This window comes from Flammeovirga sp. MY04 (genome assembly GCF_001682195.2).
GTDB lineage: Bacteria > Bacteroidota > Bacteroidia > Cytophagales > Flammeovirgaceae > Flammeovirga > Flammeovirga yaeyamensis.
Map to the genome: position 1 here is coordinate 865,072 of NZ_CP003560.2, position 57,671 is coordinate 922,742.

Below are 57,671 nucleotides of genomic sequence, written 5' to 3' on the forward strand. Positions count from 1 at the left end.
TTTTCATTCTAGTGTAATATTAATTTATGCTTTTTTCGAAAATTCTTTAAAAGAATTATGTGGAGAAATTGAAAATCAAACTGCTTCACCATTAAAAGTCAATAATATAAAAGCTAAAACAGATATACTAAGATTTAAATCCTTCTTTAAAATTACGTCTGATGTGGGAGGAATTATTAAACAATTTGAATCATTTAATGCTTACCGATTACTAAGAAATGGAATTGCACATAATAATTCACGTATTCAATGGGATAACGATTATACTCTCGTAAAAAAGTATATTAAAAAAGGGATAGAATATGATGATCCATATAATAGTTTCTTTATTGAATCGTCTGAATTACCTATTGAATTTTTAGAGAAAGTATCTAATTTTATTTTATCGTTGATCACAGAAATAGAAAGTAAACAATTTATAAATTTTGCTGAACCTTTAGAAGAAGAAGATTTACCTTTCTAATTTAAAATTAAGAAAACAACAATGAGCCAAATAACATCAAATATTAAAAGCATTCGTGACATCATGCGTAAAGACACTGGTGTTGACGGAGATGCACAACGTATCTCACAGATGGTGTGGATGCTATTTATGAAGATTTTTGCCGATAAAGAAGAGGAATGGGAAATTACCATAGACGATTATGAGAGTCCGATTCCTGAGGAGTTGAAGTGGCAGACTTGGGCGGCAGATGAAGAAGGGTTGACAGGTGATAATTTGATGGAGTTTGTCAATAATACATTGTTCCCGACATTAAAGGAGTTAGATATAACGGAAAGTCCTCAGGCGAGAATTATTCGTTCTGTATTTGACGATACCTATAATTATATGAAAAACGGAACGCTCTTCCGTCAGGTGATTAATGTGATCAATATGATCGACTTTAATAGCAATGAAGAGCGTCATATGTTTAATGATATCTATGAGACGATTTTGAAGGAATTGCAATCGGCAGGTTCTTCGGGAGAGTATTATACGCCTCGTGCGGTAACGCAGTTTATGGTGGATATCTTAAACCCTCAGTTGGGTGAAAGTGTATTAGATCCTGCAAGCGGAACAGGTGGTTTTTTGACTTGTACAATTGATCATGTCAACCAACAAGTGAAGACTTCTGAGGATACACAAATTATGCAATCGGCAATTCGTGGTATTGAGAAAAAACCTTTGCCGACGTTGTTGTGTACAACCAATTTGATGTTGCATGGTTTTGATCTTCCTGCCGTAAGAAGAGATAACCTTCTGACAAAGCCTTATGCCGATTGGAGTGGAAAAGATAAAGTAGATATCATCCTAACGAATCCTCCTTTTGGAGGTGTGGAAGAAGACGGTACGGAAACCAACTTTCCTCAGAAATTTCGCACAAAAGAAACGGCTGATTTATTCTTGGCTTTAATCATTAAGCTATTAAAAGATAAAGGACGTTGTGCAGTGGTATTGCCTGATGGTACTTTGTTTGGTGAAGGGGTGAAAACGCGTATCAAAGAGGAACTGATGGAGAAATGTAACTTACATACCATTGTTCGTTTGCCGAATGGCGTATTTAATCCTTATACAGGTATTAAAACCAATGTATTGTTCTTTGAGAAAGGAACACCTACAGAAGAGGTGTGGTACTTTGAGCACCCTTACCCAGAAGGGGTAAAGAACTATAACAAGTCAAAGCCGATCAACATCAAGGAGTTTGATTTAGAAAAAGCATGGTGGAATAACCGTGAGGAAAACCAATATGCTTGGAAAGTGTCTGCGGAAGAAATCAAGAAGAGAAACTACAATTTGGATATCAAAAATCCACATCAAGCGGAAGACAGTTTGGCAAGTCCAGAAGAACTATTGGAACAGTTTAGAGCTTGTGAGCAAAACATCAGTAGTATCCAAGAGGAGATTGTAAAAGTATTAACGGAAGCCTTACACTAAGCATGATACATTCGCATATTATAGAATACTTTAAGGAGTTAAGTATCCATCCAAAAAATGCTGAAGAATTAAAAGGCCTAATTCTTCAATTGGCAGTGGAAGGGAAATTGACAGAGAAATGGAGAGAGGAAAATCCTAATGTTGAACCTGCTTCTGAATTACTAAAACGTATTAAAGAAGAAAAGGCTCTATTGATAAAGGAGAAGAAGATCAAGATCAAGAAGGAGAAGGCTTTACCTGAAATAGAAGATGATGAAAAACCTTTTAAATTACCACCAAATTGGACATTTTGTAGATGGGTTGACCTATTAGATAATGATAAATACTCAATGAAAAGAGGTCCTTTTGGAAGTGCTTTAAAAAAAGATTTTTTTGTTGAAAGTGGAGTTAGAGTTTTTGAACAATATAATGCTATAAATGATGATCCAAACTGGGTTAGATATTATGTAAATGATGAAAAATTTGAGGAACTTAAAGCTTTTAAGGCTGATGTTGGTGATTTATTAATTAGTTGTTCGGGTACTCTAGGTAGGATATGTGAATTAACTAAAGGAACTAAATTTGGGATTATCAATCAAGCTTTGTTGAAAGTTAGATTAAATAATAAGCTAATATCTAATTCCTATTTTATTAATCTGTTCAGATCGAACTATATACAAACAAGAATTTATAATAAAGCAACCGGATCTGCAATTGTAAATATGGTAGGGGTGAAGGAATTAAAAAATTTCATTATTCCTCTACCACCTATAAATGAACAAGTTGAGATTATTAAAACTATTAATATCCTTTTTGCAGAAATCGAGCAATTAGAAGAGCAGACCAAAAAGCGAATTCAATTAAAAGAAGACTTTGCCACATCCTCATTACAGCAATTAACCTCTTCTGATACAGAAAACGCTTGGACGGTCTTAAAACCTCACTTCCAAACCTTCTTTACTACCCAACCCAATGTAAAGAAGCTAAGAGAAGCCATCTTACAATTAGCCGTTCAAGGAAAGCTTACCCATCATTGGCGTAAACAAAACCCCAATGTTGAACCCGCTTCCGAATTGCTAAAACTTATCCAAGAGGAAAAAGCACAACTCATAAAGGAGAAGAAAATCAAGAAAGAAAAAGCCCTCCCAAAAATTACAGAAGAGGAAATTCCTTTTGAGTTGCCTGAAGGGTGGAGTTGGTGTAGGATGCAGGATATTTCTATAAAGTTAGGAGCAGGTAGTACACCATCTGGAGGGAAATCTGCATATGTAGAGGAAGGAATTAAGTTTTTCCGTTCACAAAACATATACAATGACGGTTTGCGTCTGGAGAATGTAGCATTGATTACTGATGCCATTCATGAAAAAATGAAAGGAACAAAGGTACTACCAAAAGACCTCTTACTAAATATAACAGGAGGATCTATTGGTCGTTGTACACTTGTACCTGATGATTTTGATACAGCGAATGTAAGTCAACATGTTGCTATCGTTAGACTTCAAGAATTAGGTATTCGTAGCTTTATACATACTTTAATTATCTCACCTCAGTTCCAACAAACTATCATGGATGTACAAGTAGGTGTTTCAAGAGAAGGTTTAAGTATGACAAAATTAAAACAATTTTTAGTTCCACTTCCACCATTAGAGGAAGTTCAAGCTATAAAAGATATAACTAATAATTTACTAGCTCTTTGTTACCAACTAGAAACATCCTTATCAGAAAAAGAAGGAGTAGAGTTGGATTGGATGAAGAGTGTGATTAATGGGTAAACTATAGAAGTAAGTTGCTGGCTTTTGAGGTTGGTGACTTGCTTTTTCTTTCTTTGATTTATTAAAAAAGCTAAACTAATGAGATTAAAAAAACTATATATTTCAAACTATAAGAATTTAATAGATTTTACTGTTAAATTTACAGAAAAACCTCTTGAGATTTTTGTTGGCAAAAATGGATCAGGAAAATCTAATTTTTTTGAGGTAATTATTGATGTTTTTCAACATCTGTATAATGATATAACAGAAGTGAATTTTACATATACTCTTGACTATGAAATATTTGGAGCAGATGTGTTTGTGAAATGGGATCATGTCAGTAATCAATGGTTAAATAAAGATGATAATGAAGTCGGTAAACCAAGTTCAGGGATATTACCGGAAAATATTTTACTCTACTACTCAGGTCATAATGAAAAAATTCATTCTCTAATAAAAAAAAATAATTCGAATTTTATAAAGAGTATAAAATCTTCAATACCATCAAATAGGCATTTTTGGGGGGTAGGAAATGAATATAAATCATTATTACTGTTTATTTTATTAATTCAAGACTCAGGAAATAAAGCAAGAGATTTTATTTTTGATAGGTTAGATGTTAAAAAAATTGGAGATGAATTTGTTTTAGAGTTAAAACGGCCAAATTATGCATTAGGTAAAACAACGTTTGATGTTGACAGAGTAGATTTAGAGACTAGATATTGGAAAGCAAGAGGTCTCGTGAAAGATTTTTTGGATAAATTATTCACTGTGAATTCAGCACCTTTGCCTACTGGATACGTCCGTGATGAAGGTTATTTTAATACCAATGATACTTATAAAAAGTTTTTTAGTATTCAACATTTTCAAGAAATTTTTAGTGATGAGACGCCTTTACAGTTATTAAATTATTTAGATGCTTTAAATCAGATAGGCATGCTGAAAAGCATTGATTTAAATATTTTCTTGAAAGATAATTTGCCAGAAATATCTTTTAACCAATTTAGTGATGGTCAATATCAAATGGTTTACATCTATGCCTTATATTACATCTTTAAAGACACAAATAGTATTTCAATTTTAGATGAACCTGATGCATTTCTTCACCCAGAATGGCAATATGAACTTCTTAATCAAGTTAACGATATTCAAAGTTTAGATGATGAAGAAAATATAAAGAATCATATTATTATGTCTAGTCATAGCGCCTTGACATTAATTAATTACCCAAATTCTAAAATTGGATTAATAAGAAAAAACCCAAATGACAATAACAAAATATTAAATCATCAGTCAAGAAAAGATTTTGCAATAAATGAATTGGCAAAAGATATAATAAACTATTCAGAACAACACGGACTTTTATCAATTTTGAATGCTGTTAAACAAGAAGAAAAGCCAGTCCTATTTACAGAAGGTATCACTGACCCTTTAATTATTTGTAGGGCTTGGGAAGTTCTTTATCCTGGTGAAGAAACACCATTTTTATCATTTTATGCATTTGGAGAAAAACAATTAGCATCGCTGTTACATGATGAAAATATAATAGATGAAATGAATGGTAAACCTTTATTCGGTTTGTTTGATTTTGATAAAGCTTATGATAGATGGTCAGGTATTAAAGATTCTACTGAGACTGAAACTAATGCATATCGTGGTTTAAAACGAGAAGTTCAAGATAAAAACATCCATGCTTTCATTCTTCCAGTACCGATAGAAAAAAAAGTAACGTGTCAAGTTATTAATCCAACAACAGGTAACACCTATAAAGGTAATTCATATCTAACAATTGAACTTTTATTCGAACATGTAGAAGGATTGGAGTCATATTTTGATAATGATGAAACGAAGCCAAACAATCCTAGGAAATTTAAAGGAAACAAAGTGTCATTTGCAAAAGAGATAGTACCAACAATTCCAGCAGAACACTTTGAAATTTTTAGACCTATGTTCGAAAATATTAGAAGTGTTTTAAATGTTAATGTAGAAAGTGTATAAAATTAATAAATATGAAACCAAGTTTAGCAAATCAACTAATAGCAATTAAAGTAAATAAAGATTGTAACCCTGAATATTCTAAAGTTTTAAAGAGGGAAGAGATCTATTATATAAATAAACTGATTGATATTGAGGATAATCGAAAGGTAATAAATGAACCTATAAGATTGTATGATTATAAAGATTCAGAAGGCAGAACTATAAATGTCAATATTTCAGCAATAATTGGAGGAAATGGATCAGGTAAGAGTACCATATTTGAATTAGTACTATGCGGATTATATGTTTTATCCAAAGATCAAAATCTTCTGACAGAAACAAATGATGGTCAGTTAAATAATCTTTCAATTGAACTGTTCTATACATCAGATAAATATTTAATTCAACTTTCCATAAGAGGTGATAAATTAAAAGTTCATTCTGCATATAGATTAAGTGAAGATAGACAATACTTTTCAAAAGAAATGGAAGATGTTAAAATAGACGTAAACCAATTTTCTTATTGTATTGGAGTCAACTATTCTTTATATGGGCTTAATGCAAGGCATATGGGTGATTGGATTAATTCACTATTTCATAAAAATGATGGTTATAAAACACCTGCTAATATTATTCCTCACCGTACAAATGGGCTCATAAATATTAATAATGAAAATGAACTAGCTAAAGAAAGGCTCTTAACTAATATTTTTAAAAGTAATAATTTAGATAATTCGGATTTTAGTATTGTAAGTGGAAAAAAAATTAATGAAATAAAATTCTTTGTAGCTGAAAATAAAGAAGATAAACTGCAATATTATAAAACAATTATTGGTAATGAAACCTTAGAAAATCAGTGGAATGACATTTTAGAAGATATTTGCAAAATATGGGGTACAATACCCATAGGTGTTACTGATTTACGTATAGTAGATAAATATATAATAGATAAAATTATTAAAGTTATAAAAAATTATTTTAGTGAACGACAATTGATTGATGATAATTTATATCCTCAAAACTCAAAAGAAATTGTAGAAATAATTAATCATGATAAAACACATATAACTCTAAAATTAAGAAGAGCTTTAAATTTCTTGAAGTTATATAATAATTATTATAAAGAGTTATCTGACAACTCACATCCTGATAGAAAAGGAAGAAATATAATAATGCAATGTGAATTGAAAAGGTTAAGAGAAATTCTACATGAATATTCAAATAATAAACCATTAAGTGATCTATTACTTCCTTCTGTTATTGATTTTGATTTAAATATTTTTGTGGATAATAAAGGTATTAGTGAATTTTCAGACCTCAGTTCAGGAGAGAAACAATATATTTATTCGATAAATTCTCTTTTATATCATGCACAGAACATAAATTCAGTACATAATCCTACAAAAAGAAATAATATAATTAAGTATAATTCAATAACATATTTTTTAGATGAGATAGAACTTTATTTTCATCCAGAAATACAAAGAACCTATATAAATGATTTATTATCGTCTTTTGAAGATTCGCCCCTAAATAAAGTAAAAAACATAAACTTTATCTTTATTTCTCACTCTCCATATATTCTATCAGATATCCCAAACCAATATGTTACTAGATTGAAAAATGGTGTTGAAACTAAATTTGATGAAACAGGTAAAAACACATTTGGTTCAAATATTCATGAGATGTTATCAAATGATTTTTTTATGGAGAATGGAACAATTGGAGAGTTTGCTAAAAGACAGATAGAGGATATAGCTTTATTTCATGAAAAAGTAATAAATTCAGATACACCAAAGATTTATAGTAAAGATTTTGAAATCAAAAAAGAAAAATTTTTTAAAACTTTAAATATTATTGGAGATGAGATAATCAAAGGTTTAATAAAGTATCAATTAGAGACAATTGAAGAAAAATTAATAGATACAAATTCTCTTGAGAATAGAATAGAGAGACTAAAAGAAGAGATTCGTGTATTAGAACAACAAAAGAAGAATGATAAAAATTAATTATCCAGTTAACAAAGAATTTTTTGAAGACAGCTATTATAGCTTAATAAAAGAGAAATTCTCCCATATAGAGAAAAAGGTTAACCTTATATTAGATGATAATGTACAATATCAAAATGAAAGATTAACATTTAAAACTTTACTACTTCAAGATTTTGAAAACATATCTAATTTACAGCATACAATAGAAGAACAATTAAATGTTTCTCAATTGAATAAGTTGATTAAGGTGTTTAAGACTGAGGCTTCACCAACTAAATATTTATATGATAATGCTCAAGATATAATTTCATCTTATTTTACTGATATATCTAAATTAAAGATCGATTCTTGTTTTTATTGTAATATTGATTATGTAAATCCTTTTTCTGATTTTTCTTATTATAATAATGCCTTAGATTTTTTAAATAATGCAACTGAAAAGGAACTGAAAAAAGCACGTGGTATTGGAAAGGTATATATAAATTATATACTTAATAGGAATTTTAAAAGTTTAAAGCATTTTAGACCAAGGCATAAGGATGGGAAATTACCATCAAAAAATATTAAATTACTAATAAAAAACCTAAGATATGATATAAAAAGAGGAAGAAATACAAATGAGCAATACACATTAGATCATGTGTTACCAAAGGTGAAATTTCCAATATTTTCATTATCCTTATATAATTTTGTTCCGTCATGCTATATATGCAATACGAAATTGAAACTTCAACAATATGACAAAGAAAATTACTTTATTAATACTTCACCATCTTCAAAATTATTTTCATTAAATGAAAACTATAAGTTTACTCTCGATGTAACAAAGAATTTAAAGATAAAATTAAGAGGCGAGATTATAACAAAGGATGAAAGTATGATTAATGAGATTAATAACTACTTGGAAATATTTAACATAAGGAGCCGTTATCAATATCATGACGATAAGGCAAAAGAATTATTTAATAAATGTCAAAAATATACTCCTTCAAACATAAAAAATATTGCAAAATTGACAAAGTCTACCGAGTCGGATGTAAAATGTGATATTTTTGGTAGTGAGCTAAATGATCAAAATAGAATAAAGCCTTTTTCAAAGTTGAAAAATGATATAGCGAAACATTTAAAAATAATTTAGATATTGCCTTTTTTACAATAATCAATTTATTACAATCAACAAGGCTATTAAACCACAAAGTCTTTAAAAAAGGTCGAAAATTTATTTTTTCACCATTATTTTCCCTCACAAACAAAAAAACCGCCCTTACATCACTGTAAACGCGGTTTGTTGTGGAGTCGGAGGGAGTCGAACCCTCGTCCAGAGAAGTACTCTGTCAAGCCTTCTACATGCTTAGTTTCACTTGAATTTTCGAAATATATCCCGCCGGAAACAACCAAAATATATCCTTATCTGCTTAAATTTCGCCATCAACCCACAGCAGGTATCAAACTAGATCAATGATTACGGCACCGTCAAATCTCTGCCCAAAGATCAAGGCGGAGGACGATGTAGCTCGGGAATGCGATACGCATTCAACCATTTAAGCCCAAATGTCTACAACCCTAAGGGAGACTAGGCAGCCATAGCAAACGAATTGTTGCCAACTAGATTTTGGAAATATCTTTCAAGGCTCTCATCCCATGAGCCTGCATGCTTATACTTGCAAAATATCAACCTGTCAAAACCAGTCGACCCCGTATGGGTGACTATCCTTCTTTTTTGAAGGGACTGCAAATATAGAATAATTTTTTGTGGAACAAAAAAAATTAGGTAGGAATTAGGAGGTAGGAGGTAGGAGTTTTTGGTCTTTTTTTAACCTTAAACTTTCTTTAATCAATTATGATATTTTTTCAACAAATATTTTAAAGTGGTTCGCTCCTCATTACGCGGGCACAGGTCAGGAGACCTGCGCTAGTGTGTGGGTTGTTCTCAAAATCTCCCCTTGATTAGCTTCCTTCCTTATTCCCTATTAGTTATTACCTAAAATTCTTGCGTCAATTCAGCAACTCCTAATTCCTATCTCCTAACTCCTAACTCCTAATTAAACCACCCCTTAGTTCCTTAGTTCTTAGTTAAAAAACTCCCTTACCTTTTACTTATAAATATACAATTGAATAATAAAGCCTATCTCAACCACTAAATTCCATTAGAAAAAAATCACCTCTTTCCTTATTCCCTATTAGTTATTACCTAAAATTCTTGCGTCATTTCAGCCAACTCCTAATTCCTACCTCCTAACTCCTAACTAAAAATTCTTGCTTCAAAGTTGCAATCTCGTGCCACCAAACATCCTGTTCGTACCCAGATATTGCCCGTTTATGCTTGTTTATTAAAAAACCGTGCGTGTTTTAAGACTTTTTTTGTTACAGAACAATAAATACTATTAAAAATTACAATTTGATTGCGCGTGTTCGTGCATGTTGTTACGTTTGTTATGTATAAGAAACACTTATAAATCTAATTCTAATTAAATCAATTAAAAACCATTGTTATATGAAGAAACGATAACTGTTTTCTATTGCCAATTAAATAAGATCTAACTTACACCATTACCGAATTTATTATCTCATCACAAACAATTGTAGGGCAATTCAGATGTTTCGGTAATCAAAAAAGTAGACCAATAAAGGAATGAGGCCTAAGGCCAATTATTGAACATTACTATACTAATCAAACCAATCATGAATAGAATTTTCTTGATGCTGACAAGTATTATCTTGTTTTCAGCAGGGGCGTCCTATGCTCAAGAAAGAAACATCAAAGGTACTGTAACAGATGCTTCTGATAATGCACCACTTCCAGGTGTAAACATTTTAATTAAAGGAACAACGCAAGGTGCTGTAACTGATTTCGATGGTAACTTTGTTGTACAAGTTGAAGAAGGACAAGATGTGCTAGTTTTCTCATTTATCGGATACGAAACAACTGAGTTTAACATTGCAAATTCTTCTGAAGTAAAAATTTCTTTAGCTCCTGATGCTGAGGAATTAGATGAGGTAGTAGTCACTGCCTTAGGTATTAAAAGAGACGAAAGATCTTTAGGTTATGCAGTTTCTGAAGTAAAATCAGACGATTTGGGTGAAAATTCATCTGCCAATTTAATGAACTCATTAAATGGTAAAGTAGCAGGTGTACAGATTACTCCAGTTTCTGGTCCAGCTTCATCATCTAACGTAACCATTCGTGGTAATGCAGTTTTATCGGGTTCAAATCAACCGTTATATGTAGTTGACGGTGTGCCAATGAGTAACTCAAACTTCGAAAATGCAGATGACCACGATAACGGTGGTATCGATACAGGTGATGGTCTTTCATCAATCAACCCAGACGATATCGAGTCAATGTCAGTACTAAAAGGACCTGCAGCGACTGCTCTTTATGGTACTCGTGCCATCAACGGTGTTATCTTGATTACAACTAAGACAGGTGAAAAGAGAAAAGGTTTAGGTATCGACTTCTCAACTGGTGTTAACTTTGATGTTGTAGGTATCACGCCAACAATGCAAAACCAATATGCACACGGTACTCAAGGTGCTTTCCCTAACGATATGGACGCTTCTGAAGCGACTAGAATGTGGGGTCCTAAAGTGACACCTGGTATGACAACAAAAACGTATTTTGATGGTCAAGAACGTGTTGTTCAGCATTACAATATTTATGATGAATTATATAAGACTGGTGTAACGTTCAATAATAGTATTTCATTAACTGGTGGTAACGAAACTTCAAATGTTCGTTTCTCTTACTCAAACATGAATAACTCTGGTAACGTTGAAAACTCTACGTTTAACAGACATACATTCAACTTCAGAGGATCTACAAAGTTGATGAACGATAAATTGACTTTGGATTCAAGAGTAACATACACTCACCAAGAAGCCAATAACAGAATGGCAATGGGTAACTCTGTATACAACTACCAAAATGCTTTGATGGGTATTCCTAATACTACAAGTATGGATTGGTTGAGAGATTACAAAGGTCCTGACGGTCGTCCAATTGGTTACGATGCAATCAACAACAACCCTTATTGGACAATGTATGAGGTAAACAACCGTGACCAACAAGATAGAATGTTGGGTATGTTTAGCTTGAATTATGAGTTTAACGAAAACTTGAACTTAGTAGCTCGTGGTGGTACAGACGTAACTACATTTAGACAAAATGTTTTGGATCCTCTACATACACCAATGTATACTCAAGGTAGAGCATTCGAAAGAACAAACTTAAATGCTGAAAATAACTTTGACTTCTTATTGCAATACAATAAAAAGTTTGGAGACTTTGATATTAGTGCAACAGGTGGTGGTTCATACATGTATCAAGTAATGGATGCAACTGATATTGGATCATTGAACTTCGTATCAGAAGATCAACAACACCCAGGTGCAGGTACTGACCGTTTCATTTCATTAAACAGATATGAAAGAGCAATTGCTTCAGTATATGCTACAGCATCAATCGGTTATAAAGGATACTTATTCTTAGATGTTTCAGGTAGAAATGACTGGTCATCTACACTTCCAATCGGTAACAACTCATACTTCTATCCATCAGTATCCACTTCATGGGTATTCTCAGACATGGATTGGAATGTACCTGAATGGTTATCATTTGGTAAGTTGAGAGCGTCATGGGCACAAGTAGGTTCAGATACTGATCCATATAGTTTATACTTACAATATAACGTAAACGGTATGCAAGGTGGTCGTCCTAATTTTGGTTATTCTATGGGTGGAATCGAAGGATCTGTGATTCCTAACCAAAACTTGAGACCATCAATGTCTAGCTCTTACGAATTTGGTTTGGACTTGAGATTATTCAATAACAAAGTAGGTTTAGACCTTGCTTACTATAACCAAACAGCAACGGATCAAATCCTTCCAGTAGACGTTTCAAATGCATCTGGTTTTAGTCAAGCATTAATTAACGCAGGTGAGATTCAAAACAGAGGTGTGGAATTGATGATTAACTACTCACCAATTCAAACAGATAACTTTAGCTGGGATATGATGTTCACTGCAGCATACAACCAAAACGAAGTAGTGTCATTAACTGAAGGAGTAGAATCATACTTATTAATGCCAACATCTGGTTCAGTATCTGTTCAGGCAATCCCTGGTCAAGCATATGGTGTGATTATGGGTACCACTTATGTAAGAGACGACGCAGGTAATATTGTGGTAACTGAAAATGGTCTACCAGTAATAAACAACGAAGTTTCAGAAATTGGTAACTCAATTCAACCATGGATGGCAGGTTGGAGAAACACATTCAACTACAAAAACTTCTCTTTATCAGTATTGATTGATGGAAAATTCGGTGGTCAAATCTATTCTCAAACAAACGCATCGATGTATGCGAATGGTAAGCATGAGGATACTATCGAAGGTAGACACGATTTCTACTATGGTAACGGATGGAACCCTGGTAACTTAGTTCTTGAAAATGGTGAAGCATACACTGGAAATGTTGACCCAGAATTGTACTACAGACAAGTGGCATCAATTAATGAGCAATTCATTTACGATGCTTCATTCATCAAATTGAGAGAGGTATCAGTATCATATAGATTACCAGCTAAATCTTTAGAGAAGACTCCATTTAGAAACCTTTCAGTTACAGCATATGGTAACAACTTAGGATACCTTTGGAGAAACACTCCAAACATTGACCCAGAAGCATCATTTACTTCAGGAAACGGTCAAGGTATCGAATGGTTTAACATGCCGTTGCCGAGAACATTTGGTTTTAAATTAAACGCTAACTTCTAATCTAGAATCTCATGAAAAAAGTTATATTAAATATATTTGTATTGGCTTTAGTAGCCCTTACTTCTTGTACAGATCGTTTTCTAGAAATGAATGATAACGACTATACAAGTGGAGACATGGATCCAAAGTATCAGTTTACTTTTATACAAGCTAAATTGTTCTCCAATGGTCATGAGGGATTTAGAGGAAACTTGATTATGGCAGGTCCAATGTCAGGTCTAACAAGTAACCCACAATATACTTCAGGACAAGGTTTTGGTAGAAACGATTCATATTCTGAAGCATCTTGGACTTTATTCTACGCTGATATTGCCAAAAACGTCGAAGATATCCGTGTTAGGCTAGAGGCAAGAATGGAAAATGAAGGAGAGCAAAACCTTGGTAAATTATCTCAAGTAGCTATTGTAAGAGTAATCAACTTCTTGAGAATTACAGCTCTTTATGGAGACGTTCCTTACTCTGAAGCGGGTAAAGGTTATTCTGAAGGTATCTTATATCCTAAATACGATAGTCAAGAAGATATTTTCGAACAAATGGTTGCTGAGCTTTTAGAAGCACGTGAGAACATCAACGAAGGTCCTTTATTTATCGAGGATTACTACTATTCTGGTAATGCAGCATCATGGGAGCGTTTAGCGAACTCATTATTGATGAAAATCGGTATCTATATGTCAGCAGGTAACCCTACAAGAGGTCAGGAGATTTTTGCAGAGGCATACAATACAAATAACTATATTTCTTCTTTAACAGAGTCAGCAATCTTAGAACATAACGAATCTGATGGTCCTTGGGGACAAACTGTAAATGGTTCAGGTGTAGCTAACGAAGGTAGAGTAGGTGGACAATCGTATCAGTTCATTTCTCATAAAGCATTAGTTTCTATGCAGAAATTAGAAGATCCAAGATTGTTCTGGGTAGCATCTCACGTTGATAACTCAGGTCCTACAACTGCGGCTTTCATGCATGTTGATCAGTATTCTGATTTTGATCCATTTGCTTATAACGAAGAAGAAGGAGAAGAATTCAAGAAAATTCATTATAGAGGTGTAAAAGATGGTGACCGTCCTGACGGTAACAGAGGTATCTTTACATTAAATGATGGTACTGTAGGTTACTCAGCATTTACAATCACAAAATTTGATGATGAAGGAAATGCTTACAACAATATGGATTATAAATTTAGCGAAGGTGGACAATACGCTCAATTAGTAGCTGTAAACCCTGGAACTATTTTACATGCAACAGCACCTTCTATTATTATGGGTTCTGATGAAGTTCACTTTATGATTGCTGAAGCAGCACAAAGAGGATGGGTATCTGCCAATGTAAATTCTCATTTCAAAACTGGTGTTGAACACGCGATCAGAAAGTACCCTACATTCTTTGGTAGCGGTTCAGATTATGTAAGTGCATATGTTGATTTATATAAGAATCAAACAAACCCTTCATATAACTGGGAGGCAGCAGTTGATAACTATGTGAATATGGTAGCTAACAATATGGGTAAAGAAAATGATCCAATTGAAGATATCGTTTACCAACACTGGCTATCACAAATTGGTAATGGATATAACTCTTTTGCTCTTTGGAACAGAACACACTTCCCATCTTTTGTAAAAGCTACACTAGGTTCAGAAGATAGATCGGTTAAAGTGCCATTAATGTCTAAAGATCCGATTGAAAATGAAGATGCGATTAAACTTGGTGTAGAAGATATCGAATTACACACAGGTGGTGTAACGAACGGTTATAGACCTGCTAGATTCCCTTATCCAAACAGAGAGTTTACAGTAAACCCTACAAATGCAACTGAAGCGGTGAGCAATCAAAATGATAACCCATCATCAGATTTCATCTCAGCGAAGCAGTTCATGAGTTTCTAATTCAAAGGATACAAATCAAGTAGAGAAGTTTGAAATTACATCATCACACCATCAGGTGGTTTGATGTGAAGCAAAACAAAATAATTCTACTTAGTCAATAATAAAGAGAAGTGATCTTATCGTAAGATGAGGTTACTTCTCTTTTGTTTTTTTATCAAGAATACAATAGCAATAAATAAAGAAACTATCATTTACCCCTCAATTTGGGAACAGCAAACGACTATATTCATGTTGTGAGGGAAAGCAACTATTATCATGAGATTTTTCCTGTTAATACCTATTTTATTTATTTGGGGCTGTGAAGAATACACCGACCCCTCAGTCGCCGAACTGTCAAACGCTAACGTAGTAAGTTCTACGAAATGGAAGGTTACTTCCGTTGACTTCAAAACCAATTTTACAGATCAAAGCGGAAGCTATTCCTTTTATTTAGAACATGGGCCTGGTGAGGTGGATGTTGACTTTAGATTTAATGCTGAATTAAACGGACAATCGCAATGGTATAATTCAGAAGCCCTAGACAAGGACATTATTCACAGATTTTTTGAAGCAGATGAAGACATTTTTTTTGCCTCTGACACTTTAATGGTGAGTCAATGGGATTATCGAGAGTACGAAGATATCGCAGATGATCTTGATTACATTCCAGGATTTTTACTGATAGGTGATGTAAGGCTGAGCACTAGAGTTTACGAAGGTAGAATTGAATGTTCTTATGAAAGAACCGCCAGAATAAGAGAAAAAACGTACCGCTATCAACTACAATTTGATATGCAACCCGACGATTCTGAAAATTAATTACCCATTTATCAAATCAATTAAAAAATGAAATTACACCTTAAGCAATTATTCATTTCCTTTCTATTATTATCCTCTTTATTTTACTCATGTAGTGAAGAAGAAGCTAGTGACCCGACTGTAGCTTTTACGGGTATTAATGGATTCGATCCCAATGCAACCATTAAAGATTCTGCCACTACTTTTAACGAAGATGAGCTCTATATCAATTTAAAAGTAACCACTCCTGCAGCTATTTCAGGAGGTAAGATTGAGGTGTTTGTTGGTGGAACTGAAGAAGACAATAAAGCACTTTCTTATGATTTAGTGAATCTATCTGTTTCTGATTTAGCACAATTAACGGTAATCAATACCAGAGCGACGGTGAATATTCCGGTTGCTAATAATCTTGCAGGACAATCGGATGTTGATTTTAAGTTGGATGGATATGTTTTGAATAGTTTATTACGCTTTTCAGGCTTAGTTACAATTCGTATTACAATAACTGATATCACTGGAAATCAAGGAGTCCAAGATATTAAATTTGATTTAGCTACCAATCCAGCAAATGGTACATTCTTCTTGACGGGGACACAATGGACAGTATCTTCAGCTTATCTGATGAAGAATTATAGTGGAACTACTGTTTATCTAGATTATACGGATACAACTACAGTAAATATAGGTTTTACTGCAAGTTGGGGAGCTAATTTTGTTGCAGAATGGAATACCACCTCAGCACTTGATGTTTCGGTTTTAGATGGTGCATTCCAAACGATAAATGATCCAGTCTTTTTACAAAATGGCCTTTATCAAGGAGCGTGGGCTTGGGTCGCAGCCCCAACAACAGGAACAGAAGAATATTATAATGGGGTGATTGGGATTACCGATACACAAGGAAATACCATGAATTTATCTACCCAACACAATGCTTCTGCCGATTCTATGTATGTAAGACACCAAGGACCAACATCGGTTTTAGGTCAGAGTTATAGAATAGAATGGGTAATCGTGAAGCAATAAATAAAAAAGGTGGTTTCTTAGGAGACCACCAGTTTTTTATATCTCATTTCTACCATTCCAGAAGCATATTGTTTACTAGAAATCAATTTGAATTTAGTAATCTTTCCAAAGGGAGAAAAGAGAGGAATACCATTACCCAAGAGGACAGGAGCGATAAAAAGACGCATTTCGTCGATGAGTCCATTATCTTGTAATAATGAATTTATTTTTCCACCGCCAATTAACCAAATGTCTTTATCTGATGGGACATTTTTAAGTGATCGTATGGTACCAATAACATCTTCGGAGATATAATCAATATGATCTTCTTTTAACTTCTCCCTGTTCTTAGTAATGACATAATTATTTTTACCCATGTACGGAAACTCAACTCCCATATTTTTTATATGCTGATAAGTAGTGTTTCCCATGATGGTAGTATCAATGTTTTTGTAAAATTCTTCATACCCGTAATTCTCATCTTTATGAGTGAATTCATCGAGCCACTTTACCCCACCTTTGCTATCAGCAATTTTACCGTCAATACTCATAGCGATGTAAGTGATTATTTTTCTCATTTGTATTTGGAATTAGAGGTTTGGTTATAGATATATTAACAATTTAATCATTAATCATTTAAAAATAAAAATTGAATTTTCTTGAACTTTTTTTTGTTATACGAGTTATTAAATTGTTGCTATTATGGTAATTAGGCCACTTTGTTACTATTGTATTTATAATTATATTAAGAATGTAAATAAAAGTAGATATTACACTATTTATTGAACATTAACTCAGATCTTACGTATAAAATTTATATATTAATTCAGAGAACTATTAAAAAGCATATATACATGAAACCTTTAAAAATCGGATCTATACAATTATTGCCCATTGCACAATTAGGGATCGTTTTAACATTTGTATTGCTAGTCCTTGCCGCCATGGCAAAGTCTTATGTACTTTCGTTAGGTTTAGAAATCCCTCAAAGATATTATATATATGTTCCTATCCTTATTTTTAGTGGAATTTGGCCACTAATGATCAATAGAGGAATAGAACCAAATCCTGAATTTGAAACAGAAAAATAGACCATTATCAGTCGCATATATATGGTGATGTTAACCTAAACATCACCTTTTTTTATTCTCTTTTTTACCATTCTTCTTCATCGACCACCTCATCGTTTTTATAAATTGATGGAAGTGTCACTTCTTTGTATACTACAAAAGTTCTCAATACAATAATTGTCGCAATAGGGATCATTTGATTAATGAGTCTACTGCATTCAAAATGATATAATATGATATATAAAATACTACCAATGATACTTATGGTAGCATAAATTTCTTTTTGAAAGACTACAGGAATTTCATTTACTAAAATATCTCTTGATACCCCACCAAATGCTCCTGTTATCACACCAAGAATCACACAAATAATATAAGGTAAGTTGAAAGATAGTCCTATTTGAACACCAGCAACCGAAAATAAAGCCAGTCCTATAGTATCAAATAGTAATAAAGAGGTTCTAAATCTATCGAGTTTGTTCTGAAAGATCATCGCAACAACTGCACCTCCTAAAATGAAATAAATGTAACTTGGATCGGCAATCCAGAAGACATCCCTTCCTTCCAATAGGGTATCCCTTAGCGTACCTCCGCCAACTGCGGTAACAAACGCCACGATAATTACTCCAAAAGGATCGAGTTTTTTATGCATTCCAACCAATGCCCCAGAAATCGCAAAGGCAAAAGAACCTACAACGCCGATGTAATAAATGATTTCTTCCAATAGTGTGTTTTTTAAGGTTTATGATTCTTAATTTATTATATTTTTCGTCTCAGAAAAAGGAAGATAATTTTTTCGCTGCAAAAATGTGATAAATCTTTTATTTCAACATCAAAAAGTAGGAATTTTTATACAAAATGAATCCTAATGATTTTACCCTCAAACCCATCGATTTCTTGATGCAGAATAATACTAAACGATATGCTAAATTCAACTGTTTTTTTCTTAGTTTTGTAACCTCAATTTGAAGAAAGGAAGTAGCATGGCATACATCATATACGATACGGAAACCACAGGTTTACCAAAAAACTTTAATGCACCATTATCTGACTTAGACAACTGGCCCCGAGTGGTTCAGTTAGCTTGGCAGCTTCATGATGATCATGGTAAGTTAATTAAAGCACAAAACTTAATCGTGCGACCTGATGGTTATACCATTCCATTTAACGCCACTAAAGTACACGGTATCACTACCGAACACGCGTTGGAACATGGTCATCCAATAGTAGATGTATTGAACGAATTCAAGGAGGATTTGACCAGGGCGGATCGTCAGATTGGTCATAACCTTCAGTTCGATATTAATGTTACCGGAGCAGAATTTTTAAGAGCAGGCATCGATAGCACTATCCAAGAAGTGACGGTGATCGATACCATGACTTCTTCTACAGATTTCTGTGCACTTCCTGGTGGTAGAGGTGGTAAATACAAATCGCCAAGCTTAACAGAACTTCATAACAAGCTATTTGGTGTTCCTTTTGCCGATGCCCATGATGCAGCATATGACGTTGACGCTACTGCTCGATGTTTCTTTGGATTGATTGAACATGGTGTTGTTGAACCTATCAATGATGTTGCCGTTGAAGCCGTAGTTTATGAAGCTCCAGAATTGGATGAAGCCAATTTTGCTTTCAAGACTGCATCAAAAAATAAGGGTAGAGGTTCGATAAGCAAAGAGGAAGGACTGGCACGTTTAAAAGATGTTCCATTCACTCATTTGCATACCCATACTCAGTTTTCAATCCTTAGAGCTACATGTACAATAGGTGACCTTGTAGCAAAATCAAAAGAGTTTGGAACGGAAGCAGTTTGTCTAACAGACCATGGTAACATGTATACTGCTTATCACTTTGTGAGAGATGTTTTAAAAGCAGATTTAAAACCTATCGTGGGTTGCGAAGTGTATCTAGTGAACGATCGTAAGAAAAGAAAATTCACTAGAGATGATCCTGATAGACGTTCTAATCAGGTACTAATTGCGAAGAATAAAGCAGGATACCACAATTTGGCAAAACTATCGTCAGAAGGTTTTATTGAAGGAGCTTATACTGATAGAGATGGTACATACGCTAGAATTGATAAGAAGATCCTATTAGAATATAAAGACAATTTGATTGCGACAACAGGTGGTCTTCAATCTCCTGTAAATAACTTGATTCTGAACGTTGGTGAAGAGCAAGCAGAGCAAGAATTTGTTTGGTGGTTGGAAAACTTCAAAGACGATTTTTATATCGAATTATGTCGTCATGGATTAGAAGAAGAAGATCACGTGAACGATGTATTATTGCGTTTTGCAGAGAAATATGATGTAAAGTATTTCGCAGCGAACAACGTTTATTATATCGATGAAGAAGGAGCGAGTGCACACGATATTTTACTTTGTGTAAAAGATGGTGAGAAGCAATCTACTCCAATTGGTCGAGGTAGAGGATTTAGATTTGGTTTCCCTAACCATGAATTCTATTTCAAGTCGGCCGATCAAATGAAAGAACTATTCTACGATTTACCTGAGGCCATTGAGTGTACTCAAGAAGTAGTAGATAAAATAGAACCGTACGAATTAGCCAGAGACGTTTTACTTCCTGCTTTCGATATTCCTGATGAATTTAAAAATGAGGAAGACGAAAAGGATGGTGGTAAAAGAGGGGAGAATGCCTTCCTTCGTCACCTAACCTATGAAGGTGCCAAGAAACGTTATGGTGAGATTACTCCAGATATTGATGAACGTCTTGATTTCGAATTAAAGACGATTGAAAATACAGGTTACCCTGGTTATTTCTTGATTGTACAAGATTTTACCACGGAAGCCAGAAATATGGGTGTATCGGTAGGCCCTGGCCGTGGTTCGGCAGCAGGATCAGCTGTAGCCTATGCTATTGGTATTACCAATGTGGACCCCATCAAATACGATTTACTATTTGAGAGATTTTTGAATCCAGACCGTGTGTCCTTACCCGATATCGATATTGACTTTGACGATGAAGGTCGACAAAAGATTATCAACTGGGTAGTAGATAAATATGGTTTCAACCAAGTATCTCATATCATTACATACGGTACAATGGCCGCAAAATCGTCAATTCGAGATACGGCCAGAGTTATGGATTTACCGTTAAGTGATGCCGATAGAATCGCGAAGCTGGTACCCGACATGAAACTCAAGAAATTATTTGGTATGTCGGATGAACAACTGACGGAAAAACTGAATAATGATCAGATTGAAATGGCCAATTCATTAAAGGCGATTTCAACAGAAACCGGACTTGAAGGTCAGGTTTTAAATACAGCCAGAGTTCTAGAGGGATCAGTGAGAAATACCGGTATCCACGCCTGTGGTATTATTATCACTCCAGACGATATCACTAAGTTTATTCCTGTGACTACCGCCAGAGATGCAGATCTTTTGGTAACACAGTTTGATAACTCCGTGGTAGAATCAGCTGGTATGCTGAAGATGGACTTCTTAGGTTTAAGAACTTTGTCCATCATCAAGGATGCCATCAAATTAATTAAACAAAGACATGGAATAGAAATCGATCCTGATGATATTCCATTGGATGATAGAAAGACATACGAACTGTATCAAAGAGGAGAGACCAACGGTACTTTCCAGTTTGAATCAGCGGGTATGCAAAAACACCTTCGTGCATTAAAGCCCGACGTTTTTGGTGACTTAATTGCCATGAACGCCTTGTACCGTCCGGGTCCTTTGGAATACATTCCAAACTTTATTGCCCGTAAGCACGGTGACGAAGAGATTGTGTACGATATTCCAAAAATGGATGAGTACTTGGCAGAGACGTACGGTATTACGGTCTACCAAGAGCAAGTAATGCTTCTTTCTCAATCGTTGGCAGGGTTTACCAAAGGTGAAGCCGATATGCTTCGTAAGGCCATGGGTAAGAAAATCTTTGCCTTACTAGAGCAGTTGAAACCTAAGTTTATTGAAGGTGGTACAGGCAATGGTCATGATCAGAAAGCCTTAGAAAAAGTGTGGACTGACTGGGAAGCCTTTGCCGCTTACGCCTTTAACAAATCCCACTCAACTTGTTATTCGGTGGTAGCCTTCCATACAGGTTATTTAAAAGCGAATTACCCAGCAGAGTATATGGCATCGGTGCTTACTCACAACATGAGTGATATCAAAAAGGTGACTTTCTTTATGGAAGAATGTAGCCGAATGGGTATCAAAGTATTGGGGCCGGATGTGAACGAATCGGAGTATAAATTCTCAGTAAACGAAGATGGTGCGATTCGATTTGGTTTAGGTGCTGTAAAAGGTGTTGGTTCAGGTCCAATCAATGCTATTATTGAAGGACGTGAAGAGAAGCCGTATGAATCTATTTTTGATTTCATCGAAAGAGTAAACCTTAAAGCGGTGAACAGAAAAGTGATGGAATCTTTAGCCTATGCCGGAGCATTTGATGATTACGAGTTCCATAGAGCGCAATACTTCCATATTCCAGAAGGAGAGAAATTCTCAGGAATCGACCTGATTCTTCGTTATGGTAACCGTGTACAAGCAGATAAATTATCTGCCCAAGCATCTTTGTTTGGAGGTACAGATGGTGGTTCAGTACCTCCACCTAGAATTCCAGAAGTTGAAGAATGGTCAAAGTTGGTTGAGTTGAGATTCGAGAAGGAAGTAGTTGGTTTCTTTATATCAGGTCACCCATTGGATATGTACCGAATGGAGTTAGAGAACTTCTGTATTCCTGTGAAGAATATCGATTTACACAAACAACAAGAGATTAAAGTGGGCGGTATGATTACCGAAGCGAAGATCTTGGAAAGTAAGAACGGTAATAAGTTTGGTATCTTTTCTATCGAAGATTATGAACAAGTCACTCAGATGGCCATGTTTGGTGAGGCATTCAACAAACACCGTCATTTCTTGAATGAAGGTGACTTTGTTTGTGTAATCGGTAACGTTAAAGAAAGCTATAGAGATAAGGGTAAATGGGAGATGAACCCTAAACGAATAATGGCCCTGTCCTCTGTAAAAGATCACTTCTGTAAGGGTATCGATTTATCGGTTGATGTAGCATCTTTGTCGGACGATACCATCATGGATCTTGTAGACATTGTTGAAGAGCATCAGGGGAATAGAGAAATGTCGTTAGAAGTTTTCTCAAAAGAAGATAATATGGTGGTGAACTTATTTTCTAAGACTTATAAAGTAGATCCGACTACAGAATTATTGAATAAATTGGACTTATTGGAAGGGATAGAATACAGAGTGTTTTAACTTTTATTGAAAATAATTTGATTTTTTTATTCAAAAAATAGGAAAATCTATAAGTTGAGTAAAATCATCAAATGTAAGGTTAAAGTGTAAATTGAACCGAAATAAAATTCTTCTATTTTGTGTTATACTAATGATTTGTATTGATATTCTTTGTTTGTGTAGTAAATACGTTTAAAATTCTTGTAATAATCTTATTTTCAAAGAGTTCAAACTATTTGCAAACAAAATAGATATATTTTATAATTGTAATGTTAATGATACAAAGATTATATCTATTGCAACCAAATAAATTATCATGAGCGAAGTAAAAATCGTTGCAGCTGCTGAAGCTGCCCTGACAAAATTAACAAGCCTAAATAAAAAAGGAGAATACGAAAAGCAAGTGAATGACCTACAGTGGGTTTTAGCTTCTTTTAAAAACGACGGTAACCCTGAAGGTGTATTCGAAAAAGTAGCTGAAGCACAAACTGTTTTAGCAGACCTTAAGGCTCAAAAACCAAGAAGCGTAGCAAAAAAACTAATGGATCAGTTGACTGAGGCATTGGCATAAGCTAACTTCTTAACTTAAAAGACATTAAAAAGAGGTTTCTCATTCATTTGAGTAACCTCTTTTTTCGTATAAAATCTGTATCTTTAAAAGAGATTTTTTTATTAAACCTAATATGAGATGAAAAAGATATTAAAAGTATTATCTATTTCTGCAGCTCTTTTTTTAATGAGTTGTGGGGCAAATTCAACAGCTGAACAAGGATGTTGTGGCAAAGAAAAAGCAGAGACTTGTGCAAAGTGTGAAAAATGCTCTAGTGGTGATAAATCAAATTGTAAAATGGATGAAGACACTGCATTGCATAAATGCTGCAAAGAAAAAATTGCGAATGGTGAAAAAGCTTGTTGCTCTAAAGCATCTTAGTTTTTATCATTCAAATAAAGAGGTGAAACTGAAAAATAGTTTCGCCTCTTTTTTTTGTAGGTAATTAATTAAGTATATTGTGTTACAATCAAAAACACTATGCACAAATACTTAATTCTCTTTCTTCTCTTTCTTTCTTCTTATGTTTATGGTCAAAAACCAAAATTTGAATTTCATTCTTATGGTAGAGTAGGCGTATCTTCTTCTGTATATGAAGAAAAAGTAGGCTCGAGACTTAATTTAAGTCATCAAGGAGCCTTAGGAGGGCGTCATGAAGAGAACGATTATATTGAAATGACAGTTGTGGCCAATATCGAGGAGATCTTTAAAATTGAAAAAGATAAACCTAATATTCGATTTGTTTTAACCACACAATCATTTTCAGGTAACAACACTTTTATCGCCAATAACACAGTCATTAATTTTGCTGAAATGTATCTAGAAGTCTATGATACTCTTTTTAATATACCAGTAAGCTTATGGGTAGGAAGTAGGTATTACAGAGATAAAAATATCGATATGGCCGATTATTGGACATTTAATAACCTTACCGGTCAAGGGTTTGGTTTCCAATATGGAAATACCAAAATTGCCTTAGTCAGTTCACTCGTCTTACAAGATCAGCCAGGAAACCCCTATGGTGATGAATTGTATGATGATGGTCGTCAGAAACATATATTAGCCCTACAGCATCAAATTGATATTAACGAAAATAATTCATTACATCTACTCGCTGAATATCATTTTACAGGTTTAGATTCACTCAATGATCCAATATTTATAAAAGACAGAGTAAGTGATTATGGAGTTTTAGGAGGTGTGATGCACAGATATCAAAAAGGAGATTTCATTAATAATTCATCCATTCGATATGGATCGAGGATTGCCAATGGCCCCGGTGATGATGGCTGGTCTTCAAGATCGTTTATTAATTTTGGTAACCCGAATCAGACAGGTCAATTTAATGGAGCATATGGTTTAAACTTTACAGAGAATTTTGTATGGGATGTCAATGACAAATGGGGTATCATGGGATACGCTGTATATCGATATGCCATAGGTGCATCAGCTCCAGTATTTATTGGTACCTCTCGGCCAAATGAAAAGTGGGACTTATCTGTTGGCGTTCGTCCACAAGTATTCTTATCTGATAAAATTCAATTGATGTTTGAATACCATTATCAGATGAGGGATTATCAAGAATTTACAAACGGTATAGTCGGTTTTGATCCTGGTCTGGGAGTAATGAATAAATTTACCATCGCACCAGTATATGTGCCAACAAGAGAAAGATCACTAATGGCAAGGCCTCATATCCGATTTGTCTACTCTTTAGCTTTTTATAATGATGTCGTAAAGCAGAATGGCTTATCTCAATTTTATGAAGCAGGAAATAAAGGGGATTTTGGACAATATATTGGGTTGAAATCGGAGTGGTGGTTTTAGGGAAATGAAAAGTTAAAAATGAAAAGTGAAAAACGTGAAATGTTAGGGTTAACTTGTAGGTGTTTCTTGTACCGAGTGACTGAAGTCGACTCGCTGAGTAATTTGGTAATAGAGAATACAACATAACCACCACATATTAGTTATTACATATTCCCTATTACCTAAAAAAACGAGCGTAAATTCAGCACCTACTACCTACTACTTGCTACCTACTACCTATTTCAAGTTTTTCATTTTTAATTTACAAACTAGTTTTTTCACCAATAGAAGGTAAAAGCAACTCTTTACCTTTCGCTTTAAATTTCTCCTTAGCATCTGCTTGATCGATAACAATTGGAGGGAAGGTGTCGTAATGATATCCCATTACTTTATCGCATTCTACAAATTCAGAAGCAATTACTGCGTCATTTACGCCCATGGTGAAATTATCGCCAATAGGTAGAATGGCTAAGTCCAATTTAGGTGAAGTCATCGGTATTAATTTCATATCCATTGTGAGGGCCGTATCTCCGGCAATGTATATACAAGCCTCAGCGTTGAATAAAATAAAACCGCCTGGATTGCCTCCGTAAGTGCCGTCAGGTAAGACACTAGAGTGAATGGCATTAACGTATTTCAGTTGACCAAAATCGAAAGAGAATTCACCTCCGTGATTCATTGGATGACCATTCAATCCTTTTTCACCATAGTAAGAAACGATCTCGAAGTTGGATATGATTTGTGCTTTTGTGCGTTCAGCTATTGCTTCAACATCGAGTACGTGGTCTTGGTGACCATGTGTTATTAAAATGTAATCTACTTTTAATTCATCGATATTAATATGCGAAGCTTTTTCGTTTGCTGAAATAAATGGATCAACAAGTAATGATTTGCCTTGGGTTTCTATTAGAAGGGAAGCATGCCCTAAAAAAGTGATATTCATAATGTTACTTAGATTAATTTATGAAATTAATAGTGTAATGAAGTTACATTGAAAATTCAATTCAAATTTGCGAATATTAATACAAGTATTACAATTTATTATTTGAATTGTTTTTAATTTGTTTTATATTGAGCAATATAATATTACTGCTTAAAATATCATATTAAACAAGCCATACTCTTCAAATAAAATGGAACAATTTTATGTTTATGATGCTCTAAACTATTCACTCATAATGCGAACAAATAGGAGAGCTGTTTTGAAAAAAGAATTAAGTATTACCCTAAATAATAACAAAGTGAAGTTATTAAAAAATAGACATCCTGTTATGATTTTATCAGGTAGTAATGTAACAAGGCGACCACTTTTTGTCAGTCTACAGCCGTTAAATGAGGAAGTGATTGAAGGTCTTTTTGTAAAATATCAGTTAGACAAATTCTATGTAAACGAAGAAGAAACAACAGAAGCTATTTAATGCTTTTCGATGATAGGTTGAAAAGCTTTGATACTAATGCTAACATTTTCTCCGAGGACTAAAGATTTTGCTATCGTTTCGTTAGTAGTTATTTGTATAACCTCTTTGTCAATTAGTAAAGTGACAATATAAATAATGTCTGCTTTTTGGATGCTTAAAACTTTTCCTTTTAGTTTAAATTTACCCTGTAAAGGGTTAGGGTTAAAAAATACCAAAGGCGATTGTATTTCTTTATTTTGACCTTTTTCGATAGGTAACACCTTGTCGCAGAGTTTATAAATTTCTGGAATATCATGACTGATCATCAATGTGGTTAGCTGATATTTACGATGTATCTCACTTAAATATTCTTGAAGTTTTTCCCTCATTTGGTGATCTAAAGCAGAAAGAGGTTCGTCAAGTAATAGTATTTCAGGTTCTTGAATAACTGCCCTAGCTATAGCTACACGTTGTTTTTGTCCTCCCGATAGTTGATGAGGATAAGAGGAATAGAGTTCTTTAAGATGCATAATCTCTGATACCTCATCGAGTGTGTTGGAGGAATCATTCGATTGTGCATATTTTAGGTTTTGAAGCACAGTTTGATGAGGGAATAGAGCAAAGTCTTGAAATACCATTCCTACTTTACGCTTTTGGGGTGGGAGGTTGATATTATTCTCTGTATCTACCCACACAGTATCATTTACTTTTATAAAAGTATCATTTGATTTAATTAGACCAGTGAGAATATTAAATAATGTAGTTTTACCAGCTCCAGAATCTCCAAAAACTCCAACGAAGGCACCTTTATCAATAGAGATATCAAATGATAAATTAAAATGAGAGGTATCGAATTGATGTTTTGATTTAATATGTATCATTTACTCTATCTTTTCTTTGGAGAATAAACATTAAAAATAAAATCACGAAGGAGAATATCAAAAGTGTCATCGAATAGTAATGAGCCGATGCAAAATTCATCATCTCCACTTGATCATAAATAGCTATTGATGCAACTTGTGTCAATCCAGGGATATTGCCACCTATCATTAATACAACACCAAATTCTCCCACTGTATGTGCAAAAGCCATGATGAACCCACTTAAAATCGACTTTTGTATAAAAGGAAGACTAATATGGAAAAAAGTCTTGATTTTCGATTTCCCCATTAAATAAGAGGCATGTAATAATTGTTGAGGAATTTTTCTGAACCCATTGAGAATAGGTTGAAACATAAATGGGAAACTATACAAGATAGACCCAAAAACAAGGCCTTCGAAAGAGAATAATACTTCAAATCCAATCGTGTTCTTTACAAAATCTCCAAATGGATTATTGGGGCTAAAGGCTTGTAATAAATAAAAACCAATAACAGTGGGAGGTAAAACGAGCGGTAAACTAAAAAGACTTTCCCAAATAGCACTGTTCCATTTTGAATAGGAACTAATTTTATAGGCCAATGGAACACAAACAAATAGTAGAACTATCGATGTGATGAGTGCCAATTTGAAGGTGATAAATAGGGGGAGCCAATTCATATTTTCTCTAAAATAATTTCATTTGTTTTGATAAAAGCACAGGCCTTTTCTCCTTTTTTAAAGTCTAATCTTTTTACTGAAGATGATGAAATTAAAGAAGATACCATTCCAATAGAAGTTTCAAGGAAAACTCTTGATAAAACATCACCGATTTCTATGTTTTTAATTACTCCACTTACTTGATTCTGAATACTAATATGTTCAATATGTTCTTTCCCCATAAAGACCTCAGAATCTTTGAAAATAACTCCTACCTTATCACCTACACTAAAATTAATGGGGTTGATTTCATGATCTATGATGAGCGCCCGAAAGGGTACATCATTTAATTGAATACTTAATTGATGTATATTTTGTTGCCCATCTATTCTAGTGATAATGCCTGTAAAACGATTCAATCTCTTTGATTATAAGTGTTGATGATATCTTTACCTTCTTCGTGAAGTAACCAATTTAAAAACCTTTCTCCTAATTCTTCATTATTATCTTTAATAACCACAGCCCCTTGATAGATCGGGCGATATAAAGAAGGATTCACTTTTAACCAAAATCCTATATCTTTCATCTCTGGAGATTGAACTACAAAAAGTGATGTAAACCCAATATCTGTCGCTTGATTGATTACATATTGATTTACCTGTGAAATGCTTTCACCATACACCAACTTTTTTTGATAATTCCTCTTAGATAAGATTTCAGAGCAGGCCATTGTTGCTGCAATACCATAAGGGGCAGTCTTAGGGTTAGCTACAGCTATTTTTTCCACTTGATCGCTATTTAGAATATCTTCGGAATGGAAAGATTTTAGTTTTTTTGACCATAATACGAGCACTCCCTCAGCATATATTTTAGGTGGAGATGTAGTTAAATTTTTCTCATATATATGGTTAGGATATTTCATGTCTGCACTTATAAATACATCATAAGGTGCTCCATTTTCGATTTGATGGGACAGTTTCCCAGAGCTGCCAATAATTAACTCACAAGGTATATTGTATTTTTTGGTAAACTCAGCTGATAAATCTTTCATCACAAAAGCCATATTTGCTGATACAGCAACCCTCAGTGGTTGTTCTTTACTTTGACATGAAGAAAGAAATAAAGTGATTATTAAGAATATATTGTAAAGTCTATTCATGTTAATTTTTCAATGATATATTGTGTTTAGTCTTTTTTCTTATCCCCCTTTCTAGGTATTTTGATTATTGATATTAGCATTTGTTAGTAAAATGTGCTAACATTGATTACTCATTGCGTTAAACCCTATAAATCAACTGTATGTATATTAAAAGTCTACTCACTAATAAAGAATTAAACCTATCTATTGTTTGCTATTTCCCCTACGAAAATGTACCCTTTCAATTAAAAATTGAAGATGTCATCTTTACGATTAAGCAATCTACTACAAAAATTGTCAAAGAAATGCCATATGGAGAGTTTTTATATAAACGAAGGAAGTTTTATCTGATAGGTGATAAGGGAGATAAAATCAAAATTTCCATTTTCAAGAACATGCGATTACTTGCCTAATCATCGAAACTCATCAGAAACTCATTTTCTCCCATAATGAAGATGGGAAACCCTTGTTCTGCATACGCTTCCGCATGACGTATTTTTGTTGACTTAAACCCTTCTCCATACTTCTTGTAATCTTGTTTACCTACGACTAAAAAATCCGTTTGTGGAGAAATTTGCTCAGGAATCACATACCCCCCTATATTGACTACTTTCTGCATGGCTGTTTTTCTATTCATTTCCGTTAGCCGCCCTGTAAAGCATACCGATTTCTTGTAAAATCTGTTTTTAGGATCTACATTTTTGGGTGCACTAAAACCGTATTCTTTTCTCTTCTTGTAAGGTCGACCACTTCCGTAGGAAGAATAGCCATTATCAGAAGAAACATTGCCAATTTTATGGTTGAACTTATTGCTTAGTTGATCCAGCGAATCGCAGTCGTGTTCTTTTAGCATTTCGATACAAATAATTGCAGATGCCATTGCGTCGCTTTCTGCATTATGATGGTTCAATTGTATCTCAAAATGTCTGGAAAGATTGGCAAGTCCATAACTAGGTAATCCAGGGAAGGCTTTTCTTGCCATTACCAATGAACAGAAAAAAGAAATGGAAGGCAGGTGTGTTCCATAAACTTGTAATGAACTTAATAACACATTCATATCAAAACCGGCGTTATGTGCCACTAGAGGGTATTTTGTCAGTAAACTAGAAAGATCACCCCATACGTTATCAAATGTAGGTGCATCGAATGTCATCTCTGGAGTGATACCATGAATTGATATATTCTTATCAAAATAGTAGTTCGGAAAAGGTTGAATAAGGTGATGTTGTGTATCAACAATTTCTTGATTTTCAACCACAGCAAGACCGATAGAGCAAGAACTTGTTTTTTTATCATTCGCTGTTTCAAAATCAATTGCAATAAAACCCATACTCTTTAGAAATGTAAACTTGAAAAATTCTCAACTAATTTTTAATCTAATACTATTTTAAAACTTCTCAAAAGGAGGGGGTGTTTATAATTCTCAATAGAAAATATATTAAAAGGTTCTATCATTTGATATTCATAGAAGTAGGGTAGATCCTCAAAAAATATTATTACGATGTCAATTTATATTATAGTATCTTGCCACTTAAATTATTCTATTCATTCATTGAACAAGCAAACCAACTGATATGAGACTATTTTTTAGACTATGCTTACTTCATTTATTTATTTCGGTGATTACATGTCATGCACAAAATTTAAATGAAAGAGATACAGTTTATAAACATCAAATAACCGCTTTTCCTTATCCGGCTTATGCACAGGAAACAAGTTGGGAATTCGGCGTATTATCTGTTTTTCAGTTTAAAATGCCTGATGCTACTTTTGGTACAAGACCGTCGAATGCTACATTTATTGGATTTTACACATTAGAAAATCAGCTTCGTCTTAAATTAGAACATACAATTTTCACTAAAAATGAAGATTGGTTGTTAGAAGGTACTTGGGAGCATTCAAGATATCCTGAAAAATATTATGGTGTAGGAAGTAATACTTCAAATGAAGATGAGCAATTGGTTGATTGGAGTAAGATTGACTTTAGGCAACAAATCTTGAAGAAACTAAAAGAGAAAATGTTCCTAGGACTACAATTACGTTATGCCAATTATTGGGATATTAGTTTAGGTCCAAAAAAAGATGGTACTCCAGCAGATATTACCACTTTGCCAGGATATGAAGGTGGTAGTGTGTCTGGATTGGGGACTACTTATAAATGGGATACAAGGGATCTAGTACTTTCTCCCAAAGAAGGATTTTTTATAGAAGGTCGCTTTGAAGTATACAATAGTATATTTGGTAGTGATTATAATTTTAATGTATTGACATTAGATCTTAGAAAATATTTTGATTTAAGTAGAGAAAAAGAAGGTGCTTCTGTGTTAGCTTTTCAGGGTTTGACGAAACAAACTTTTGGTGATAATACGCCTTTTAGAGAGATGGCTTTGATGGGTGGATTAAACATGATGAGAGGTGTTTATGAAGGCCGTTGGAGAGACCAAAAAATGGTGGCATTACAATCTGAATTTAGACAACATTTATTCTGGAGAATTGGGATGACAGCCTTTGTTGGAACAGCAAATGTTTTTTCGACTTACGAAAATTTTGATAGCCAAGGTTTTAAGTTTGCAGGAGGTGGCGGATTAAGATTTTTGATTAATAAAAAGGACAAAGCATCTATTAGAGTAGATTATGGAATTGGATCGGAAAAAAGTTCTGGTTTATATTTAACCTTCGGAGAAGCATTTTAATTTGATTCATATTGATTAATTCCTCAAAAATCAAGTATAATTTAATAATTGTTTGAATTTTACAAGTAGATTTAATCAAACTTAAAATTAATGACACTAAAATATAATCGAATTGTAAACATAGTAACTTAGATTAGTCCATTTTAAAATGAGTTTAATCAATACGTATATAGACGTTATCCAAGTATAGGAAAGGTTTTTGTTTTATTGCGTGTGATATACACTTTTTTTTAATTCAAGTATTACAAAATTATTTCATATACCCTTATATTATTGATATTGAAAAAGTGCAATTTGCTGACAAATTGTGTGTGATTAGCTCTTATCATTTTTTTTAAATGAGTCAAGCAAAATGCAACTAATTTTGTGTGATTTTTTTTAACAAAAACTATGTTAGAAAATGTTTGCTATTATCAATAAAAGACCATTTATTTGTTATGACGAAGGTGCTTAAAGCAATTTGTATTTTGCTTTGGTGAAAAGGGAAACAGGTGAGAAGCCTGTACTGTACCCGCAGCTGTAATACTATGAAAATGAATTCGAAAAATCCACTGCATTTTAAATGTGGGAAGGTTGAATCAAAATTATATTATAGTTTAGTCAGAAGACCTGCCTAAGTTGTTGCTTGTAACCTCCATCGGGATAATGGGGAGTAAAAGAACTGTCTGAGTAAATCAATTTGATGCCTGGGCTTTTCCGTCAGCTTATAAAGAAAATAAAGCATTGTGTTGTTCAATGAGAACATTTATATGTTTTCATTAGTTGTATTAAAAAAACATCCAAAAGATGAGCTTATTAGATAAACGTGTAGCTTACAAACCCTTTGAATACCCAAAGGCACAAGATTTTATTGATGCTATTCACCAAACTTTCTGGATTCACTCCGAAGTAAACTTTGATGCAGATATTCAGCAGTTCAAAACCAATTTAACAGATCAAGAAAGAGATGTTATTGGTAACATCCTGAAAACGTTTGCCCAAACTGAAACTAATGTTCAGGATGATTTTTGGGGGGTGATTGGTCAGTTTATACCTAAGCCAGAAATTAAGGCAATGGCCATTACTTTTGCTGAAAATGAAGCTCGTCACGCTTCTGCATATGCACGTTTAAACGAGTTGTTGGATTTGGACAATTTTGAGGCATTCTTAGAAGACGAGACTGCTATGGAACGTCTTGAAATGCTCTCTCAGGTAACTGTGGATAAAAATGGAAATGCACAACCGCACGACCTATTACAGAGTATTGCAATTTTCTCGTGTTTTACTGAAAATGTAAACTTATTCTCTCAGTTCGCTATTTTACTGTCCTATAAAAAATTCAAAAATCAACTTAAAGGTATTGGTAACATTATCAAGTGGTCTGCTAAGGATGAAAACTCTCATGCACGTGCAGGTATGTGGTTATACAATACGATGATTGCTGAATACCCTGAGTTGAATACTAAAGAACTTCAAGATCGCATCTATGAAGCAGCAAAAATTTCTCACGATGTAGAAGTTAGGTTGCTGAATGGTATTTTTGAAGAAGGTGAGTTGGAATTTTTACCAATAGAACATTTAGTTCACTTCATGAGAGATCGTCTGAATAAAAGTTTAAACGAAATTGGTCTAAAACCTATCTTTGAAGTTAATAAAGAAACTTTGAAGAAAATGCAATGGTTCGATGAAGAAGTATTTGGTTTAGCACACGACGATTTCTTCGCTGTAAGACCTACAGAATATACTAAAAAGACACAATCAGTAACCGCTGATGATCTTTTCTAAATAATAAATTGATACTCTTATTTCTACACCCTCATACACAACATGTCTGAAATTACATTAACTACCGAGGCCTCTAATCTTGAAGCAAATCCAAAATGGATGACAAAAGAAGGTCTTCAAACTTTACAAAATGGTTATTTATTAGAAGGAGAAACTGTAAGAGATGCAGTTACTCGTATCGCTAAGGCAGCCGCAAGTCGTTTAAAAAGGCCCGATTTCGAAAAGAGGTTCTTTGATGCGATTTGGAATAACTATTTATGTCCTGCTTCTCCTGTATGGTCTAATATGGGAACCGAAAGAGGTTTACCTATTAGTTGTTTTGGTAGTTATATTCCAGATAGTATTGCTGGAATTGGTGCTTCTTTAGGCGAAGTCATGATGATGTCTAAAATTGGTGGAGGTACATCAATTAACATGTCAGATGTTAGACCTAGAGGTGCAAAAATCACAAATAATGGAACATCAAATGGTGTTTATCCATTCCTTGAAATGTACGATTCAGTAATTAATGGTACAAATCAAGGTAGTACAAGAAGAGGCATGCTTGCCGCTTACTTGGATGTAGAACATGGTGATATAGATGAGTTCTTAACGATTAAAGACGTTGGGAAAAGTATTCAAAATATATTCATGGGAGTAACTGTATCTGACAACTTTATTGATAAGGTAAGATCGGGTGACAGAAGATCTCGTGAAGTATGGGCTAAAGTGATAAAGTCTAGAATTGAAAAAGGTATTCCTTACATCATGTATAAGGACAATGCCAATAATCAAAGACCTAGATGGTATAAAGACCAAGGTTTTGAAATTAAGGCTTCTAACCTTTGTTCAGAAATTATGCTTCCATCTAACGAAGAAGAATCTTTTGTTTGTTGTTTATCATCACTGAACTTAGTGAGATACGACGAGTGGAAAGATACAGATGTAGTTGAAACAGCTATTTTCTTCTTGGACGCTGTAATGGAAGAATTTATTGATAAAGCCAAAGACATCGAGCACATGCAAAGAGCCGTGAACTTTGCTAAAAATCATAGAGCTCTTGGCTTAGGTGTTCTTGGATGGCACAGTTTCTTACAAAAGAAGAAAATTCCTTTTGTAGGTATCGCAGCTGATTCTTGGACAAGAATTATCTTCAAACAGATTAAAGAGCAATCTATTAGAGCTTCTGAAAAATTGGCTAACGCCTATGGAGAACCTAAAGTGATGATGGATACGGGACGTAGAAACGCTACTCTTTTAACTGTTGCACCAACAACTTCAAACGCATTAATTGCAGGTGGTTACAGTACAGGTATTGAACCTTTGGCAAGTAACTATTATGTAATGGATTCAGCAAAAGGAGTGTTCTCAAGAAAGAATAAACTTCTAGTAGAACTACTTGAAGAAAAAGGATTGAATGAAGACGAAGTTTGGAAACAAATTCTTGCTGATGGTGGTTCTGTTCAAAACATCAATGGCTTAACTGATGAAGAGAAAGAACTATTCTTGACATTTAAGGAGATTAATCAAATGCAGATTGTTCGTCAAGCTGCTTTACGTCAGCAATTCTTAGATCAATCACAAAGCTTGAACTTGAACTTCCCTCCAAATACTCCTGTAAAGGATATTAACGCGGTGTTATTAGAAGCACATGCGTTAGGGGTGAAGACACTTTATTACCAAAGAAGCGAAAGTATCCTTAGAACTCAGATGAATGTAACTGATGATGGTTGCGTGTCTTGTGAGGGTTAAGCAAGTAATGATATACAAAAAAAGCTGTGTAGAGATACACAGCTTTTTTTATAATCTAAATTCTTGACAAGTACCCCTATACCCCGAAAGGTATAGGAGACTTGTCTATAAGTATGGCGGGAGAGTGTCCCCGCGCTCAAAATTGAGCCGAAACTAATTAAATCCATCAGTGGAAGTCTGGATGATCTCTTATACGGGTTAAGATGTATCTTAACGAGTACCGCATTGCCGAAGCAAAGAAGAGAATATCTTATTAATTAGATTGCAACTTATAGTAAGAAGGTTGAAGTGTTAAACACTTCGATTTTTTGGGGAATGTCAGAGAGTATGCACCCTCTGACACCGCTTGTAAAACCATAGACAAAAGTTTTACTTACAACCCGCCATATTTTTTATAATTGTATTATTATTATATCACTCTTTTAAGATGGACAATAAGAGAGTTTGATTAAAGAATTTTATTTCATTTTCATATTTGTCAAATACGTCATTATTATTATGTATTCGACTGTTTTTCATTTCATATTACATTACAATAGTACGACATACATTCGTATTTTACAAATATTATAAAGTGGATATATAGATGTGAAAATAGTTAAAATTGTATTATTTTGATAAAACTACTTAAAAGCGTAATAAATACAATTTCAATCGGTTTCGGAAATAGATAGAAGGACAATTTTTAATAAAAAATGGGGTGCAATCGGTTGAAAATAGTGTGTGATTTTCTGAAAAATGTACTTATTTTGCTTAAAATTTGTACAATTCAAGTTTGATTTTTTTTGAAAAAAAAATTTTTTTTCGTCGATCGATAACAACAATACTAGAATCCATTATCATGAAAACAAACACCTTATTATCCTTATTCTTAGGGGTTTTATTTTTTACCTCTTGTTCTCAATCATCATCAAATAACATAAAAGTCCTTCAATTTAATATATGGCAAGAAGGGACGGTTGTCCCTAATGGATATGAAGCGATAATTACAGAGATTATCAATTCAGAAGCTGATATTATTGCTTTAAGCGAGGTGAGAAACTATAATAAAAGTTCTTTAGCAAAACGTATGGTAGAAGATCTAAAGCAAAAGGGCTTTACTTTTTATATGGATAGCAGTCAAGATTCAGGTATTTTATCAAAATATCCTATCGTTAAGCAGGAAATGTTTTATCCGGTTAAAGACGATAGGGGATCCATCACTAAAGCTATTATTAATGTTCATCATCTGGAAATAGCTTTTTATTCAGCTCATTTAGATTACAGAAATTGTGCAATTTATTTACCAAGAGGATATGATGGAAGTACATGGAAGGAATTGAAGGCTCCTATTTTCGATAAAGATTCTATTCTAAACGACAATAATCGATCGAAGAGAATCGAAGCGATAAGACTATTTATAGCTGATGCTAGAAAAGAAATGGATAAAGGTAGGGTAGTGATTTTAGCTGGAGACTTCAATGAGGCGTCACACTTAGATTGGATCGAGGCGAATAAGCATAAATATGAACATAATGGGTTGGTGATCCCATGGACTTGTACCAAAGAATTAGAGGATAATAATTTTAAAGATGTTTATAGAGAACAGTACCCTAATCCAATTTCTCACCCTGGTTTTACATTTCCTGTATATAATCCGGATGTTGATTTTTCTAAATTAGTTTGGGCACCAAAATCAGATGATAGGGATAGAATTGATTATATATTCTACAATCCTTCTCAAAATATCAGATGTGAGAAAACGTATTTGATAGGTCCGAGAGCATCTATTGCCTATAATAAAGTAGTAAGTGAAGTCACAGAAGATAGTATTGTGTCTCCGTTAGGCATTTGGCCGACAGATCATATGGCTCTGTTTGCTCAGTTTGAAATTAATTAGTGGATCTTCATCTAAAAAACGAATAAAAAAAACACCATCGAACAGAATTCGATGGTGTCTGAATTTATCTCAATAATAAAGTAAATGCGGATCTTTTTTCCTTTTTAAGAAATTAATAACCTGTATTCTGATCAAGATTTGGGTTGGTGGCAACCTGTGTAGGAGGTATTGGGAATAAATACCTTTTTACACCATCTGATGGTTTGCCTTGAGAAGGTAACCAGAACTGATATTCAACATCTTGATCATTCATTCTTAATTCAAAAGCATCAGGATCATTCTCCATTTGCTTGTTTTGCCATACATCTAGGTATTTGCCGAAACGGATAAGGTCTTGTCTTCTTACACCTTCCCAACATAATTCCCAACCTCTTTCCATTAAGATGAAGTCTAATTCATTCTCAACTTTACCATCAGATAATAGCTGAGCATAATGAGTGTTTGCATCTGCAATAGCAGAACCACTTTTAAAACGACCACCTTCTGTTCTTAATGTATTGATGATTTGCATCGCAGTTCCTGGATCCCCTTTACGAGCCAATGCCTCAGCATGCATTAATAAAATATCTGCATAACGTAGGATAGGGAAGTCGTTACCTGACCATCCACCCCAAGAAACGCCTACTGCACCAGCATCAGGCTCCCACTTCATCAAACGAACACCTTGTGTTTTATTTGCATCAAATAATGGTAATTCAGGTTCGTGTTGAACGATATCGCCACTTACAGATTCAAATTCAGTGTAGAATTGTTCTTTTCTCAAATCATCATCATTAAATGATTCATAACGATCAGTCATTATAGAAAAGCCATTCCATTTTGAAGGAACTGCCCATTCTACACCTTTCACTTTATAAGTATCGTAATGAACACCCCATGAATTACCATGGTTACCCAGTGGATCATCAGCAGTATAAGTGATACTAAAGATATAATCTGTATTCCCTTCTTCATTCCCTAATTTGAATGTTTCTAAGTAAGAAGAATAGAGGCTATAACCTAGGGATTCTACTTTGGTCGTATATTCAATTACCTTGTCTAATTGAGCAGTAGTTGGAGCAACAACAGTTGAACCATCTTGTAAATAGACACCAGCATTTAAATAAATCTTCGCCAATAAACCATAAGCTGCACCTTGGCCCACTCTAGCATATGCAGGTGAAGCAGGTAAAATATCTTTTACAGCTTCTAATTCATCAATGATAAATTGAGTCAGTTCAGGACGAGAAGATGCTGGAGTATCACCATCGTGCTTTGATACCAAAACTAATGGTACATTACCAAACATATCCATTAAAACGAAGTAATAATAAGCTCTAAGGAAACGTACTTCTGCTTTAGTTGATTTAATATCATCCGTTTCATTAAAAGATTCTAAAGTTTCTAATAAACCATTCGCTCTAGCAATACCAGTGTAAGGAGCATTCCATAAACCAGGTAAGTGAGGATGAGTAGCATCCCAAGTATGTGCATTTAATTGCAGCCATTTTCCACCATCATACCAGTCACCACCTCTTGTAGGAACAAGCGTTTCATCAGAGGAAACTTGATTAAAACCCCAATAGTTTTCATGATGATAGAAACTTCTAAGTGAAGCATAAATCGGTGCTACGGCAGTGGCTAAATTCTCAGGATTTTGGAAATACTCATCCGTCACTGAGCTATGAAGATCTTCGTCAAGGTTAGTACAAGCTGAAGCTCCGATTAGTGAAGCCATTGCAAAAAGCTTGATCCATTTATTTTTTGTCATGATTGTTTCGTTTTAGTAAAAAGAGAGGATTAAAATTCAACTGATAAACCGCCTATGAATGTTCTGGCAGCAGGGTAGTTGTTATAGTCAATGCCAATTGGAGGAACTTGAGTACCTCCCGCAGGAGCATTAACTTCTGGGTCGTAACCAGAGTAGTTTGTGATGACAAATAGATTTTGTCCTGAAACATATAGTCTCAAGTTTTTCACAAATTTCACTTCGTTCATATCGAAAGTATAACCGAATGTTAGGTTTGATAATCTCAAGAATGAAGCATCCTCAATAAATTTAGAATTGTATTTTGTCGCTCTGATTCCTTCATTTACAGCATTTTTCATCACATTATAAGTAGATTGATCGCTGTAGATATCATTAGTAGAAGAGAATTCAAGTGCTGTGTTATTAAATACTTGATGTCCGAACGCACCATTAAAGAAGAAATTAAAATCAAACTTACCGAACGTCATAGAGTTATTGATACCTAAAGTCCATTTTGGTAGTGCTTGTCCTAATACATGAAGATCATCTGATTCAATCGCATTACCACTTTCATCAAGTCCTTCGTATCTTTTGCCATAAAAAGTACCGTAAGGAAGTCCTTTTTGAATAACTTGGGCAAATTGACCTACCTGACCACGACCACCAACAGCGCCCGTTAGTATTTGATCATAATCGCCAATATTTAATACCTCATTTTTGTTGTGAGCGGCAACAATTCCGGTTTGCCAAGTGAAATTATCTTTAGCTACGTTGACTGTATTTATTGATAGTTCGATGCCTTGGTTCTTTAATTCACCCACATTTTGTAAGAATACATCAACAGGTGCAGGTTGAGCCGCTTGAAGCTCTAACAATAAATCTTTTGTATGCTTTTGATATACATCGATAGTACCAAATACTTTACCTTCGAATAATTCATAATCTAAACCAATGTTGATTTGAGAAGTTTCTTCCCATTTCAAATCAGGGTTAGCGTAATTGTTATACGTTACACCCGATCCGATACCTACTGCACTGAACGATTTACCACCATCTAAAGTAGGAAGTGAACGGTAGTTACCAATTTCTTGAGAACCAGTAATACCCCAACCTGCACGAAGTTTTAAGTCACTAAACACTGTGCTTGTTGATAAGAAGTCCTCTTCTGAAATTCTCCACGCACCAGAAACTGAAGGGAATACACCCCACTTATTATTTGCACCGAATCTTGAAGACCCGTCAACTCTTAATGTACCAGTAAAGACATATTTATCTTTAAAACTCACATTCGCTCTACCAATCCAAGAAATCAGTTTGTTAGATTCTTTGTTTGAATCTGGAATAACAAGTCCACTAGCTGCATTAAGGTTATATTCTGCAATATTATCTACTTGGAATCCTGTAGCATTTATGGCATTGTACTCCGATCCAAATGCTTGATAAGTATAACCAGCAAGTGCATTCAATTTAGTATCACCAAATGTTTTAGTATAGTTTAAAGTACCTTCAAAAAGCATGTTATGAAGGAAATTATTACGAACATCTGCATTACCATTGCCTTTACCAACCCATTCAATAGTACCAGGTAAATAAGCATTTCTTTTTGCTGAAGTTAAATCACCACCAACATTTAATTTGCCTTTTAATCCAGGGATTAATTCAGCTTCTATAAAAGCATTACCTAAAACTCTTTGCGTGTTGGTAAAATCTCTAACATTCGTAGCCATGATATAAGGGTTCTTCTCCAATTGGTTTGCTGAAGAATAGTCTTGTGGAAGGAGTGGAGACATACGGATCATGTTATTGATGACACCACCATCTAAGGCACCGCCAACGCCGTATGGAAGATTGTTGTTTTTAGTGAATGAACCCATCATGTTGGCACCAAGCGTTACTTTATCGGATAACTTTTGAGTGATGTTCATACGGGCACCGATTCTTTCCATACCCGAATTAATCATAATACCTTCTTGGTTAAGATAATTGACAGAGAATCTATACTGAGTTGTTTTTGTTCCTCCAGAAACACCCAAATTATGGTTTTGAGTCACTGCTTGTTGTGTCATTACTTCTTGCCAATCCGTATTTGCTCCTAAATCTAGAGGAGTAGTCCCTTCGGCAGCAGTAGCTGCACGGTATTCGTCAGCAGTTAAAATGCCCAATTTTTTAGAAATAGTCGATACTCCAAAGTAAGCATCATAGTTTACTTTAGCAGTACCTTCTTTACCTTTCTTAGTGGTAATGATGATGACACCATTTGCACCTCTAGCTCCATAAATAGCTGTTGCAGAAGCATCTTTTAAGATATCAAATGACTCAATATCTGCAGGGTTGATAGTGGCCAATGGATTTTTTCTAGCAGAATTTGAATATACACCAGAAGTACCTGGGTCTGATGCAGTATTATCAATTGGAAAGCCATCAATAACGTATAAAGGCTCATTGGATGCAGTTAATGATGTACCACCACGAACACGAATGTTGACACCTGCACCTGGCTCCCCAGAAGATGGAGTCATCTGAACACCAGCAATTTTACCTTGAATCAATTGATCAGGAGAGGACATCACACCTTGGTTAAAATCTTCTGCCTTAACAGAAGACATGGCGCCTGTCACATCTTTTTTCTCCATCTGACCATAACCGACTACAACTACTTCCGAAAGTTGTTTAGCATCTTCTTTTAGAATGATAGAGAATTTAGTTTTATTTCCGATTTCAACTACTTGTTCAAAAAATCCGATATAACTAAATGATAGCGTTTTGGCTGATTCTGAAACAAGAATAGAAAAGTTTCCTTCAAAATCAGTAGTTGTACCTTTTGATGTTCCTGTGACAATCACGTTTACACCAGGTAAAGGAGTTTTGTTTTCATCGAGAATTGTCCCGGTTAGTTTTCTTTCTTGAGCATACAATGTGGACGTGAATGCTATGGTCATCAATAGCATTAGACTGAAGAAACGTAATAATTTTTTCATTAGTTAAATGTAGTTTTAAATGGACATGTAACGGACATGTGCAAAAAAAATGGGCATGTTTGTCATTTCATCAAACATGACTGTAATAGAGAATTTCTAGCTAGATAACTTTTAGACAATACGTAATAGCAGTAAATTATAATTCATTTCAAGTTTTGCGCAGTAGATAGCTATGTTTTTGTCTTTTACAATTCTAAGCCTTAATCTATAGAATTACAAATTGTTGTAAGTCAGTTCTTTTGTCTAAAAGTGGACTATTGTTGTACTATTTTTGGATTTCTGTTTTTTAAAGTTTCGGAATGTTGCGATACATGTTGCGCAATCGGTTGTCATTTACGGATAACGTGATTTTATTTTTCTGTACGAAAGGTTTCGAAACAGATTGCGCAACCCATTTCTAAATTTATAAAGTGTATCAAATACTCTTATGTTTATTGGATAAATTGAACATTTAAAAAAATTGAAAAAAATTAAGTATTCGTATTAAAATTGATGACGAAAAGGCGATTTCATTCAATAAAATATGGTCTTTTCTTCATTTTGTATTTAATTTGCACTGTGCTTATCACGAATGACATAAGAGATCGGGCTCGTAGATGTCATGGCAACCGTTGCGCCCAGCTACAGGTGCCAAATCCCGCCTCGGAGGTGTCCGAGAAAGATGAGCTATAGCATTCAATCAGGAATGGAAGTCTCAACAGTAACTTTTAAGCACGTTTTTAACTCTTCAATTGGAGAGGATGTGAAACGTAACTTTTAAAATATCAGATGTCGAAAAAACTCAGAGAGTTAGCAAAAGAGCGTGTGCTCATACTAGATGGTGCGATGGGTACCATGATTCAAAAGCATAAATTAGGTGAAGAGGATTACAGAGGTGAACGATTTAAAGATCACCCATGTGATGTGAAAGGGAACAATGATATGCTTTCTATCACTCAGCCGGATATTATTCGTGATATTCACAAACAATATTTCAAAGCAGGAGCTGATATCGTTGAGACGAATACATTTAGTGGTACGACGATCGCTATGGCCGATTATCAAATGGAGCCGGATGTGTATGAGTTGAACTACGCCTCTGCAAAATTGGCAAAAGAAGCAGCTGCTGAGTACACTGAATTGGAACCTCTCAAACCTCGTTTTGTAGCGGGAGCTGTAGGACCAACAAACAGAACGGCATCTATTTCTCCAGATGTAAACGATCCAGGTTATAGAGCGGTTACTTTTGATGATCTTGTTGAAGCTTATTATTTACAGGTACAAGGTCTAGCAGAAGGTGGAGCGGATACAATCTTAATCGAGACAGTATTTGATACACTAAACTGTAAGGCGGCTTTATTTGCTGCAGATAAATATTTTACTGATGTTGAAGAAGGCAAGGTAGTTTCCGCAGCTCCAAAAGGGAGAGAAACTGAATTTCCTAACTTATATAAAGGTGAACGTTTACCATTGATGGTATCTGGCACGATTACAGATGCATCGGGTAGAACGCTATCCGGACAAGTAGTAGAAGCATTCTGGAACTCTATCAGACATGCGGATCTATTTAGTGTTGGGTTGAACTGTGCATTAGGCGCAGATTTACTTCGTCCATACATTCAAGAATTATCTCGTGTTGCTGATACCAACGTTTCAGCCTATCCAAATGCGGGTCTTCCTAACGAATTTGGTGAGTACGATCAGACATCAGAAGAGATGAGTAAAATCTTAGAATCTTTTGATGGATTAGTGAATATTATTGGTGGATGTTGTGGTACAACACCTGACCATATTAATGGAATTGCGGAGACCTTCAGCAAAGCTAAGGTAAGAGAAATTCCAACTCAAGCACCTTACCAAAGATTAAGTGGTTTAGAACCTGTAACGATCAAGCCGGAAAGTATTTTTGTTAACGTGGGTGAGAGAGCCAACGTAACAGGTTCTGCTAAATTCCGTCGTTTGATTGAAAATGGTGATTTTGAAGCTGCTATCGAAATTGCAAGACACCAAGTAGAAGGTGGTGCTCAAGTAATTGATGTCAATATGGATGAAGGGATGTTGGACTCTAAGGAATGTATGACGCGTTTCTTAAATCTAATCGCTTCTGAACCAGATATTGCCAAGCTTCCGATTATGGTGGATTCATCAAAATGGGAAATTATTGAAGCAGGTCTGAAAACATTGCAAGGTAAAGGTATTGTCAACTCTATCTCTTTGAAAGAAGGAGAAGAGGACTTTATTTATAAAGCAACAACCATCAAAAAATATGGTGCTGCGGCAGTTGTCATGGCATTTGATGAAGATGGTCAAGCAGATAACTTCGAGAGAAGAAAAGAAATCTGTTCAAGATCATATGATATTCTAGTCAATAAAGTAGGTTTTGCACCTCAAGACATCATTTTTGATCCGAATATCTTGGCAGTGGCCACTGGTATCGAAGAGCACAACAACTATGCAGTTGATTTCTTTAAAGCCACAAAATGGATCAAAGAGAACTTACCACATGCGATGGTAAGTGGCGGTGTTTCCAACATTTCATTCTCCTTTAGAGGAAATAATGCGGTTCGTGAAGCCATGCACTCCGCTTTCTTATACCATGCTGGTAAAGCAGGTATGGACATGGGTATTGTGAACCCAGGTATGATCGAGGTGTATGAAGAAATTCCAAAAGATTTATTAGAACATGTTGAAGATGTTCTTTTGAATAGAAGAGAAGATGCCACTGAACGTTTAGTTGATTTTGCAGAAACAGTAAAATCAAAAGGTAAGAAAAAAGAGGTGGACTTATCTTGGAGAGAAAATCCAGTAGAACAACGTTTATCTCATGCCTTAGTTAAAGGTTTAGTAGAATTTATTGATGAAGATGTAGAAGAAGCACGTCAGAAATTCGCTCGTCCAATTGAAGTGATCGAAGGTCCTTTGATGGATGGTATGAACGTAGTAGGTGATTTATTTGGAGAAGGTAAAATGTTCCTTCCTCAAGTAGTAAAATCTGCACGTGTGATGAAAAAGGCGGTAGCGATTCTTATTCCATATATTGAAGAAGAGAAAGCCAATAATCCAGAATTATCAGCTTCATCTTCTGCCGGCAAAATCTTGATGGCGACCGTAAAAGGTGATGTACACGATATAGGTAAAAATATCGTAAGTGTAGTACTAGCTTGTAACAACTTCGAGATCATTGACCTTGGAGTAATGGTGCCGTTGGATAAAATTATTAGAACAGCTGTTGAAGAAAAAGTAGACGTTATCGGATTGAGTGGTTTGATCACTCCATCATTAGATGAAATGGTTTACGTTGCTGAAGAATTAGAACGTCAAGAACTGAATATTCCAGTAATGATTGGCGGGGCAACGACTTCAAGAGTACATACGGCGGTAAAAATTGACCCTCATTATTCAGGATCAGTTGTTCACGTATTAGATGCTTCTAAGTCAGTACCAATTGCTTCAGCTTATACTTCTGAAAATAAGGAATACACTAAAGAGGTGATTCAAGAATTCAAAGATGAATACGCTGCATTGAGAGAGTCTCATGCTAAACGCCAAGGTGCTAAAAAGTTGATTTCAATCGAGGATGCTCGTAAGAATAAATTGGCTATTGATTGGGAAACTTCATCAATTACAAAGCCATCGTTCTTAGGAACAAAAGTATTCGAAGCATATGACTTAGAGGAAATTGCAAAGTATTTAGACTGGACTCCATTCTTCCAAACTTGGGAATTGGCTGGTCGTTTCCCTGCAATCTTAAAAGATGAAATCGTAGGTGTACAAGCGACAGATCTTTACAAAGATGCTAAAGCGATGCTCCAAAAGATCATTGATGAAAAATTATTACAAGCCAATGCTGTAATTGGTTTCTTCCCTGCGAACAGTGTTAATGATGATGACATCGAGTTGTATGATTTCGAAGCTACTGATGTTGAATTACCAGATGCTGATCATCATCATTCGATATTCTTTAAGGAAGATCGTTCTAAGAAAACAGAATTGTTATGTCATTTAAGGCAGCAGAATAAAAAGGCTGCAGGTAAGCCAAACTTCTGTTTAACCGATTTTGTTGCTCCTAAAGAGTCAGGTAGGCAAGATTATATTGGTGGATTTGCGGTAACTGCAGGTATTGGTTTAGATAAGTTGGTCGCACAATACGAAGCAGATCATGATGATTATAACAGTATCATGGTGAAAGCATTGGCCGATCGTTTAGCAGAAGCCTTTACCGAATTGATGCACGAGAAAGTAAGAAAGGAAATTTGGGGATATGCAAAAGATGAGATCTTTAATAATGAAGATCTGATTGATGAGAAATACCAAGGTATTCGTCCAGCTCCAGGTTACCCTGCTTGTCCAGATCATACAGAGAAAGACAAATTATTCAAGCTTCTTGATGTTACCAATAACATTGGTGTTGAATTGACTGAAAGCTATGCCATGACGCCTGCTGCAGCGGTATCAGGTTGGTATTTCGGTAACCAAGAATCGAGATACTTCGGTTTGGGTAAAATCAACGAAGATCAATTAAAAGATTACGCAGAACGTGTCAACCGACCAGAACACGAAATGAGAAGATGGTTGGGAACAGTTCTTCTGTAATTCACAATTATAGAATACCGATGGTAATTTTTAATTACAAATAGTATATTTAAGTCAGGTGATTGCTTTAAGAAAGTATCACCTGACTTTTTTAATTAACTACTAAATTATCATGCTAAACAAAATAACTTCTCTCTTCCTAATCGTATGTTGTTTACTTTCATGTACGTCATCAAATGATGAAAAATCCACACAAAGCTATTCTCTTGTAAAGTTTAAAATTATTGGAGACTCTTATCAGGAGTCTAAAAAATTATTCACTAAAAGATGGAACGCTCTTGAGAGAATTGACTATGAAATTGTTTCAGAGAAACCACCTTTTATTGAAGTGAAAGTCTTTGATTATTTAGATGAGAATTTTTATAAAGCTTTGGTTGAAAGGCAAGGTAATTTAGCAATGACTAAAATGGAACGTGGTACTATATTATTGGATCCACCTTATTATCAAAAATTACCCTTATCTGAATTTGATTCAATTAAGGCAGAATTATTTTTGATGAATACAATTGAAATGAAGTTGAAAGAGGGAACAATAAGAAAATATATAAGTAGATATGAAGATGAAGATAACCTTTGTCGTGTTCGCTTTTTATTAGATGATCAACCATTATCATCAGTAAACTACTCAGTGAAAACCTACAATAATCAGAAATTATTCTTAGGATACAGAATTGAGAATCTAAAAGGCTCAAATAAAATCGTTAATTACAAATTATTTTCGCTTTACTCATCTTTAATAAAACATCCTATAGAGCTTAAAATAGGAGAAGTTGAAGAGGTGCAGTTATTTTTAAAAGATCAAAACGGAACTCCTATTCAAGTATCTAAAGATCTGAAATTTAAAGCTTTTTATGTCAGAGCGTTTCTTACTAAAATCCCAACGGAAATAGAGCAAGAAATTAAAAGAAAAAATTATAAAACTGATGCAGCTATGAAAATAAGAAAGTTAATAGTGCTTGGTGAGGAAGGGTTAGAAGGATATATTAATACCTATGAAATTGAAGAGTATTCAGTATTGGAAGGAGAGATCAATGAGTTTCACAAACTAACGAAGGATATTATTGATGTAATCAAATTTAATATTGAGACTGATGAAAATTTATTTACTCAATAATTAGTCTTTTTTATCATTACTTCTTCATTTTCCCTTTTTACTTTATAGTTAAATTTTCTATTTTCACTACAACAAAATATGTCTTTTTAAATATCAATTTTTAAGATAGACATTAAATATTGACCATTACGTATTTAAACATAAATGAGCAGATTAGTATCACTTGAGAACGCCGTATTATCAGTTAAGATTTCAAGAGACGGGGCAGAGTTACATTCGGTATATCATAAACAACATCAACAAGAATATTTATGGCAAGCCGATAAGGAAGTATGGGGGAGACATGCACCTGTGTTATTTCCAATTGTTGGACAAGTAGAAGAAGGATATTACGAAGTGGATGGAGTAAATTATAAACTCCCTCAACATGGTTTTGCTCGTGATATGGAACATAAATTAGTGACTCAAGACGAGTTGTCGTGTATTTTTGAACTGCGATTTGATCACGAAACCATTCAGAAATATCCCTATAAGTTTGTTTTTAGAACGATCTATGAGATCAAAGACAATAAATTAAGTATTACATATCAAGTAGATAACTTGGATATGGAAACTATTTATTTTGGCGTGGGAGCCCATCCAGGTTTTAATACCAACTTTGTTCCAGGTACATCTTTCGAAGATTATGTTATCGAATTTTCTCATCAAGAAGAGTTTGAAAGATTACTATTGGATAACGGATTAAGAAGCGGAGCCATTGAACATGATGCATTGAAGGGAGAGAAAATTCTTCCATTAAAGTTCGAAACTTTTAAGGACGATGCCATAATTTTCGATCATTTCAAATCAGAATATCTTGATATTTATACCAAGAAAGATGATTCTAGAAAACTGAGAATTGGTTTTAAAGATTGGCCACTTCTAGGAATTTGGACTCCGGTTGGAAAGAATGCCGATTTTGTATGTATTGAGCCTTGGTATGGAGTGGCTGATCTAAGAGATGAGAATCATAATTTCAAGGAGAAGTATGCGAATCAAACACTAGAAAAAGGCAAGACTTTCTCTGCAACATTCACCGTTGAGATGATGGACGATGAGTAGTAGTTTAAAAGAAGGAGTGTGGTCGGAACATCAAACCGTAAAAGCCCATCAAATTGGTCCCGGCTATAAAATGAAGCCCTCTACCATTTCTGAAATTTTTCAGGAAGTGGCAGGGAATCATTCCAATGCCGAAAAATTTGGGCTAAGAGAAATGATGAAAAACGGTCATGCTTGGGTATTAGGAAGCTTGAAATATGAAGTCAAAAAGTGGCCAAAATGGACAGAAGACCTTCATATTACCACTTGGGTGTATGATGTTCAGAAACTATCCTCCCAAAGGAATTTCTTGATTAAAGATGATAAGGGAAATGTAATTATACAAGGTTCCTCTATTTGGTTTGGGATTGATTTAAAACGAAGAAGACCCATTATGATTACCGAGTTTATGGATAAGGTGACCCAAAGAGATGATCTAATTACTTTGGAGAAACCAAGTAAACTTCAACCACCATCATCTAAAGATTTCGAATCGAAAAGAAAAGTGGTGTATTCTGAGTTGGACCCGGTAAATCATGTTAATAATATCAAGTACTTTGATTGGATGTTGGATAGCATTCCACATTCGTTTAAATCAAAGAAATTGGTAGAGGTAGAGATCAACTATTTATCGGAAGTAGTCTTAGATCAGGAAGTTGATGTGATTACCGAACAACAGCAATCAGAAAATGGTTATCACCTTATTACTGGAATTTATAAAGAAGATAAACCCGCATGTATAATTCACACAAAGTGGGAATTAATATAAAAAAGATATAACAAAAAGAGTCAGTTTCTTCATTTTTGAAACTGACTCTTTTTATTTTGCTACCTGCTACCTGCTACCTGCTACCTGCTACCTGCTACCTGCTACCTGCTACCTGCTACCTGCTACCTGCTACCTGCTACCTATCTAATTCATCCCTCCAGAACTATGTAACTTTCTTGCTTTTCTACCTTGGAACTGTCCACCAAAGGCATAAGAGAAAGATAACCTATATACAGGGCGTTCCTGTAAATAGTAAGTTTGTTCTTGGAAATCACGACCGTAAACATCTTTTGTGAAACCGCTATTAATAATATCATCAATTTTGAATGAGATATTACCTTTACGTTTTAAAATCGCCTTTTTTACTGCAAGGTTAAGTGCGTAAGTTGGCTGGGTGATATTTTGTGCATCGTATTGCTGACCCGCATATCTACCCATGATTTGAAGGGTAAAATTCTTTGGTAAAGTAAATCGCGTATTCAGTTTAGCGGTCCAGTTGATAGGGTTAGCATCTTGAGGAACAGTAAACTCTTCGTTTTCGTCTTGAATATCTAGGTAGAAGAGGTTTAAGTTGGCATCAATGTTCCACCATTTAGCAATTTGATAATTGGCAGAAATCGAAGCACCACCTGTCATAGACGAACCTAAGTTGGCCCAAGTGTAAACGGTGACATCCTCAACTGAATCGTATCTGGAAACGTTTCTAATGATATCTGTACTATGTCTTAAATAAACACTCGTGTTTAATCCTAATTTATTCTTGTTGTAACTATGATCGAAGCTGATGGAGTTGGTATAAGAAGGTTGTAAGTTAGGGTTACCTACTGATACAGTCGATGAGTTCGAACGTTGCTCGATAGGAAGCATGTTAAATATACTAGGACGGTTAATTCTTCTCGAATAACTAACTCCAACAGTATTAAATTCGCCCATTTTCTTCTGAACATGAAGGGTAGGGAACAAACTCGCATAGTTGATACTATAAGTGGTATCTTGACCACTTTCTGTTTTCACTGTACCATCAATAGTAGCCACTTCTCCTCTTAAACCGGCTTTGATGGAATAGCTTCCTAAAGCGATGCTATATGATCCATACACTGAGTTAATGTATTGATCATAATCATAGCTATAGTTATTAATCACTCCACCCAAATTATTTGATATCTGAGCTGATGCATCCAATAATTCCCCTTTATAACCTGTTTCTAAAGATGATTTATCATTAATCTTATGAGAGTAATCGACTTTTAAAGAAGCATAATTCCAATTCGCATCTGTTCCAACAGATGAGTTTCTTGATGAATCTTGTTCAAGTGTAGATGAAGTGGAGAAATCGGATGTACCTCCATTATAGAAAGCATCGCTCTCTAAAACACCTTTCTTAAATTCTTTTCTATGGTTTAAGCTGAAGGATTGACCACTCGCTCTATTGTTTTGGTTACCGTATTCTTTCTGAGAGAAGATAATCTGATCTCCTTGGATATTGTTGTTCGTAAAGAAGTTTTCTTCTCCGCCTTTCCAATCCCAAAGTTCAGCATAGAACGTGATGGTGTTGGTAGAATCCAAGAAGTAATCGGCACCTAATTTTGTGTTGTAGTAACGACCATTTCTGATATTATCACCTTTCTGATCAAAAGAAGGAATAGAAGAATCAGAATAGATACGTCTTAAGTCTTTTTGATTTTCGAATCTATTCTCTCCATATGAACCTTGTCCAAAGAAGTTGAACTTTTTGATTCTATAGTTCAATCCTAAATACCCATTGTATTTCTCGCCAGTACCTGCACCAATGTTAGCACTACCGTTAAGACCTTTCATTTTATCTTTTTTGGTAATCACATTGATAATACCCGATAAGCCATCAGGGTCATATTTAGCCGATGGATTGGTGATGACTTCAATCTTTTCGATAGAACCAGCAGGCAAAGTTTGGAAAATCTGTGCAGGATCAATCTGTGAGGGTTTACCATCAATAAGTACTCTAACGTTACTTTCTCCTCTTAGAGAGATGGCTCCATCAGAACCCACACTAATTTCTGGAATAGTTTGCAATACTTCAGAAACTGAATTTCCTTCAGCAATCATGGCATCACTAACGTTAACGACTTTCTTATCGATTGAACGTTCGATACTTGTTTTCTCTGCTCTAACTTCGACTTCTTCGAGTTGTTCTACATTTTCGCCGATTTTTATTTGTCCAACATCCACAGAAGGAGCATTTACTTTTAGCTCTTTTTGTAATGTGTTGTAACCAACGAATTGTACGATTAGGGTGTAAGTACCATAAGGCACATTTTTGATTCTAAACTGACCGGCATCATCAGTTAAACCACCTCCAATGGAAATATTATCCTTGTTATTTAATGATACAGTAGCATATCCAACAGGGCTACCATCGTTTTGGTCAATAATCTGACCTTTGACATTTCCTTTTTTTTCAAGATTGTCGTTTGCAAAAAGGAAAGTGGAGATGAATAGTAATACAATTAAATTGACACTAAATGTTACAGTTTTCATTATTAGATGAAAGTTGAAAGTTATATGATAGTATGAAGTTCAAATTTAGGTTTTTTAACTGATAATTATCATTAAAGGTAGATCCAGAGTGTTAATGTTTAGGTCTATTAATAAAAAAAGCCCAAAATGATTAAACATTCTGGGCTCTTTGATGATAAAAGGATGATTTACATCGTCTTTGAATCCACTTTATGATCCAATGACGGAGTAACATCCATATTGTACCAAGCAAATCCGAAGATATCTGCATATTCTTCGATAATCATGCTTGTAGGTTTACCTGCACCGTGACCAGCATTTGTAGCAATACGGATAAGAACAGGGTTTTTACCTGAATCCTTAGCTTGTAGCTCAGCTGCAAATTTAAATGAGTGAGCTGGAACCACACGGTCATCATGATCGGCTGTAGTAATTAATGTAGAAGGATAATTAACTCCTTGTTTTACATTGTGGTAAGGAGAGTAACCCTTTAAATATTCGAACATTTCTTTCGAGTCTTCTGCCGTACCGTAATCATACGCCCAACCAGCTCCGGCTGTAAACTTATTGTATCGTAACATATCAAGAACACCAACAGCAGGGAAGGCTACTGCAGCTAAATCAGGACGTTGCGTCATTGTCGCACCTACTAACAAACCACCGTTAGAACCACCTCTTAGAGCAAGTTTTTCAGTAGAAGTATACCCTTTTTTTTTAAGGTATTCTGCTGCTGCAATGAAATCATCAAATACATTTTGCTTGTTCATTTTTGTACCAGCAAGGTGCCACTTCTCGCCATATTCACCACCACCTCTAAGGTTTGGAACAGCGTAAACACCACCATTTTCTAACCATACTACATTGGCCACAGAGAAACGAGGTTGTAAGCTGACGCTAAATCCACCATAACCGTAAAGGATCGTAGGGTTTTGTCCGTCTTTCTTTAATCCTTTTTTATATGTAATGATCATTGGCACTTTTGTACCGTCTTTTGATTTATAGAATACTTGTTCTGAAGTATAATCGTTCGGATTGAATTTTACATTCGGACGAATATATTCTTTCGATTCTCCCGTTTCGATGTTGTATTCAAAAGTTGTAGAAGGCATAGTGTATGAAGTGAATGTGTAGAATAAAGTTTTATCCTCATCTTCACCATAGAAACCTGATGCAGTACCCACACCCGGTAATTTTACCTCTTTTTCTTTCTTCCCTTCTAAATCGTATTGATATACTTTTGAGATAGCATCCTTCATATACTTGGCAAAGATTTTCTTTCCAGAAGTACTTACCGATAACACATTTTCAGTTTCTGGAATTAAATCTGTCCAATGAGCTCTTTGTGCAGCATTTACTTTAGCAACTACCACTTTTCCATTAGGCGCATTGTAGTTGGTTTCGATCCAGAATTGTTTGTTATCAGAATAAATGATGCTGTGGTTGTTATCGAAGTTGTCTACCAATGTAATAATTGGTGCATTCTTTTTCGATAAATCTTGAATGTATAATTCATTACCTGTTGTGTTTACAGCTGCTGTAATGACTAAGTATTTCTCATCATCAGTAACATAGGCACCCACATACCTTCTTGGTGTTTCTTTACCTCCAAAGACCAATTTGTCATCATTTTGTGATGTGCCCAATTGGTGGTACATCAATTTATGATGTTGCGTCATGCCAGATAACTGTGAACCCTCTTTAGGTTGGTCGTATTTACTGTAATAGAATCCTTTATTCTTATTCCAAGCGATGTTTGTAAACTTCGCATTTCTCACCGGAGCCTCAACAATTTCTTTTGTCTCTGTATCTAGAACATAGATATCTCTCCAATCGGATCCACCTGTAGAAGTAGCATAAGCGGCTAACTTTCCGTCATGTGTAAATTTGATGGTGGATAGGGAAGTCGTACCATCCTCAGAGAATGTATTTGGATCTAAGAATACCTCTTCAACATCAGAATTAGGTTTCTTTCTATACAATACATATTGATTTTGAAGTCCATCATTCTTATAGAAATATAACCAATCTCCATGTTTACGAGGGGCTGTGATTTTTTCGTAGTTCCATAGTTCAGTTAAACGATCTTGGATTCCTTTCTTAAAAGGAATTTTAGCTAGGAAAGCCTGAGTTACCTCATTTTCAGCAGCTACCCAATCAGCCGTTTCAGAAGATTTATCGTCTTCTAACCAACGATAAGGATCTTGTACTTTAGTACCAAAATATTCGTCTTCTACGATTTCTTTTTTAGTATCAGGATACTTATGTGGCATTTGTTTATTACATGCAGTAAAGGCTGCGACACTAGATAAGAGAAGAGCCGAAACGATGTTCTTATTCATGTTTAAAAAATTATATGGTTATTTTGGCATAATTTAAAATTGATTTAACAGCTATTCAAAAATCATCTCTTAAAAAAACTATAATTTCGCATTTCCAATTAAAAAATGAGTTCCTAGAGAAGTATTATTTAATGACATGATAATTATTATAGTCTTCGGAAAGGAATTTGATAACGATTTATTCAGCTTTATACAATATCCTCAACATTGAATAAAGTGGTCACAAAACAACAAACTACTAAATGAAACAAATACTCATTTTAACGGCTTTTATTGTCTCAATTTTTTCTTTTACTAATGAAGTGAAAGCACAAGATAATGGAGGAAACATTGAATTATCCGGAAGTATTGGTCCCGCTTTTGGAGCTGATAAAGTGAAGTTTTACGGCAACTTCGAACTTAATTATTTTATGGCTTCCAATATGACTTTAATGGGAGGGTACGAATACCTCAACAATGGAGGTAATATGATATTGGGTTCTAGAGTTTATGTGGTGCCTAATCTTCATTTCTCTATGAAAGGGGTACTTATTAATACCACCGATTTTGCACTTGGTGGAGGATACTCAAGATACATTGATAACAATCTTTCTTTGCAGATTAATGGGGACTATTACTTCGCAAGAAACTTATTTGCCTTAAGTTTTGGTCTAGGTATCAGAATATAGTAATCGAATAAATTGAGCATAAAGAAGACAATCAACATGAATTCAAGTATTTGAAGGAGTATTGGTTGTCTTTTTCATTATCATTGTTCATATTATAACTATCAATCACCCATATACTATTTCTAAAATCTCTCATAATGATCAATGAGGTAACCGACCCAAAGTTCGAAGTTAAAAAGTTTCATCAAATAACTCAGGGAGCCTATTTAGTTGGACTATTAGGACATATATCTGCTATCTTTCTATTTTGGTACATTGGTATAACAGAACTCGTCTTTTTCAATATTCTCTTTAGCTGTCCAGCATTTGCATCAGCACTCTATTTAAATAATAATAAGCACGAGAATTATGCTTTCTTCTTAGCTTGTGTGGAGCTATTGTTTCATCAAGTATTGTGTACTTATTTTTTAGGATGGGGATTTGGTGCTCATTTTTGGTTAATCTATTTAGCAGGCCTTAGTTTTTTTAATCCAAATTGGAATAGAAAAGTGCAATTCGGATTATTAATATTAATCTGCATGGTCTATGTAACCATATCCATTGTTTTTAAACACGGTATCTATACGTTAGACACAGATATGCTGCATTTTTCTTATATCTCAAATGCAGTCTTTACCATAATAATTACTTCACTTTTAATTAATTTCTATGCTCAATCGACAAAAAGATTGGAACATAATTTACGTCAGGAGCAAAAAGTAACGAAAAGGTTATTAGAAAAAATTAGGGGCTTATTTGGTCAACAGATCTCTCAGAAAATCGCTCAACATATGATTAGCAGTGAAGAAGAAATAAAAACCACCAATTTTGATGCCTCCATTATGTTCTTGGATATTCGAGATTTTACTGTTTTTGCAGATTCACGAGCTCCCTCAGAGGTTGCTAAATTTCAGAATATTGTTTTTGGTGAATTAATAGAGATTATTCGAAAAAATAATGGGGTAGTGCTTCAATTATTAGGTGATGGTTTGATGGCAGTTTTCGGAGCACCTATCAAATATGATGGGCATGAAAAGGATGCAGTAAAGTCAGGTTTTGAAATACTTCAATGTATCAATCAATTAGTGGAAGAAGAGAAAATACCCGAAATAAAGATAGGTATTGGCCTTCATAGTGGAAATATTGTAGCGGGAAACATAGGTAACGACGAAAGAAAAGCCTATTCACTTACAGGAAAGAACGTGATCATTGCTGCTAGAATAGAATCTTTAAATAAAACATACAACAATCAGTTTTTGATATCAGAAAACATCTTTGATCGCATGGAAAAAAGTGAGGTTGACATTGAAGAAATTGGGGATGTAAAATTGAAAGGTATGGAAACGCCTACTAAGATTTTTAAATTGGCTTAGTTACCATCTCGCTCTATACCCTCTCGTATCAAAATGAATAAGTTTGGGATGATTGGCATATTGACCAATACCACCTGTGCTGCCGATAAACTTATTTTCGAGTAAGTCATAAATAATTTTCCTGTCCTTTTGATCGGCTATTCCATCAGAATTGATATCACCAACATGTATATCAAGTGCATTTCCTTTTTGATGTTGGCTACAAGAAGCACCACCTACTATTTGATTATAAGCAGGGTTTCTAAAAGCTGAAGTGATATACACCTCATTTGTATTGTAATTATTTAGTTGAAGCTCATCCATAAGTTTTTGATAAGCTTGAAGTACATGAAAGTCGATTAATAAATACTGTGTCTTATCAAGATTGGGAATACGAATACGTTTTCTAATAAGTCGATCAGGAGTAAGAAGTTGATAAGCCTTTACTTTTCCAATAATGTTCTTATATCGGTCAAACCAACTAATTTTAAAGAAAAACTCTTTATCATAGTAAATACTTTTACACGTTTTACTACTTAATTTTTCTTCAATCTCAAGTGGTAATTGTCCTCTTGAAACCCACTCAAATTGATTAATATCTACTTTGTTTTTTGCTTTTTGTCCGGTGATGATATCATATCCTCTGGCTAAAATGGGATCTAATACCCACAAGAATTTATATCCTATGACAAAAGAAAAAAGTAGTGTAATAAGAATAAGTTGTTTTCGATATTTCATTCAATGAAAATTGTTTGTTAGTGTTTTCTAAGCACCAAAAGTAATTAAAACCCAAGAAACACTTTCCCAATATGATCAATCACATCAGAAGTGGTT

Annotated in this window: 41 protein-coding genes, 1 other RNA gene and 2 riboswitches (2 of these 44 only partly in view); of the genes, 27 read left to right on the forward strand and 15 right to left on the reverse strand. The window is 34.5% G+C overall.

Features of this window, described 5'->3' with window-relative positions; translation table 11 throughout:
- The 6 genes from MY04_RS03420 to MY04_RS03445 form a co-directional block, all read left to right on the forward strand.
- On the forward strand, positions 1-463 hold the 3' portion of the coding sequence (locus tag MY04_RS03420) for a hypothetical protein (RefSeq protein ID WP_066206350.1). Its footprint begins 239 nt before the window's first position; the window shows 463 of its 702 coding nt (coding positions 240-702); its start codon lies beyond the left edge, outside the window; its stop codon occupies positions 461-463.
- Between the two features lie 21 nt (positions 464-484).
- Positions 485-1,915, forward strand: coding sequence for an N-6 DNA methylase (locus MY04_RS03425; protein ID WP_066206354.1), 1,431 nt, complete (start codon positions 485-487; stop codon positions 1,913-1,915).
- A 2-nt stretch (positions 1,916-1,917) separates the two neighbouring features.
- On the forward strand, positions 1,918-3,666 hold the full coding sequence (locus tag MY04_RS03430; protein ID WP_066206357.1) for a restriction endonuclease subunit S: 1,749 nt from the start codon (positions 1,918-1,920) through the stop codon (positions 3,664-3,666).
- A 78-nt stretch (positions 3,667-3,744) separates the two neighbouring features.
- On the forward strand, positions 3,745-5,643 hold the full coding sequence (locus MY04_RS03435; protein WP_066206360.1) for an AAA family ATPase: 1,899 nt from the start codon (positions 3,745-3,747) through the stop codon (positions 5,641-5,643).
- 11 nt (positions 5,644-5,654) lie between these two features.
- On the forward strand, positions 5,655-7,631 hold the full coding sequence (locus tag MY04_RS03440) for an AAA family ATPase (protein WP_066206363.1): 1,977 nt from the start codon (positions 5,655-5,657) through the stop codon (positions 7,629-7,631).
- Complete coding sequence (locus MY04_RS03445; protein ID WP_066206366.1) at positions 7,618-8,751, forward strand: hypothetical protein; 1,134 nt, start codon at positions 7,618-7,620, stop codon at positions 8,749-8,751. Before MY04_RS03440 ends, MY04_RS03445 begins: the two co-directional genes overlap by 14 nt.
- 150 nt (positions 8,752-8,901) lie before the next feature.
- Here the strand turns inward: MY04_RS03445 and ssrA are convergent.
- Positions 8,902-9,310: a transfer-messenger RNA gene (gene ssrA, locus MY04_RS03450) on the reverse strand.
- Between the two features lie 985 nt (positions 9,311-10,295).
- Between ssrA and MY04_RS03455 the strand changes: the two genes are divergently transcribed.
- The 4 genes from MY04_RS03455 to MY04_RS03470 all read left to right on the forward strand — a co-directional run bounded on the left by MY04_RS03455 (position 10,296) and on the right by MY04_RS03470 (position 17,071).
- Entirely contained in the window at positions 10,296-13,388 is a 3,093-nt protein-coding gene (locus MY04_RS03455; protein ID WP_066206369.1) for a SusC/RagA family TonB-linked outer membrane protein, read from the forward strand.
- Positions 13,389-13,399: 11 nt separating this feature from the next.
- On the forward strand, positions 13,400-15,271 hold the full coding sequence (locus MY04_RS03460; RefSeq protein ID WP_066206371.1) for a SusD/RagB family nutrient-binding outer membrane lipoprotein: 1,872 nt from the start codon (positions 13,400-13,402) through the stop codon (positions 15,269-15,271).
- Between the two features lie 255 nt (positions 15,272-15,526).
- Positions 15,527-16,069, forward strand: coding sequence for a hypothetical protein (locus MY04_RS03465; protein WP_066206374.1), 543 nt, complete (start codon positions 15,527-15,529; stop codon positions 16,067-16,069).
- A 27-nt stretch (positions 16,070-16,096) separates the two neighbouring features.
- Positions 16,097-17,071: a hypothetical protein gene (locus MY04_RS03470; RefSeq protein ID WP_066206377.1), complete on the forward strand. Its 975-nt coding sequence runs from the start codon at positions 16,097-16,099 to the stop codon at positions 17,069-17,071.
- A gap of 17 nt (positions 17,072-17,088) precedes the next feature.
- Here MY04_RS03470 and MY04_RS03475 read toward each other — a convergent pair whose 3' ends face one another.
- Positions 17,089-17,628, reverse strand: coding sequence for a dihydrofolate reductase family protein (locus MY04_RS03475; RefSeq protein WP_066206380.1), 540 nt, complete (start codon positions 17,626-17,628; stop codon positions 17,089-17,091).
- Between the two features lie 276 nt (positions 17,629-17,904).
- On the opposite strand from MY04_RS03475, the gene MY04_RS03480 reads away from it, so the two are divergent.
- On the forward strand, positions 17,905-18,141 hold the full coding sequence (locus MY04_RS03480; RefSeq protein ID WP_066206383.1) for a hypothetical protein: 237 nt from the start codon (positions 17,905-17,907) through the stop codon (positions 18,139-18,141).
- Positions 18,142-18,205: 64 nt separating this feature from the next.
- Here MY04_RS03480 and MY04_RS03485 read toward each other — a convergent pair whose 3' ends face one another.
- On the reverse strand, positions 18,206-18,844 hold the full coding sequence (locus MY04_RS03485; RefSeq protein WP_205960491.1) for a trimeric intracellular cation channel family protein: 639 nt from the start codon (positions 18,842-18,844) through the stop codon (positions 18,206-18,208).
- A gap of 259 nt (positions 18,845-19,103) precedes the next feature.
- Between MY04_RS03485 and dnaE the strand changes: the two genes are divergently transcribed.
- From dnaE to MY04_RS03505, 4 genes are all read left to right on the forward strand, one after another.
- The gene (gene dnaE, locus MY04_RS03490) at positions 19,104-23,369 is read left to right on the forward strand and encodes a DNA polymerase III subunit alpha (protein WP_066206385.1); all 4,266 of its coding nucleotides are present in this window, start codon (positions 19,104-19,106) and stop codon (positions 23,367-23,369) included.
- Positions 23,370-23,664: 295 nt separating this feature from the next.
- Positions 23,665-23,919: a hypothetical protein gene (locus tag MY04_RS03495; protein WP_066206388.1), complete on the forward strand. Its 255-nt coding sequence runs from the start codon at positions 23,665-23,667 to the stop codon at positions 23,917-23,919.
- 117 nt (positions 23,920-24,036) lie between these two features.
- Complete coding sequence (locus MY04_RS03500) at positions 24,037-24,279, forward strand: hypothetical protein (RefSeq protein ID WP_066206391.1); 243 nt, start codon at positions 24,037-24,039, stop codon at positions 24,277-24,279.
- A gap of 99 nt (positions 24,280-24,378) precedes the next feature.
- The gene (locus MY04_RS03505; protein WP_066206394.1) at positions 24,379-25,725 is read left to right on the forward strand and encodes a carbohydrate porin; all 1,347 of its coding nucleotides are present in this window, start codon (positions 24,379-24,381) and stop codon (positions 25,723-25,725) included.
- 241 nt (positions 25,726-25,966) lie between these two features.
- On the opposite strand, the gene MY04_RS03510 is transcribed toward MY04_RS03505, so the two are convergent.
- Positions 25,967-26,647: a metal-dependent hydrolase gene (locus MY04_RS03510; protein WP_066206397.1), complete on the reverse strand. Its 681-nt coding sequence runs from the start codon at positions 26,645-26,647 to the stop codon at positions 25,967-25,969.
- A gap of 235 nt (positions 26,648-26,882) precedes the next feature.
- On the opposite strand from MY04_RS03510, the gene MY04_RS03515 reads away from it, so the two are divergent.
- Positions 26,883-27,122, forward strand: coding sequence for a hypothetical protein (locus MY04_RS03515; RefSeq protein ID WP_158297543.1), 240 nt, complete (start codon positions 26,883-26,885; stop codon positions 27,120-27,122).
- Here the strand turns inward: MY04_RS03515 and MY04_RS03520 are convergent.
- Genes MY04_RS03520 through modA form a run of 4 tightly spaced genes read right to left on the reverse strand, consistent with a single transcriptional unit; the run spans position 27,119 to position 29,778 of the window.
- On the reverse strand, positions 27,119-27,982 hold the full coding sequence (locus tag MY04_RS03520; RefSeq protein ID WP_066206403.1) for an ATP-binding cassette domain-containing protein: 864 nt from the start codon (positions 27,980-27,982) through the stop codon (positions 27,119-27,121). The genes MY04_RS03515 and MY04_RS03520 overlap by 4 nt on opposite strands.
- Positions 27,969-28,640 (reverse strand): molybdate ABC transporter permease subunit, encoded by a 672-nt coding sequence (gene modB / locus MY04_RS03525; protein ID WP_066206407.1) that lies wholly within the window; start codon positions 28,638-28,640, stop codon positions 27,969-27,971. The genes MY04_RS03520 and modB overlap by 14 nt, the downstream gene beginning before the upstream one ends.
- Complete coding sequence (locus MY04_RS03530) at positions 28,637-29,038, reverse strand: TOBE domain-containing protein (RefSeq protein WP_066206411.1); 402 nt, start codon at positions 29,036-29,038, stop codon at positions 28,637-28,639. Before MY04_RS03530 ends, modB begins: the two co-directional genes overlap by 4 nt.
- On the reverse strand, positions 29,035-29,778 hold the full coding sequence (gene modA, locus MY04_RS03535; RefSeq protein WP_066206413.1) for a molybdate ABC transporter substrate-binding protein: 744 nt from the start codon (positions 29,776-29,778) through the stop codon (positions 29,035-29,037). Before modA ends, MY04_RS03530 begins: the two co-directional genes overlap by 4 nt.
- Before the next feature lie 140 nt (positions 29,779-29,918).
- On the opposite strand from modA, the gene MY04_RS03540 reads away from it, so the two are divergent.
- Positions 29,919-30,170 (forward strand): hypothetical protein, encoded by a 252-nt coding sequence (locus tag MY04_RS03540; protein WP_066206415.1) that lies wholly within the window; start codon positions 29,919-29,921, stop codon positions 30,168-30,170.
- Here MY04_RS03540 and MY04_RS03545 read toward each other — a convergent pair.
- Positions 30,167-31,087, reverse strand: coding sequence for an exonuclease domain-containing protein (locus MY04_RS03545; protein WP_066206421.1), 921 nt, complete (start codon positions 31,085-31,087; stop codon positions 30,167-30,169). The two genes, MY04_RS03540 and MY04_RS03545, sit on opposite strands and share 4 nt — an antisense overlap.
- 244 nt (positions 31,088-31,331) lie before the next feature.
- Between MY04_RS03545 and MY04_RS03550 the strand changes: the two genes are divergently transcribed.
- The 4 genes from MY04_RS03550 (at position 31,332) to MY04_RS03565 (ending at position 37,824) form a co-directional block, all read left to right on the forward strand.
- On the forward strand, positions 31,332-32,450 hold the full coding sequence (locus MY04_RS03550; protein WP_066206424.1) for a BamA/TamA family outer membrane protein: 1,119 nt from the start codon (positions 31,332-31,334) through the stop codon (positions 32,448-32,450).
- Positions 32,451-32,877: 427 nt separating this feature from the next.
- A riboswitch (cobalamin riboswitch) is annotated at positions 32,878-33,081 on the forward strand.
- Between the two features lie 155 nt (positions 33,082-33,236).
- Positions 33,237-34,214 carry a ribonucleotide-diphosphate reductase subunit beta gene (locus MY04_RS03555; protein ID WP_066206427.1) on the forward strand — a complete coding sequence of 326 codons (978 nt, stop codon included), beginning with the start codon at positions 33,237-33,239 and terminating at the stop codon, positions 34,212-34,214.
- A gap of 42 nt (positions 34,215-34,256) precedes the next feature.
- The gene (locus MY04_RS03560; RefSeq protein WP_101958131.1) at positions 34,257-35,945 is read left to right on the forward strand and encodes a ribonucleoside-diphosphate reductase subunit alpha; all 1,689 of its coding nucleotides are present in this window, start codon (positions 34,257-34,259) and stop codon (positions 35,943-35,945) included.
- Between the two features lie 841 nt (positions 35,946-36,786).
- Complete coding sequence (locus MY04_RS03565) at positions 36,787-37,824, forward strand: endonuclease/exonuclease/phosphatase family protein (protein ID WP_066206431.1); 1,038 nt, start codon at positions 36,787-36,789, stop codon at positions 37,822-37,824.
- Positions 37,825-37,936: 112 nt separating this feature from the next.
- Here MY04_RS03565 and MY04_RS03570 read toward each other — a convergent pair whose 3' ends face one another.
- A complete protein-coding gene (locus tag MY04_RS03570) occupies positions 37,937-39,574 on the reverse strand; it encodes a RagB/SusD family nutrient uptake outer membrane protein (RefSeq protein WP_066206434.1) in 1,638 nt (545 codons plus the stop codon).
- 29 nt (positions 39,575-39,603) lie between these two features.
- Positions 39,604-42,531: a SusC/RagA family TonB-linked outer membrane protein gene (locus tag MY04_RS03575; protein WP_066206437.1), complete on the reverse strand. Its 2,928-nt coding sequence runs from the start codon at positions 42,529-42,531 to the stop codon at positions 39,604-39,606.
- A gap of 559 nt (positions 42,532-43,090) precedes the next feature.
- Positions 43,091-43,199: riboswitch (SAM riboswitch) on the forward strand.
- Between the two features lie 100 nt (positions 43,200-43,299).
- Between MY04_RS03575 and metH the strand changes: the two genes are divergently transcribed.
- The 4 genes from metH to MY04_RS03595 all read left to right on the forward strand — a co-directional run bounded on the left by metH (position 43,300) and on the right by MY04_RS03595 (position 50,003).
- The gene (gene metH, locus MY04_RS03580) at positions 43,300-47,103 is read left to right on the forward strand and encodes a methionine synthase (RefSeq protein WP_066206440.1); all 3,804 of its coding nucleotides are present in this window, start codon (positions 43,300-43,302) and stop codon (positions 47,101-47,103) included.
- Between the two features lie 112 nt (positions 47,104-47,215).
- Positions 47,216-48,217: a hypothetical protein gene (locus MY04_RS03585; protein WP_066206443.1), complete on the forward strand. Its 1,002-nt coding sequence runs from the start codon at positions 47,216-47,218 to the stop codon at positions 48,215-48,217.
- Positions 48,218-48,361: 144 nt separating this feature from the next.
- Positions 48,362-49,258 carry an aldose 1-epimerase family protein gene (locus MY04_RS03590; protein ID WP_066206446.1) on the forward strand — a complete coding sequence of 299 codons (897 nt, stop codon included), beginning with the start codon at positions 48,362-48,364 and terminating at the stop codon, positions 49,256-49,258.
- Positions 49,251-50,003 (forward strand): acyl-[acyl-carrier-protein] thioesterase, encoded by a 753-nt coding sequence (locus tag MY04_RS03595; protein WP_066206449.1) that lies wholly within the window; start codon positions 49,251-49,253, stop codon positions 50,001-50,003. Before MY04_RS03590 ends, MY04_RS03595 begins: the two co-directional genes overlap by 8 nt.
- Positions 50,004-50,147: 144 nt before the next feature.
- On the opposite strand, the gene MY04_RS03600 is transcribed toward MY04_RS03595, so the two are convergent.
- Both MY04_RS03600 and MY04_RS03605 read right to left on the reverse strand, forming a co-directional pair.
- Positions 50,148-52,520 carry an outer membrane beta-barrel family protein gene (locus MY04_RS03600; RefSeq protein ID WP_066206452.1) on the reverse strand — a complete coding sequence of 791 codons (2,373 nt, stop codon included), beginning with the start codon at positions 52,518-52,520 and terminating at the stop codon, positions 50,148-50,150.
- 167 nt (positions 52,521-52,687) lie between these two features.
- A complete protein-coding gene (locus tag MY04_RS03605) occupies positions 52,688-54,838 on the reverse strand; it encodes a prolyl oligopeptidase family serine peptidase (protein WP_066206456.1) in 2,151 nt (716 codons plus the stop codon).
- Between the two features lie 242 nt (positions 54,839-55,080).
- Between MY04_RS03605 and MY04_RS03610 the strand changes: the two genes are divergently transcribed.
- Positions 55,081-55,506, forward strand: a complete 426-nt coding sequence (locus MY04_RS03610; RefSeq protein WP_066206459.1) for a hypothetical protein — start codon at positions 55,081-55,083, stop codon at positions 55,504-55,506.
- A gap of 137 nt (positions 55,507-55,643) precedes the next feature.
- Positions 55,644-56,858 (forward strand): adenylate/guanylate cyclase domain-containing protein, encoded by a 1,215-nt coding sequence (locus tag MY04_RS03615; RefSeq protein WP_066206461.1) that lies wholly within the window; start codon positions 55,644-55,646, stop codon positions 56,856-56,858.
- On the opposite strand, the gene MY04_RS03620 is transcribed toward MY04_RS03615, so the two are convergent.
- Both MY04_RS03620 and MY04_RS03625 read right to left on the reverse strand, forming a co-directional pair.
- On the reverse strand, positions 56,859-57,575 hold the full coding sequence (locus MY04_RS03620; RefSeq protein ID WP_066206464.1) for a D-Ala-D-Ala carboxypeptidase family metallohydrolase: 717 nt from the start codon (positions 57,573-57,575) through the stop codon (positions 56,859-56,861).
- A gap of 44 nt (positions 57,576-57,619) precedes the next feature.
- Positions 57,620-57,671, reverse strand: the 3' portion of a protein-coding gene (locus MY04_RS03625) for a bifunctional ADP-dependent NAD(P)H-hydrate dehydratase/NAD(P)H-hydrate epimerase (protein ID WP_066206467.1). The gene runs 1,448 nt beyond the window's last position; only the last 52 of its 1,500 coding nucleotides appear in the window; the start codon falls outside the window, past its right edge; its stop codon occupies positions 57,620-57,622.

Bases quoted from the DNA above. Each gene is read 5' to 3' on its own strand.
- MY04_RS03500 (WP_066206391.1), top strand. From the start codon at position 24,037: ATGAAAAAGATATTAAAAGTATTATCTATTTCTGCAGCTCTTTTTTTA.
- MY04_RS03550 (WP_066206424.1), top strand. From the start codon at position 31,332: ATGAGACTATTTTTTAGACTATGCTTACTTCATTTATTTATTTCGGTG.
- MY04_RS03590 (WP_066206446.1), top strand. From the start codon at position 48,362: ATGAGCAGATTAGTATCACTTGAGAACGCCGTATTATCAGTTAAGATT.
- MY04_RS03575 (WP_066206437.1), bottom strand. From the start codon at position 42,531: ATGAAAAAATTATTACGTTTCTTCAGTCTAATGCTATTGATGACCATA.
- MY04_RS03495 (WP_066206388.1), top strand. From the start codon at position 23,665: ATGAGCGAAGTAAAAATCGTTGCAGCTGCTGAAGCTGCCCTGACAAAA.
- MY04_RS03510 (WP_066206397.1), bottom strand. From the start codon at position 26,647: ATGAATATCACTTTTTTAGGGCATGCTTCCCTTCTAATAGAAACCCAA.
- MY04_RS03480 (WP_066206383.1), top strand. From the start codon at position 17,905: ATGAAACCTTTAAAAATCGGATCTATACAATTATTGCCCATTGCACAA.
- MY04_RS03445 (WP_066206366.1), top strand. From the start codon at position 7,618: ATGATAAAAATTAATTATCCAGTTAACAAAGAATTTTTTGAAGACAGC.
- MY04_RS03505 (WP_066206394.1), top strand. From the start codon at position 24,379: ATGCACAAATACTTAATTCTCTTTCTTCTCTTTCTTTCTTCTTATGTT.
- MY04_RS03440 (WP_066206363.1), top strand. From the start codon at position 5,655: ATGAAACCAAGTTTAGCAAATCAACTAATAGCAATTAAAGTAAATAAA.
- MY04_RS03555 (WP_066206427.1), top strand. From the start codon at position 33,237: ATGAGCTTATTAGATAAACGTGTAGCTTACAAACCCTTTGAATACCCA.
- modB (WP_066206407.1), bottom strand. From the start codon at position 28,640: ATGAATTGGCTCCCCCTATTTATCACCTTCAAATTGGCACTCATCACA.
- MY04_RS03430 (WP_066206357.1), top strand. From the start codon at position 1,918: ATGATACATTCGCATATTATAGAATACTTTAAGGAGTTAAGTATCCAT.
- MY04_RS03565 (WP_066206431.1), top strand. From the start codon at position 36,787: ATGAAAACAAACACCTTATTATCCTTATTCTTAGGGGTTTTATTTTTT.
- MY04_RS03600 (WP_066206452.1), bottom strand. From the start codon at position 52,520: ATGAAAACTGTAACATTTAGTGTCAATTTAATTGTATTACTATTCATC.
- MY04_RS03610 (WP_066206459.1), top strand. From the start codon at position 55,081: ATGAAACAAATACTCATTTTAACGGCTTTTATTGTCTCAATTTTTTCT.
- MY04_RS03545 (WP_066206421.1), bottom strand. From the start codon at position 31,087: ATGGGTTTTATTGCAATTGATTTTGAAACAGCGAATGATAAAAAAACA.
- MY04_RS03620 (WP_066206464.1), bottom strand. From the start codon at position 57,575: ATGAAATATCGAAAACAACTTATTCTTATTACACTACTTTTTTCTTTT.
- MY04_RS03455 (WP_066206369.1), top strand. From the start codon at position 10,296: ATGAATAGAATTTTCTTGATGCTGACAAGTATTATCTTGTTTTCAGCA.
- MY04_RS03475 (WP_066206380.1), bottom strand. From the start codon at position 17,628: ATGAGAAAAATAATCACTTACATCGCTATGAGTATTGACGGTAAAATT.
- metH (WP_066206440.1), top strand. From the start codon at position 43,300: ATGTCGAAAAAACTCAGAGAGTTAGCAAAAGAGCGTGTGCTCATACTA.
- MY04_RS03435 (WP_066206360.1), top strand. From the start codon at position 3,745: ATGAGATTAAAAAAACTATATATTTCAAACTATAAGAATTTAATAGAT.
- MY04_RS03570 (WP_066206434.1), bottom strand. From the start codon at position 39,574: ATGACAAAAAATAAATGGATCAAGCTTTTTGCAATGGCTTCACTAATC.
- MY04_RS03560 (WP_101958131.1), top strand. From the start codon at position 34,257: ATGTCTGAAATTACATTAACTACCGAGGCCTCTAATCTTGAAGCAAAT.
- MY04_RS03515 (WP_158297543.1), top strand. From the start codon at position 26,883: ATGCGAACAAATAGGAGAGCTGTTTTGAAAAAAGAATTAAGTATTACC.
- MY04_RS03470 (WP_066206377.1), top strand. From the start codon at position 16,097: ATGAAATTACACCTTAAGCAATTATTCATTTCCTTTCTATTATTATCC.
- modA (WP_066206413.1), bottom strand. From the start codon at position 29,778: ATGAATAGACTTTACAATATATTCTTAATAATCACTTTATTTCTTTCT.
- MY04_RS03615 (WP_066206461.1), top strand. From the start codon at position 55,644: ATGATCAATGAGGTAACCGACCCAAAGTTCGAAGTTAAAAAGTTTCAT.
- dnaE (WP_066206385.1), top strand. From the start codon at position 19,104: ATGGCATACATCATATACGATACGGAAACCACAGGTTTACCAAAAAAC.
- MY04_RS03520 (WP_066206403.1), bottom strand. From the start codon at position 27,982: ATGATACATATTAAATCAAAACATCAATTCGATACCTCTCATTTTAAT.
- MY04_RS03465 (WP_066206374.1), top strand. From the start codon at position 15,527: ATGAGATTTTTCCTGTTAATACCTATTTTATTTATTTGGGGCTGTGAA.
- MY04_RS03540 (WP_066206415.1), top strand. From the start codon at position 29,919: ATGTATATTAAAAGTCTACTCACTAATAAAGAATTAAACCTATCTATT.
- MY04_RS03605 (WP_066206456.1), bottom strand. From the start codon at position 54,838: ATGAATAAGAACATCGTTTCGGCTCTTCTCTTATCTAGTGTCGCAGCC.
- MY04_RS03425 (WP_066206354.1), top strand. From the start codon at position 485: ATGAGCCAAATAACATCAAATATTAAAAGCATTCGTGACATCATGCGT.
- MY04_RS03460 (WP_066206371.1), top strand. From the start codon at position 13,400: ATGAAAAAAGTTATATTAAATATATTTGTATTGGCTTTAGTAGCCCTT.
- MY04_RS03585 (WP_066206443.1), top strand. From the start codon at position 47,216: ATGCTAAACAAAATAACTTCTCTCTTCCTAATCGTATGTTGTTTACTT.
- MY04_RS03595 (WP_066206449.1), top strand. From the start codon at position 49,251: ATGAGTAGTAGTTTAAAAGAAGGAGTGTGGTCGGAACATCAAACCGTA.